The organism is Flavobacterium galactosidilyticum, assembly GCF_020911945.1.
GTDB classification, from domain to species: Bacteria; Bacteroidota; Bacteroidia; order Flavobacteriales; family Flavobacteriaceae; genus Flavobacterium; species Flavobacterium galactosidilyticum.
Map to the genome: position 1 here is coordinate 461372 of NZ_CP087135.1, position 57671 is coordinate 519042.

The window sequence follows — 57671 nt, forward strand, 5'->3', positions numbered from 1 at the left end:
TCTGTAATTCTCGATAGTAGCCGAATTAAAACCATTCCCTGGCACATCAAATGCAACGATGGTATATTTTCTAGTATCAATGGTTTTATCAATTCCTACAATATCATTCCACCAACCAGATTCACCTATTACTTGTGAGTTACCAGTCAAGGCATGATTGATTAAAATTATGGGAGCGGTATGCAAAGGCGCACCAAAAACCTGATAACTTAAGTTTAGGGTAGCATAAAAAGCACCATTATGTGTGGTGAAATTTGTAAGGGTAATGTGTGTTGGTTTATTTTCCAATTTGCAAATCTTTTATGATTTTTGATTTGTGCTGGAAATATTAGAAAGAAAGCTAGGAGTTATCTAGACAAATTCTTAGTGTTATCTTTCCACGATGAGCGTGGTAGAATGCAGCACCTTCTTCGATAAATCGAAGGGTTGCTAAGGCTTCATCGGGTCTAATCCCTCTGCCTTTCTTTATAACATTTCAATACGTTTATGAACTTAATGGCACAAATTAACTACTATTAAATTAAAAAAACAAATTTTTATTAAGATAGATTTCTAAGTGTCACTGCATAAAAAAAGAAACGTACTTCTGTAATTCTGACTAAGCTATAAAAATGAATTAATTCTTATTCTTTATCAAAACTATGCACGTACGTTTCTTTCTAAATTTACAACGCGGAAATTCAATTCCGAATTATTAAAGGAAAAGGGGCTCATTCTCTTTTGAATACATTAGAAAAAGTAATGAATTGACCACTTTCTTTTGTGTCGTCACATCATGTTCTGATACTTCGAATCTCGGGTGAATTAATTCATTTATAAAATCATTCCCCTTTTTTGTTTTACTTCTGAAATTAATACTTTTTAATGACTGAAATGCTCTTGCAAAATACTTAGTTGCGCTCATAATTTACTTCTATTTAGGTTTTAATAATTATTCATTGTTATACTTACTCTTTTAAATCTATTCAAAAAAAACAAAACCCCTTTTAGATTGTTATCCAAAAGAGGTTTAAGTCATTATACACTTATACTTTTTGGAATCAACAGACAACAAGACACATAATAGTATTGACAAAAATCTTGTTTTGGACTGTTGTTTTAATTGTTATATGTTTATTAAGGTTGTTCATCTTTATTAGGGAACCGATTTAAAAATTTATTTTGATCCTCATTCTTCAAAAAAAAAAAGCTTCCAGTTATCTGGGAAGCTTTTACTATAATTTAATTATAAAATTATACAATAAGCTACCCACAGGAATTATCCTGAGCGACCTTAAACGTGAAATTAATTTTATGTTCCATTTTTGTTTTTTTGACAAATTCAAAGATGCTAATTATTTTTTAAATATCCTAGTAAAGTTAAGACTTTTAACGCTTTACTAAGATATTTTATTTTTTACCTTTAGCTTAAACTAGTTCAGACTCTTTTATTGTTTCAAAAACTGACTTCAAATCTGCTATCAAATCTTGAATATCCTCTAAACCTACAGAAAGCCTAATTAAATCCTGAGGAACTCCCGCAGCAATTTGCTCCACTTCAGATAATTGTTGATGCGTAGTACTTGCTGGATGGATAATCAATGATTTTGTATCCCCAATATTAGCCAGAAGAGAGAACAACTTCGTTTCATCAGCTACTTTTTTAGCAGCTTCAAACCCACCTTTTAATCCAAAAGTCACCACTCCACTTTGTCCTTTTGGTAAATACTCTTGTCCTAAAGCATAATATTTACTCGATTTTAATCCTGGATAATTTACCCAAGCTACTTCTTCCTGACTTTCTAACCATTGGGCTAGCTTCAAAGCATTTTCGCTGTGTCTTGTAATTCGAATTGGTAACGTTTCTAATCCTTGTATGATTTGGAACGCGTTTAACGGACTCAAAGCTGCACCAAAGTCACGCAATCCTTCGATACGTACTTTAGCTATAAAAGCAGCTCTTCCTAATGCTTCATGATAAACTAAGCCGTGATAACCCGCAGAAGGCTCCGTAAATTCAGGAAATTTTCCATTACTCCAATCAAAATTTCCTGCATCAATAATTACACCTCCAAGCGAAGTTCCATTTCCAGTGATATATTTCGTCAAGGAATGAACTACAATATCCGCTCCGTGTTGAATTGGATTCAACAAATAAGGTGATGCAACGGTGTTATCGACAATAAATGGCACTTTAGCTGCTTTAGCTTCATTTGAAATCGCTTTCAAATCCAATACATCTAATTTTGGATTCCCTAAAGATTCTACAAAAAAAGCTCTTGTATTATCTTGAACTGCATTTTTAAAATTAGATGGATCAGATGGATCTACAAATGTGGTCTTAATACCTAATCGAGGTAATGTAACATTGAATAGATTATAGGTTCCTCCATACAAACTATTTGAAGCCACAAGGTGATCCCCAGCTTTTAGTAATACTAATAAGGCTGTTGCAATTGCAGCAGTTCCTGATGCAGTAACTACTGCTCCAATCCCACCTTCTAAAGTAGCTAAACGTTGTTCTAAAATATCATTTGTAGGATTGTTTAATCTAGTGTAAATAAACCCTGGCTCTGCAAGAGAAAACACATTCGCCGCATGCTCTGAATTATTAAAAACATAAGAACTAGTTTGATAAATAGGTACAGCTCTTGTTCCAGCGGTTTTGGTTACGTCATGTCCTGCGTGTAATGCGTTTGTTTCAAATTTTTGTGTGCTCATAATTTTTAGATTTTTAATACTGTGGTTAGTATTGTTGTTAATAGTTAATTTTTAATTTTTAATTATTGTTTGATATTGATTTTATCCCATAAAAAAACCTCTACGGCTAGCAGAGGTTTTGATTATATATTTTAGATTTAAAACTATACAATAGCAAGCTCTGCGGAAGACTCCGGCATCATATAACACATATTGATAATAGTAAATTTCATTTTTTCTTTATTTTACATTGCAAATTTGCATACTATTTTTGAATTAACCAAATAAAAATCAATTTATTTTTTTTAGTCTATAGATTAAGTAGGATATGTTAAATTTGGGTATTTTAAATTAAAATCACGAAAGATTAATTTACAATTCAAAATGGTTTCATACATTTGTACCCGAATACAAGAGGAAAAATTTGAACTGATTGCAACCTCTTCATAATGAAACAAATTCATTGTGGATGCTGAAAATTTTCAGTAGAAAAAATGCTAAAGCAGAAACTCTCCTTTAGCCCTTTTCAGCAATTATTTTTTCTCGTTTAATTTTTAAAAAATAATTATTATGGCCTATTTATTTACGTCAGAATCTGTAAGCGAGGGACATCCAGACAAAGTTGCAGATCAAATTTCAGATGCATTAATCGATAATTTTTTAGCATTTGATGCTGATTCAAAAGTGGCGTGTGAAACTTTAGTAACTACTGGTCAAGTAATCCTAGCTGGTGAAGTAAAATCAAACACTTATTTAGACGTTCAACAAATCGCTCGTGATGTAATCAGAAAAATTGGTTATACCAAAAGCGAATACATGTTTGAAGCCAATTCTTGCGGAATACTTTCTGCTATTCACGAACAATCTGCTGACATTAATCAAGGTGTTGACAGAGCAAATCCTGAAGAACAAGGTGCGGGTGACCAAGGAATGATGTTTGGTTATGCCACTAATGAAACGGAGAACTTAATGCCTTTGGCGCTTGATTTATCTCATAAATTATTGCAAGAATTAGCAATTTTGCGACGTGAAAATAACGAAATCACTTATTTGCGTCCTGACGCAAAATCGCAAGTAACTCTTGAATATAGCAATGACAATAAACCAACTCGTATTGATGCGATTGTAATCTCCACACAACATGATGATTTTGACGAAGAAGCTACTATGCTTGCTAAAATTAAAAAAGATATTGTTGACATATTGATTCCAAGAATTATTGCTAAAAATCCTGCTCACGCACATTTATTCAATGACAAAATCCAATACCATATCAATCCTACTGGAAAATTCGTAATTGGAGGACCACACGGAGATACTGGACTTACCGGAAGAAAAATTATCGTTGACACTTATGGAGGAAAAGGTGCTCACGGTGGTGGTGCTTTCTCTGGAAAAGATCCAAGTAAAGTAGATAGAAGTGCGGCTTATGCGACACGTCATATCGCTAAAAACTTAGTTGCTGCCGGTATTGCTGATGAGATTTTAGTTCAAGTTTCTTACGCTATTGGTGTAGCAAAACCAATGGGTATTTTTATCGATACGTACGGTACATCAAAAGTAAACTTGACAAATGGTGAAATCGCTAAAAAAGTAGAAGCTATTTTTGATATGCGCCCTTATTTTATTGAGCAACGTTTGAAATTAAGAAATCCAATCTATAGCGAAACTGCTGCGTACGGGCACATGGGTCGTACACCAGAAACAGTTACAAAAACATTTACTGCTCCAGGTGGTTTAACAAAAAAAGTTGAAGTAGAATTATTCACATGGGAAAAATTAGACTTTGTTGAGCAAGTTAAAACTGCTTTTGGAATATAATTAATCATTCCTACTTTGTTTTTTTTGAGACTAAAAAAGGAAAAAATACTATTTTATACAGAACCGCAATTCATTTGAATTGCGGTTTTTTTTTATTCAAAAAAAGAAAGGTCTACAAATAAATAAAGCCGCCATTTCTATTGAAACGACGGCTTTTCTATTTATAAAAATTTGAATTTACAGTTTATATGTAATTCCTATTTTACCTCCATTATTTACAGTTCCTCCACCGAGTTGCAAATTAACTCCAAAATTTTCAGTAAAAAAGTAACGACCTCCTACTTGTAATCCTAATCCAAAATTATCAGTATTACCAGTGTATCCAGCATCTTTTGACCAACTGTAATAATTCAAGTTTGCTCCTGCGTAGAAATCCCACTCACTAGGAATATTTAGTATTTCATTAAAATGGTAATTCCCATTCGCTTGAATTCCTAAAATGTTGTTTTTATAACCAGCTGTACTGTATGACTGATAAGATAACTCACCTCCAACAGTGAAGTTTTCTGCCACTCCAAAGTCAAGACCTACATAAACTGGCGTTCCCCAACTTGAGGTTCCAAATCCAGCGTTCAATTGAATTCCTCCTTCTTCTAACGGAGCTTGTGCATTTGCAAAACTAAAAGCGAACACAGCTAATAAAAGAGCGATTTTTTTCATGATAAAATGTTTTAAATTAAATTAACTCAATTTCAATATAAGTGAAATTAAAAAGTCAAAAATAGTATTTTACTATTGAATAAATGTTGATTTAAAGTAAAAAATTAGCCAACGCACTTTTACAAATTATATTTTAATGAGAAGATTATATACCTCGCCTGCACCGTATATTGTGAGGTTCGTGTAGCAAATTGACTAAAACTATCGTCATTTAACGACCTTGTATTCAAAAGATTGGTCCCGCTAACTTTGTATTCTAACTTGCTTCCTTTTTTTTGATAAATCAAACTTGCTGTCAAGAAATCGTACTCATTATCAACCGTTTTAGTATTGTTATAATAATGATAAAATTCATATTCAGTTACAAATGAAAAACTTTTCAAGAAGAAATAATCCAATTTTGCAAAAGGTTTCTCCGTGTAAAAAGTAGTGTTATTGTAGTCGTTTTTAACAATGTTATACCCTAATTCAATATTAGGCAAGTTTTTATAATTTGTAGAAGCTTTCAAAGTATAGCTTTGCGTAAAACTCTCGTTTGTTGAAAAAATATTGTTTTGGATATTATTGAACTTTGACCAATTCAAATTAGCACCTAACGAAGCTTTGTAATTCTTCAAGAACGAGCGTCCATAAGATCCGTTACCAGATAAAGTTTCATCAGCAAAATCAGAATTAAAAGGGGATGAAGTTTGATTTACACCATTAAAAATAGCTCTCGTTTTTATAGCATCCACTCTTTTAGAATAGGTAGCAAAAGCAGTAATATTTTCAAAATTGAACATATTGTATTTAAAATAACGCAATGAATGCACTTGTGAAGTAGCATTTTCTAAAAATCGATTTCCTTTTGTCAAACTGTTATAATTAGAAAATACAAATCCTTCAGTCAATTGATTGATATCCGTAAAACTGTTAGTATAAGAGAAATTATACGTTAATGTTTCTGCTTTTTTAATTTGATAAATAGCCAAAAAGTCTGGTAATGCCCTAAAGAAATTTTGACTATTACTAGTTGCTAACTGTTCATTAGTCATACTGTAACTATGCAGACTAACTCCTGGTGTAAAAGTAAACTTACCTGTTAAAATTTTATAATGCAATCCTAAAAATGTATCATTAAAATTATAATTCACATCATTTTTATTGGCAGCATCATTTAAATTATTAACTGCTTCATTGTCTAAAATTTGATAAATGCTAGAATTAAAATTTTGATGTGAGTAGGTATTTCCTAAAGTTACATTAATATTACTTTTATTCGTCACCATATAATAGTAATCGAGTTTAGCATCAATCTTATTCGTTTTCACAAAACGATTTTGATTGATGTTATTCCTATTCTGTCCTGAAATATAATCAGCTAAGTTGAAAGGTTGCGATTTTAAATTAGCATTATAAAAAGGATTTTCCTCTTGGTACAAATGCTGCATTTCAAATGCAAAAATATTCTTATCGCTCTGTGTGTAGTACAAACTCAGGTTTTGATTAACAGAAATTGGATCTTGTTTTTTTGACGTATTAATATTTTCAGTAGCAGAGTTTCCTCCTACAATAGATTCTCTTAACAATGAATTATTCTCGTCTTGCTTGGATAACTTAGTCAAAATATCATAATCAAATTGAAATCTTGTCGTTGGCTTATAACTAGAACTCAATTTGAATAATCCCAAGTTACTTTTTTGATTGGCAATTTCCTGACGATTTTCAGTAGAGAGAATCGCAGAAGAATTAGGTTGCAGAATATTAGTTTGTGATTTTGTTTCCAAATCAGTTAAAGAAGAAGATATTATTCCGAAACCACTAAGCGACCATGCTTTATTTACATTATAAGAGAAATTAGTTGCCCCAAATTTTGTCTCGATTTCTTTAGCACGGTTGTTTCTTAAAAGCGAAATTCCTAAATCATTAGACGAAACATTAAAACTAGATCCGCCTTTTTGCCCCACTCCTCTAAAACCACCCGTAAATTTAAAATAGTCTTGAACTGTCAATGGTAATTCACCAATATTATTAAAATTAGTGATTAGATTGAGACTGTATCTTGGGTTATAATAAAATAGTTTTGGATTAATTAAATACCTACTTTCCTTGTGCGCTACTCCAATTCCTGCAGTCATATCACCAAACCAGAAGTTTTTCTTTCCTGATTTCAGTTTAATATTCATCGCAAGATTATCTTGGTTGTTTTCAACTCCTTTTAGCGCACCTATTTCGCTGTAATTTCTAAGAACTTGAATTTTATCAATGGCATCTGCTGGAATATTTTTTACTCCTAGTTTTGTATCGCCATCAAAGAAATCTTTGCCTTCTACCATCAGTTTCTGGACTTTTTTCCCTTCTACTTCTATTTCTCCATCAGCATTAACCTCAACTCCTGGTAATTTTTTTAGGATATCTTCTAGTTTTCGTTCTGTTCCTGATTTGAAAGAATCAGCATTATAAACTATTGTATCTCCTTTTATCGAGACTGGCATTTCTCTTACAATTTCAACACCTTCCAGTTCGATTCCACCTTCTTCCATGGCAATATTCTTAGTAGTATTTTCTAAACCAGTAGTAAAGTCAAGCTCTTTATTCTGCATTCCTAAAAAACTAATTTTAAGACTATAAGCTGTATTTGGTTTCAACGTCAGCGAATACTTCCCCTTGTCATTTGTTATAGCATAGGAATCCATTGCTTTAGTAGCTTTATTAATAGCCATTACATTAGCCATTTCCAGCCCACTTGATTTGGAATCAGTAATAACACCATCTAATTTAATAGATTGAGCAAAGGAAATTGAAGTGATAAAAAACAAGAAAAAAAGTATTGATGCTTTCATTTGCAAATCGTAGGAGTAAATTATTTAATAGTTTATAAATAGATGTCTTATTTTTTAACCACCAATTCTAAATCCACCATTTCCACGACCTTGTCCTTGATTCATTTGTCTAAATTCTTCCATCTTTTTTATGACAGTTTCATCAAACTCTTTTTGAGTTATTACTTTGCCTTTTGAAGGAGCTTTAATCACCGCTTTTTCCTTTGGATTCATAACTACTTTCGAACACAAAATAATAGTTTTACCATCATTTACTTCCAATATCAAACCAGGTAATCCCCAATAATTTTCAGGACCTTGGTTTACTGGAATTTCAGGAGTGTACCAAGCCGTAATAGTAGTTTCTTTAGGCATTTCTAGACTATCTAATAAGTTAGTTTTCTTAGCTGCGTCAGTTGGTTTAACCGCTTTATCATCTTCTTTTTTTGGTGCTAAATTTCTAAAATCAGTTTTGTTGACTGGTACAATTGCAGTTGCTTTGAAGCAGTTATATCCACCAATTACTCTAGTCTCGCCTTCCATTTTCCATTTAAGATTAGGCAACGAGTCTTTTACTAAAAATTCTTTTCCCATAAAATCCTTATCTACAGTATACGACTTTTCTTTTACATTTTTATAAAAAGTTCCGCCACCACCAGTCATAGAAGACATCATCATTCTCATCCCATTACCTCCTTGACTTGGGCTATCTAATTTTTCTTGTTCTTTGTATATAGAAGCAGATTTATCAAAATTAAGAATGAATGTTTTTTCAAACATACTTTTCATACCTTCCTCTATCCTTTTTTGCATATCAGGAGTCATATTCTTGTTCCCTTCCATACGTTTTTTAAAATCAGCAGTGCTCGTTTTAGTTTCATAAACGGCCATTCCCTGAAATTCTTGAGCCTGAATTCCAAGACAAAAAGTGAACATCAAAATTGTTGTGAAAAATATTTTATACATACTATTGGTTTTTAATAAATTAGACTGAACAACATCATAATTGTTACAAGTTGTTTGTTAAAAAAGTAAGACAGTTGTATTCGTTCATGGTTTAATTGTAATTTCGCTTTTATGAAGAATTTTTTAACAATACTCTTTATCGCTTTGTTCCAAATTGCTGATAGTCAAAATCGCGATTTATCTGTAGTTAAATTGGGTACACTATCTTTTGATAGTGATCAATTTTTAGGATATGACGCTTTTGGTTTTTATTATACTATAAAGAACAATGTATTCTCTAAAATTAGCTCTCGTGAGGTTTTAGAATATAAAAATGTATCACTAGGTAAAATTACTAAAACCGACCTACGGAACCCGTTAAAGATTGTTTTATTTTACGAAAATTTTAATTCTATTATTTTATTAGACAATAAGTTAAACGAGATAAGGAATGTCAATTTTTCTGAAAACAGTATTCCTTTAATTGCTACAGCCGTTGGGTTATCATCACAAAATCAGTTGTGGATTTACAACAGTATGAATCAACAATTGGGACTATATGATTATATAAAAAATGAATACAAAGCGATAACTGTTCCATTTACTGATACAATAAAATACTATACTTCAGATTTCAATCACTTTCAATGGATTGATGTAAAAAATAACTGGTACTCGTGTGATATTTTTGGAAAAATAACTTTTAAAGGACTTATTCCCGACTTTGATTTACTCGAAATCTGTTCTGAGAATCAGTATATTTATTTAAAATCAGGCACTTTGATGCTGCAAGACTTAGAAAAAGATAAAAACTATGAAATAAAAATTTCAGAAAAAACGTTTGTAAAATTCTATTACAAGGACCAAATTTTATCTATTTTTACAAAAGAAGTAATTACAAATTATAAAATCGTAACACCATAATGCACATAGCAATAGCAGGAAATATAGGATCTGGAAAAACAACTTTAACCCGTTTACTAGCAAAACATTTCAAATGGGAACCCCATTTTGAGGATGTGGTTGACAATCCTTACTTAGATGATTTTTATCATCAAATGGAACGTTGGTCTTTTAATTTGCAAATTTATTTCTTGAATAGTCGTTTTCGTCAAGTGATGCAAATTCGCGAAAGCGGCAAGAAAATAGTACAAGACCGAACTATTTATGAGGATGCTCATATTTTTGCGCCTAACCTTTATGCAATGGGCTTGATGACCAATCGTGACTTCCAGAATTATTCTTCTCTGTTTGAACTAATGGAATCTACAGTTAAAGCTCCTGATTTACTTATTTATTTAAGAAGCTCTATTCCTAATTTAGTGGGACAAATACACAAGCGCGGACGTGAATATGAAAATTCTATTTCGATCGAATATTTAAGCCGTTTGAACGAAAGATACGAAGGTTGGATTCAGACGTATGACAAAGGAAAATTAATGATTATCGATGTAGATAACATCAATTTTGTAGACAGCCAGGAAGATTTAGGAAATATCATCAATAGAATTGACGCAGAATTAAACGGATTGTTTTAAATCTTTTCTGCGGCCCTCTAGTTGCTTTGTTCTTTGCAAAGTCAGTGAGAGAATGTAACTACATTTACAGAAATGCTAAATATAAAAATGCCCCACTACTAATTTTTAGAGTGAGGCATTTTTTTATCAACCTTTGTCAAAAGTAATTTCTACTTTATTTCAAAGCATCAATTTTAGCTTGAACTTCTTCATCAGTTCCTTCGAATTTCTGAACGTCTTCCTTGCCGTTTATAACCGTTTTGACTGTTGCGGTTACTTTACCATCAATATTTGATTTTTCGATAGAAACCTCTTTAGAACTGATTTCAGTCGCAACACGTTCTTCAGTTATCGTATGACTTCCTTCTCCTAAAATGGGAGCAATTACTAATCCAATTAAACAAGTTAACTTAATCAAGATATTCATAGATGGTCCAGAAGTATCTTTAAATGGATCACCAACAGTATCACCAGTTACCGCCGCTTTATGCGCATCCGAACCTTTATACGTCATTTCACCATTAATCATAACTCCCGCTTCAAAAGATTTTTTAGCATTATCCCAAGCGCCACCGGCATTGTTTTGAAAAACAGCCCAAAGTACTCCTGAAACAGTAACTCCTGCCATATAACCACCTAACATTTCAGCAATTAATTGGTTATTATCACCATAAACTAATTTGCCAAGCAATACAATCGCAATAGGAAAACCAATTGTTAAAACTCCTGGTAGCATCATTTCGCGCAAAGCGGCTTTAGTAGAAATATCAACACATTTCGCATATTCTGGTTTTCCAGTTCCCTCCATAATTCCTGGAATCTCTCTGAACTGACGGCGTACTTCATAAACCATATCCATAGCAGCTTTTCCAACAGAATTCATAGCCAAAGCCGAGAAAACTACCGGTATCATTCCACCCACAAACAACATGGCCAAAACAGGTGCTTTAAAAATATTGATTCCGTCAATTCCTGTAAAAGTAACATAAGCTGCAAATAAAGCTAGTGAAGTTAATGCTGCCGAAGCAATTGCAAATCCTTTTCCAGTTGCTGCAGTTGTATTACCAACTGAATCCAAAATATCAGTTCTAGTACGAACTTCTTTTGGCAGTTCACTCATCTCAGCAATTCCACCAGCGTTATCTGATATTGGCCCAAACGCATCAATTGCCAATTGCATGGCCGTAGTTGCCATCATCGCTGAAGCTGCCAAAGCCACACCATAAAATCCTGCAAATGCATACGAAGTCCAGATTGCTGCAGCAAATAATAAAACCGTCGGAAAAGTCGATATCATTCCTGTTGCCAAACCTGCAATAACATTGGTTCCCGCACCAGTTGATGATTTTTGTACAATAGCCATAACAGGTTTTGTACCCAATCCCGTGTAATATTCCGTAACAGATGAGATTACGGCTCCAACTACTAATCCAACTATTGTTGCATAGAAAACACGCATGGATGAAATTTCTCTAGTACCTTCGCCAAAGAAATCCATTTTCATTGCAGTTGGTAACATATACTGAACCAAGAAAAAACAAGCTATAGCAGTTAATATAATAGAAACCCAATTTCCAATGTTTAACGCTTTTTGAACCTGCGCTTCTTTAGCATTTTCATCTGTGATTTTCACTAACATTGTTCCTATAATCGAGAATAAAATTCCAAAACCAGCAATCGCCATTGGCAATAAAATAGGTCCAATTCCGCCAAAAGCATCTTGAATATTTCCTCCCATATCTTTAATAACATAATTCCCAAGAACCATCGCTGCTAATACTGTTGCTACATACGAACCAAATAAATCGGCACCCATTCCGGCAACATCGCCCACATTATCTCCTACGTTATCTGCAATTGTAGCAGGATTACGAGGATCATCTTCAGGAATTCCAGCTTCTACTTTACCCACTAGATCCGCACCAACATCGGCAGCTTTAGTATAAATACCACCACCAACTCTAGCAAACAAAGCAATAGATTCAGCTCCTAGCGAAAAACCGGCTAAAGTTTCTAAAACAATAGTCATATCTTCAGTAGAAGTCCAAACGCCATTCATAAAAAAGTGAAAGAAGAATATAAAGAAAGTCGTTAGTCCTAAAACAGCTAAACCGGCAACTCCTAATCCCATAACTGTTCCACCACCAAAAGAAACTTTTAGTGCCTGTGGCAAACTAGTACGAGCGGCTTGAGTTGTTCTAACATTTGTTTTTGTTGCTATTTTCATCCCCATATTCCCAGCCAAAGCAGAAAAAAATGCACCAAAAATAAAAGCAACAACTATTAATATATGCGTAGTAGGAACAATAAACGAAATACCAGCTAAAACGACACTAGCTCCTATTACAAAAAAAGTTAACAATCTGTATTCTGCTTTTAGGAAAGCCAATGCTCCCTCGTAAATGTAATCTGAAATCTCTTTCATCTTACCATCTCCGGGATCTTGTTTTAAAACCCAAGATCTTTTGGCAAACATAAATGCTAGTCCAATAAATGCCATAGCAATTGGCAGGTAAATCATTATTGTATTCATAACTGTGGTTTGGTTTTTGGTTAAATTAATAATGTAACTTAACGAAAATAAACAAAAAAGCAATACTCTTAACGGAGTATTGCTTTTTTTATAAAAATTATGAAATTATTTATCTAATGCTAAATAACCCTTCTGGCTTGTTTTCAATTTGATTGAAACGCTCTGTACATTTTTTTATGATATCATAAGCTTCAGTAACATCTCCCCAACCACCTACATCTACGCTTTTGTTTTCAAGATCTTTATACACTTGGAAAAAGTGCTCAATTTCTTTTAATAAATGCGGATTCATGTCTGATAAATCATTCAATGAGTTCCAAATTGGATCTGAAACTGGCACGCAAATTACTTTTTCATCTGGTCCTTTATCATCCGCCATATGGAAAACACCAATTGGTTTAACTTCCATAACACATCCTGGAAAAGTAGGCTCGTTTACTAATACCAATACATCTAATGGATCACCATCTAAAGCTAATGTTTCAGGAATAAATCCGTAATCAGCTGGATACATCATGGAAGAGAACAACATTCTATCAAAACGCATTCTTTTTATTTCAAAATCATATTCGTATTTATTTCTACTTCCTCTAGGTATTTCGATTAAAACATCGAACGTAGTTATTTTATCTGCAGTCATCTTAATTATTTCTTTTTCTATATTTATGGGTGCAAAAGTAAGGAATTTATATATTTTTTACAATAAAATTATTTCTGCACTATATTGCTTATATTTCATGAGATCGCAGTTTAGTAAACTACCCTCCTATTTCGTTTTTTCAAATAATAATGCCATAAAAGATAGGTTGCATACGAACGATAAGGGCTCCATTTTTGAGCATATCTACCCATAGTATCCTTATCATGAATACCTATTAATTCTTTAATCGTATTTACCACTGCAATATCACCTAATGGCAATAAATCTGGTGCTTGGAGACAAAACATTAAATATATATCTATCGTCCAGTTTCCTATTCCCTTGACTTTTATTAGTTCATCACGAACTTCTTGTGCGCTTTTGAATGGCAAACTTTCTAAATCAAGTTCTTTATTTAAAAGAGCTTTCGCCAAAGCTTTTATATAAGACGTTTTTTGACGGCTTACCCCAAAGGCTCTATAATCCTCATCTGACACGTGAAGTAAAGTTTCTGGATTTATATCTTTCTGACTCGCTTTTATTTTCAAAAAAGTGGCTTTGGCAGAATCTATCGAAACTTGTTGTTCTAAAATCAGCAAAACTAAAGTCTCAAATCCTTGTGGTCTAAACGGAATAGCTGGAAGCCCATATTGCTCAATGATTGTCTTGAAAATGCTATCTTTTCCCGAGATATAATCAAATGCTTCTTGCATACTCTATTTTTTTTAGCCCGGATAGAAGCGGCATCCCACGCTGTATTGCGAGGAACTAAGCAATACAGTGTGGATATAGCGGAAAGCCGGATTAGCTCCTAGAAATTAAACCCAAACGACGCTTTTACAGTAAATTTATTCGTGTCCGGAGTGTTTAGATAATTACCTCGCCAAGCAAAATCGACACGGAATAATTTAAAAATATTTCCAATTCCAGCGCTGTACTCCCAATATCCTTTTTCAGGTGCATTGTAGGTCAAACCAGAAGCGTTAATGGCTCTATTTTCATCAGAAATACTGCCGTAAACTCCTTTTACAGCTACGATTTCTCTCCAATTCAATTTTCGCATGAATGGAATTCTAGAGAAAAGTCGACCACCAAAATTATGATTCCACTGCAAAGTAGCATACTCATCTGATACAAATTCATAGTAATTTAAGTTACTAAATGTGTTTTCGATAGTAAAAAAAGTTTGATTACCTGGAATAACACTCATCAATCCTAAAGGAACTGTACCAAAAGTTTTTCCGACTTCCATAATAATATTAGAACGGCCTAATGGGCCAATAATTATAGGTTGCTTGTAATACAATTGTAGTTTATCATACTGGAAATCACTATTTAGTAAACCTTTAAAACCGTGGCTGTAATTTACAAAAAAGCGACTGTAAGGACTGTCCACAATTTCACGCTCTACTGCATATCCAATGGTTCTTCTCTTCGGAGCGTATTCGACCTGAAAACTAACTTCAGATTGTTTGACGTCACTTTTAACAACATTATTGGCAATATCAGTGAAGTAATCCAAACTAAAAGTTGGGGAAGCCGATTCCAGGGTTCGGTATGAAAATCCGGTTTGAAAAGTTAAGTTTTTCACGGGCTCCATTTCTATCGCCACATTGCTTAAATTAATATTGGTCAATTTCCCATTATTACCTGAAGCAAAAACAGAAGACGAAGCGCCACTTCGACCTAAAACATCATAAGTTGTAGTTAAGCTAGCACCAATTTGCTCGATATCCCGCCTGTTACCTCCAGAAATTATCAACCTGTTTTTCTTATCGACCATCCATTTTCCAGATAAACCGTACTTGAACTTATCATCTTTGAAACCATAAGCAGTATAACCTTGTATACGCCAAGTATCATTGGTTCCAAAATATGTTCTTCCGCCCGTTCGCAATCTCGCACCTTCGACCTCATTATAACCAAATGTGGAGAAAATAGGACCATAATCAAAATTCCCAAAAGGCAAATAGCCACTAGCGACAATTTGAACAGAACTATATATTTGTTTAAACTTTTTAACGGTTTGCAACGTATCAAGCATTTTATAAACACCTAGCTCGTCTTTATTCAGATTTTCAAAGCGATTTTCTTCCCAGTATTCGTCTGATTTATTATATACTTCTGCATCTTTATAATTAACCTCATCCTTATAAAAAGCAACTGGCTTTTCATTGTTGAATTTATGATCTCTAAAATAGGTAGTTCGTTTCCCGTAAATCCCTTTTGACTTTTCTTTTTTGTTTAAAGCAAAGTCAGACATTAGATAATCCTTAGTTAAAAGGAAAACCGAATCGCTTACTACGTCAAATTCTTGCTCTAGGTAAATATCCTTTACCCAGTTAATATTAGCGCTTTTAGTAACGGCCATATTGATTTTCTTGATAGCAAATGTGGAATCATTCACCCAAAAATCACCTTTAAAAGTCAATTCGTTTTTACGTCTTGGATAAAAAACAATATTGTAACACCATTTTTTATCAATGTACGCACTGTCTCTCAACACATAATTGTAAACGTCAATCCCAGTTTTAGAAAGTGGACTTGTAAAACTTTTGTCAAAAAAAGTTAAGTAGTTATTATAAATATTGTAATCAGAATACAAATCTTTTACAAAATTCAAAATTTGTTGGTTTCCATTAAAACCAGATGTTTTACTCGCTTTAAGTTTCTCTTTTAATTTCTTTAATTTGATATCACCATACACATCAGACAAAGCCTCATTTACAAAAATGGGCAAATAGGTTTTCCCTGTAATTTTTGACGTATCCATTTGGTTAAAGATAAACTCCATTCCCTTAAAAAGTTTATTTTTCATAAAAGCACTATCAATCGAATTCATGTCAAATTCTATTTTTTCATACTTTTCCATCTCATACTGATTAAACATGTACAATCCGTTTTGACGTTTTTTCTCCCAAATTTTTCGAAGAATATCAAGTGCAGGATTGTTTTTTTTAGACGTTTTCCCAGTAAAAACAACTACTTCGTTTAAGCTCTCTTGTTCATTGAGTTGAATTTTCATGTTGTAATTTACCGCTTTCTGTAAAGTGATTTCTTTTTCAGAAAACCCAACCGAAGAAATTAGTAATACGGTATACGTTTTTGCAGATTCAAGATAAAACGCTCCATCTTCGTTAGCTACAATTCCTTGGCTCGAATTCTTGAAAACTATATTTGCAAAGGGAATAGGTTGATTAGATTTATCTAAAATCACTCCACTAACTTTTGTTTGTGCAAAAATAGCGCTTGCAGAAACAAACAAAAAAACCAACAAAAACAAAAAATTCTTTTTCATAATAATTCAAAAAAAAACTTCATCAAATTAATAATTGATGAAGTTTCAAATATAGTTAATTACAGTGTTCTATTATTTGATGTTTAAAATTCGAGTTGTTAAACTTTACTTTAACATAAATAATTCAAACTGCTATTTTTTATACATTACTTTTTTAACCGCTTTTACTACATCAGCAGCATTTGGCAACCATTCTTTCAATAATACTGGAGAATATGGTGCTGGAGTGTCAGCTGTAGTGATACGTTGAATAGGTGCGTCTAGGAAATCAAAAGCACGTTCTTGAACAACATAGGTAATTTCAGAAGCTACACTTGCAAAAGGCCACGCTTCTTCAAGAACTACTAAACGGTTTGTTTTTTTAACTGAAGTCAAGATCGTCTCATAATCCATAGGACGGACCGTTCTTAAATCGATAATTTCACAAGAAATACCCTCTTTAGCTAATTCGTCAGCAGCAATATGAGCTTCTTTGATAATTTTTCCAAAAGAAACGATAGTTACATCAGTACCTTCACGTTTGATATCAGCAACTCCTAGTGGAATTACATATTCACCATCAGGAACTTCACCTTTGTCACCATACATTTGCTCAGATTCCATAAAAATAACCGGATCATTATCACGAATTGCTGCTTTCAATAATCCTTTTGCATCATAAACAGTAGAAGGAACTACCACTTTAAGACCTGGAGTGTTAGCAAACCAGTTCTCTAAAGCTTGAGAGTGTGTTGCTCCTAATTGTCCAGCTGATGCCGTAGGTCCACGAAAAACGATTGGCACATTAAATTGCCCACCAGTCATCTGACGCATCTTAGCAGCATTGTTTATGATTTGGTCAATCCCTACTAAACAGAAATTAAAAGTCATATATTCAACGATAGGACGACAACCATTCATGGCTGATCCCACAGCAATACCAGTAAAACCAAGTTCAGCAATAGGAGTATCAATTACTCTTTTCTCGCCAAATTCAGCAAGCATTCCTTTAGATGCTTTATAGGCGCCATTGTATTCTGCAACCTCTTCACCCATTAGATATATGGACTCATCATGACGCATTTCTTCACTCATCGCTTCGCAAATAGCCTCTCTAAATTGTATAGTTCTCATATTATATGTTGTATGTGTCTAAATTTCGAAAAGCAAAAATAAATATTTTATCTCACTTAAAGGCATATTTACACTTAAATTAATTCATAGCATTCAAGCCCTTTTTTAGGAGCCATTTCCGCTCCCGAAGGATGGGGACGCTAGATCCACATCCAAAAGCGTGGGATGCCGCTACGGTCTGGGTTACGAAAACGTAATAGTTTAACTAAAATATTATGCACGCATAGTAAATTATTCAAATTATTATTTTAAATTTGTAAAAGAAATCAAGAATAATTAAATATAAACTTATGAAAATATTAGTTTGCATCAGTCATGTACCTGATACTACTTCAAAAATTAACTTCACCAATGGCGATTCAGAATTTGACACAAATGGCGTTCAATATGTCATAAATCCAAATGACGAATTCGGTTTAACACGTGCAATTTGGTTCCAAGAAAAACAAGGCGCAACGGTTACTGTTGTCAACGTGGGAGGACCAGAAACAGAACCAACATTAAGAAAAGCATTAGCGATAGGTGCAAATGAAGCCATTCGTGTAAACGCAATTCCTACTGACGGCTTTTTTGTTGCTACACAGTTAGCAGAGGTTATAAAAAACGGAAGTTATGACATTGTCATTGCAGGAAAAGAATCCCTAGATTATAACGGTGGAATGGTTCCGGGAATGATTGCTGGAATTTTAGGATACAATTTCCTAAACTCTTGCACTGAACTTACCGTTGATGGCCAAAATGTAAAAGCAGTTCGTGAAATAGATGGAGGAAAAGAAACCGTTAGTACTACTTTACCACTAATTATAGGTGGTCAAAAAGGAATTGTTGAAGAAAAGGATTTACGTATTCCTAACATGAGAGGAATTATGACTGCTAGAACTAAAGCATTAACCATTCTTGAACCAGTTGCTTCTGATGTTAATACCAAATCGGTGAAATTTGAAAAACCTGCTCCAAAATCTGCAGTGAAATTAATTTCTACTGATAATATCGATGAATTAATCAATTTACTACACAACGAAGCAAAAGTAATATAATTTTAAATTATGAATTTTAAATCGTGAATTAACGTTCTGATATACATTTAAAATTTATAATTCAACATTTAAAATAAAAACACTATGTCAATATTAATATATGCAGAGTATGCAGAAGGAAAATTCAAGAAAGTAGCATTTGAATTAGCTTCGTATGCAAAAAAAGTAGCCGAAAGTTTAGGAACTACCGTTACAGCGGTAACCGTCAATGCTGGAGATGTTTCAGAATTATCAAAATACGGAGTTGATAAAGTATTAAAAGTAAATAACGACAAGTTAACTGGCTTCACTGCAAAAGCTTACGCTGATGTCATCAAGCAAGCTGCTCAAAAAGAGAATATCAAACTAATTTTATTATCCTCAACTACTGATAGCGCTTATCTTTCGCCGCTTGTAGCAGTAGCTTTAGAAGCGGGATTTGCATCAAATGTAGTTGGATTACCAGTAAGTACTTCGCCATTTCAGGTAAAAAGAACTGCTTTTTCAAATAAAGCTTTTATGATTACTGACATCAACACTGATGTAAAGGTACTTGCACTTGCTAAAAATTCTTATGGCATTTTTGAAAGCGCTTCTACCTTAACAGAAGAAGACTTCAACCCTACGATTGGTGAAAATGATTTTGCTGTAAAAGTACAATCAGTAGAAAAAGTAACAGGAAAAGTATCTATTGCTGATGCTGATATTGTAGTTTCAGCTGGTCGTGGTTTAAAAGGTCCTGAAAACTGGAGCATGATTGAGGAATTAGCTTCTGTTCTTGGTGCTGCAACCGCTTGTTCTAAGCCAGTTTCTGATTTGGGATGGAGACCTCACGGAGAACACGTAGGACAAACCGGAAAACCAGTTGCCGCTAACTTGTATATTGCAATTGGAATTTCTGGAGCCATACAGCACATTGCTGGAATTAACTCGTCTAAAGTAAAAGTAGTAATCAATAGTGATCCTGAAGCTCCTTTCTTTAAAGTAGCTGACTACGGAATTGTAGGTGATGCTTTTGAAATTGTTCCTAAATTAATTGAAAAATTAAAAGCTTTCAAAGCGCACAACTAGTTTAATAATAAACTAATCAAAAATGCTATCTAAAAAACATTGATATTTGTATCTTTGCCCTTAGATAGCATTTTTTTTATGCCATTTATTAATCGTTTTCGGTAGTTACCATCACAACAATTATGAGCTTAGTTAAATTATCTATAAAAGGAATTTCATACAGTCAGACTCAAAACGGAGCATATGCTTTGATTTTGAATGAGGTTGACGGCGAACGAAAATTACCAATTGTCATTGGTGCATTTGAAGCGCAATCTATTGCTATAGCTCTTGAAAAAGAAATAAAACCACCGCGCCCGTTGACTCATGATTTATTTAAAAACTTTGCGGAGCGATTTGACATTACTGTAAAACAAGTTATCATTCACAAGCTTGTTGATGGTGTTTTTTATTCCAGTATTATTTGTGAAAGAGACAAAATAGAAGAAATTATAGATGCTAGAACTTCTGACGCTATTGCTTTAGCATTACGTTTTAGCGCTCCTATTTTTACATACAAAAACATCTTAGACAAAGCCGGAATCTATTTAAAAACAAATCCTCTTGATGCAAATAAAGAAAATCAAGAAATAGATGATGTACTTTCTAATCCAGAAACTTTTGGTCATGGAGAGGAAAGCAATAAATCTGGAGAAACATACTCTAAGCATACGCTACAAGAACTAAACGAACTACTTGATCAAGCGGTTTCTCATGAAGATTACGAGAAAGCGGCAAAAATAAGAGATGAAATTTCGAAGAGAGAAATTTAATTCAGAAGTTATTTCTAGTAATAGTTTTTCCTAAAAGTAAACTTCTATACAACCTAATAAATTTACTTCATTACTTTTTTAGGACACCTTTAGCATTATAATTAGAATTTCATATAAATAACAAAATGAAGCAATATTTAGACTTAGTAAAGCATGTAATGGAAAACGGTTGCCAAAAGGGAGACCGAACAGGCACAGGAACAAAAAGTGTCTTTGGCTACCAAATGCGTTTTAACTTAAACGATGGTTTTCCGATGGTTACTACTAAAAAATTGCATCTTAAATCTATAATTTATGAACTTCTTTGGTTCCTAAAAGGCGATACTAATATAAAATACCTTCAGGAAAATGGAGTTAAAATTTGGGATGCTTGGGCTGATGCCAATGGTGATTTAGGCCCTGTCTATGGACACCAATGGCGCAACTGGAATAGCGAAGAAATAGATCAAATCTCCGACTTAATTACGGAATTGAAAACAAATCCTAATAGTCGCAGAATGCTTGTTTCTGCATGGAATCCCTCAGTATTACCGGACACAACTAAGTCATTCGACGAAAATGTAGCTAATAACAAAGCCGCGTTACCACCTTGTCATGCTTTTTTTCAATTTTATGTCGCTGATGGAAAATTATCATGTCAGTTATACCAGCGAAGTGCTGACATATTCTTAGGCGTTCCTTTCAACATTGCATCTTATGCACTGCTAACAATGATGATTGCTCAGGTTTGCAACTTGCAGCCAGGGGAATTTATTCACACTTTTGGCGATGCACATATTTACAACAATCATTTCGAACAACTCGAATTACAATTGTCACGTGAACCTAAACCATTACCGAAAATGATTTTAAATCCAGAGATAAAAAATATTTTTGATTTTGATTTTGAAGATTTCACGCTCGAAGGTTATGAGCCTCATGCACTAATAAAAGGCACCGTAGCTGTATAAAACAACAGCTAGACTGAAAGATTTAGAGGTTTACTGTTGACATTAGAATTTTTCAACAAACTAAACTTCAACTAAGTCATAAGCCTAAAAAAAAGTTGTTTTAGTTATAGTACTAAAACACCGTTTTCATTACCTGCAAATTCGTTATATTGAAAAGAATCCGCTTCTGGCTCATTAACAAATACACCATCAATAACGTATTTAAATTCATAAGCAGCATCTTTATTCAAATCAAAAACACCTTTAAAAGTTCCATTTTTCAATTTGTTCAATACACCTTCCTCAATATTCCAATTATTAAAATCCCCAACAACTGATGCTTCTTTTGCCTCTTTTGCTACTACTGAAAAAGTAACTTTACATACTGGCTTTGTTTTTACAAATTGTTTCTTAATTGACATAACTAATTCATTTATAAGTTTATGAAGCAAAGTAAACAAAACAATTCGGACTTTCAACGGCTTTATCGAAGATTTGACAGAATGTTAAAAACTCTGTTAATTTATGATTAATTTAAGAATTTAAAGAGGGGAAAACTTACTATTGAAAAAATACAAAAGCTTTTACTGACAAATAAGCATGTCACAAAACGGCAACTTTACAAAATAAATTTTATCTTTATAAACTAAATTTAAGATTGATGGAAAAAGAAGTACACGAACAATACGAATATGCAAGAAGAAGAATAAAACAGAAAAAGAGATTGTATTTTCATTTTGTGGTCTTCGTCTTAGGAAGTTTAGTATTATTCCTTGGACATAAATTTCTAAATAATCCATTCATAACGGAGTGGTATCTTTGGATAATCACAATTTGGTTGTTTCTGTTTATTTTGCATTTTATAAAAGTATTCATCACCGATAGATTTATGAATAAAAGTTGGGAAAGAGATCAGATCGATCGCCTTGTTGCCTTGCAAAAAAAGAAAATAGACCAATTGCAAGCAAAAATTGACAACGACGAACCTACAACAACAAATCATCCGTTATGATAATAATGATTGCGGCCGTAGCTGAGAATAACGCACTAGGAAAAGACAATGATTTAGTCTGGCACTTGCCAAATGATTTTAAAAGATTCAAAACACTTACATCTGGACATCATATCATAATGGGACGAAAAACCTTTGAAAGTTTTCCAAAACCGTTACCTAATAGGACTCATGTTATCATCACAAGACAAAAAAATTATAAAGCTGAGGGCTGTATTATTGTTGATAGTATCGAGAAAGCTTTAGAAATTTGTCCCAAAAATGAAGACACCTATATTATAGGTGGAGGGGAAATTTATACTTTATCACTTCCCTTTGCCGATAAAATAGAAATTACAAAAGTACATCACAGTTTTGAAGCCGATGCATACTTCCCGGTTCTGAATGAAAAAGAATGGAAACTAGCGCAATCTGACCACAACAGTAAAGACGAAAAGCATATTTACGATTATACTTACCTCACTTACCTTAGAAATTAAAACAAAAAAACATCCTTTTTGCGGGATGTTTTTTTTTGAACCATTGATTTCGAGAAATGATCTAGACTAGAAAGAGGATTTGATAACATAAAATAAAAATTACAAATACTAGTAATAATCCGGAAACGGACGTTATAATATTTGCCGTTTTTTGAGAGTACATCTCAAAAAAGCCTTTAGTACCAAATACCACGAAGGTACTAAAGACGAAAAAAATTAAAATTTCCAAAAACAAATTTAATCCTAAGAACGTATGTTGCGCTTTTATTGTAACACCTTTTTCTAAAACAGTATTTTCAAAAAATCCTACAAGTACAAATGAGATAAGAAGCGCTAAAAATATCCATTTGATCTGGGTCATTGTCTCGTTTTTAATCATTTAATATGGTCACATAATAGAATAACAAATTTGGATAATAAAACTTACAGATGCAATACCCACTTTTAGTGATATTTCAAAAAAAAAAAGTTAATTAAAAAGATATTTAAGCATTTAAAGCAAGTACTTGAAAGACATAATAAATATTAATTCTAATTTTTGAAACACAAATTATGTTTATGAAGTTTGTTCTATATTTGTACAAATTAAAAAAAATGTCTGAAAAAATAACTCCCTATAAAGATTCTGCCTTAGGTAAAAAGGAACAAGTTGCACAAATGTTTGATACTATTTCTGGAAATTATGACAATTTAAATCGTGTCATTTCTTTTGGCATTGATCTTAAATGGCGTAAAAAAGTACTTCAGATGGTAGCCAAAACTAACCCAAAAGTAATTTTGGATATTGCTACAGGAACTGGAGACTTAGCGATATTAATGTCGCAAACAAATGCCGAAAAAATAATTGGCTTAGATATATCAGCAGGAATGCTAGAAGTAGGAAAGAAAAAAATAGCTGCAAAAAATCTTTCTTCAACTATTGAAATGATATTGGCTGACTCTGAAAACATGCCTTTTGAAGATAATTATTTTGACGCTATAACTGTTGCATTTGGTGTTCGTAATTTTGAAACTTTAGAAAAAGGATTAAGTGAAATTTTAAGAGTGCTAAAACCAAATGGTATTTTTGTAATTTTAGAAACTTCAATACCAGAAAAAACACCTTATAAACAAGGCTACAATTTTTACAGTAAAAACATCCTACCTTTAATAGGTAAAATATTTTCTAAAGACGATGTAGCTTATGGTTATTTATCAGAATCTGCAGCTGCTTTTCCTTATGGTGAGGCGTTAAACAATATTTTGAGAAAAATTGGGTTTATAGATGTAGTAGCGTTACCTCAAACTTTTGGAGTGGCCACTATTTATTCAGCATCTAAAAAATAAAATGAGAAAGATTTTTATAATACTTTTTTTTACTAGTGTCCTGACTGGATATGGCCAAAGATCAAAAAACATATTCAGCAGAGATCCTATTATTAACTTGGAGAACTTTCAACAAAAACCACTGCATTTTGGTTTTTATTTGGGCTTCAATTCTTATGATTTTAAAATAGATTACAATACAAAGGCTACTGATATTCTAGTTAAAAAAACTACTGGTTTCAATGTAGGACTTGTTGCTGATTTAAGACTACACGAATATATTGACTTGCGGTTCGAGCCTGGATTGTATTACACAAAAAGAGATTTAAACTATCCTTCTAATACTAGGTTTACAAACAACGGTGATACCTATAGAGAAGTGAATAGTACTTACATACACTTTCCTTTACTACTAAAGTTTTCTTCTTTACGAACTGGAAACATTCGCCCATACGCATTAGGAGGTTTATCCGCGTCTTTGAATTTGTCAAGCAATTCAAAATCAACTGATGATAATTCCCAAAATCGTTTCAGAGTAAAATCTTGGACACCAAATTACGAGTTGGGTTTTGGAATAGACATTTTTTCAGAATATTTCATCTTTTCACCTTCCATACGAGGCGTTTTTGGTTTGAAAGATGAACTAATTAGGGACAAAGACACAAATAGTCCTTGGACTGGAAGCATTGAATCGATGAAAACCAGAGCGATTTTCGTCAACTTTACTTTCCATTAAAAAATAATTTAATCACTCTCTTCTAAACTCGCTCAAAACAATAGCAGTCGCTGTAGCTACATTTAAACTTTCTGTTTTTTGAAGATTGCCAAAGCGGGGAATTGCAAGACGATTACTAATCAAAATCTCCAGTTCAGATGAGATTCCGTTGGCTTCATTACCCATAATGATGATTCCTTCTTGAGATAATTCTGTTTTATAGATGTTATCGCCATCCATAAAAGTTCCAAATAATGGTAGTTTAGTTTCTTTTAAAAAAACACTCAAATCAATATAATTCACGTTAACCCTAGCGATAGAACCCATCGTTGCCTGAACTACTTTTGGATTAAAAATATCAACTGTTTCTTTTGAACATATTATTTGCTGTATTCCAAACCAATCACACAATCGCACTATCGTTCCTAAATTTCCAGGATCTCTTATAGAATCAAGCGCCATAATTAAACCTGTTTCGAGAATTGGTTTATCAGCTGGCATTCTAAAAATTGCTAAACAGGAATTAGCTGTTGCCAAAGCAGTGATTTTTTTTAAATCACTTTCAGAAATAATTGTTTTATAATTTGGCGAAACTTCAGCAAAATCATTTTCTGTCGTATATAAATGTTCTAGTTCAAAATTAGAATCTAATAATTCCTGTATCCCTTTTACACCTTCGGCAATAAATAATTTATTGGCAATTCTATATTTTTTTTGCTGCAAACTCGTTATAAGCTTAATTTGGTTTTTACTAACCATAAAATAATGTACTTTTGAATTAAATATTTTAGAACAATTGAAAAGAATTTCCACAAAAATAACTGCATTTATTGTAATTGCAATACTAATTTGCGCATGTAACGCTGTAAAAAGAGTTCCGGACGGAAAATTACTGCTTACTAAAAACGAAATTACTGTTAATAACAAAGTAATCAAGGAGGAAAACGTTTTTAATCAATTGTATCAAAAACCAAATACTACCTTACTTGGTTATCGCCTAAGATTAAATCTTTACAATCTTGCCAATCTTAATCCAGACTCAACTTACCAAGCAAAATTCACAAATAACCCAGAAAAATACAGAAGAATGTCCAACTGGCTATCAGCAAAACAAGTTGACCGCCTTGGCCAATCTTTCTGGTATCATGGAATTCATGATTTCTTAAAAAGAACTGGTGAACCGCCTGTAGTTTTAGATAAGGAAAAAGCGAATAAATCATTACTAAGATTAAAATACTACTATTTTAACAATGGCTACTTTAATGTAAATGCTACTTACGCCGTAGACACCGTTGCAATTAAAAAAGCTAAAATAAAATATAATATTACACCTGGAAATGCATTTTATTTAGACAGTATTAATGCCTCAATTAGCACTCCTGTATTAGACTCATTATACCAAGTAAATAAATCCAACTCTTTTATAAAATCTGGAATTCAATATCAAACCGTTGATTTTGAAAATGAAAAAAACCGCATAAGCACTAACTTTAGAAACAATGGTGCCTACTATTTTCAACCTAATTACGTAACATTTAATATTGATACTATTAAAAAAGTCAATAAAGCTGACATCACATTGATGATCAACAATTACTCGTATCAAGATGGTGACTCCACTAAAACAGAGCCTTTTAAATTGTATAAAATAAGCGATGTAAATATTTACACTGATTATTCGCCAAGTAGTAACGCTATCACTATCAGAGATAGTACAACTTTTAAGAATTTTAATCTTTTTAGTCAGAAAAAATTAAAGTACAAACCAAAAGCAATTACAGACGCTATTTTCATTTCTAAAGGAGGTTATTATGCGGACTTTAAAACTGTTTTAACTACACGTTATCTTAATAATCTTAAGATTTTTAATTATCCATCCATTCAATATGAGGTTGACAAAAGGGATACTACTGCGCATTCGTTAATTGCTAAAGTATATTTGACACCAAGAAAAAAATATAGTTTCGGTACTACATTTGACTTAACGCACTCTAACATCCAAGATTTTGGTGTCGGTTTAAGTATTTCTGAAACTATTAGAAATGTATTTAACGGTGCCGAAACTCTTGAACTTGCAGCACGTGGAAACATAGGTGCATCAAAAGATTTAGCAAATCCTAAAAATAATTTCTTTAATGTTTCTGAATATGGTCTAGATTTAAAATTAAACATACCAAGGATTTTCATGCCATTTAATACAGATAGAATTATTCCAAAAAGCATGATACCTTCTACTTTATTCACAATAGGTTTTGCAAAACAGCAAAATATTGGACTTGACAAAGAGAATTTTACGGGAGGACTATCTTATAATTGGACTCCAAAAATAAACCATTCGGCACGATTTGATTTATTCAACACGCAATTTGTTCGAAATCTAAATCCACGAAATTATTTCAACGTTTATGGATCTTCTTACAATGCTTTAAATCAAATTAGTAAAATTTACAATACCAATCCCTCCTATGTAGATAATGCAATCGACAAGAATTTGCGCATTGATCAAGGAACAGTTGGCTTTACGAAAGATGTTCTTACGGGTAGCGGGATTTTTTCACAACCAATTAGCACTACTGATTTCGAGTCTGTAAAGAGTATAGAAGAACGAAGACTTAGACTTACAGAAAATGATTTTATCTTAGCGACTAGTTTTACTTTTTCAAAAACGACAAAAAAAGACTTAAAAGACAACACTTTTTATCTTTTTAAAACTAAAATAGAATCTGCAGGAACTATTTTATCAACTTTTGCGAAAACGACGAATCAGAAGAAAAATGCCAGTGGAAATTATGAAATATTCAATCTACCCTATTCTGAATATATAAAAGCAGAAGTAGATTATATTAAACATTGGGATTTATCCAAAGAAAACATAATTGCGTTCCGATCTTTTTTTGGTATTGCGATACCTTTTGGCAATTCAAATTACATTCCTTTCTCAAGAAGTTACTTTTCAGGTGGGTCAAATGACAATCGAGCTTGGCAACCCTATCGTTTAGGCCCTGGAAGCAGCGGTGGTTTAGATGACTTTAATGAGGCAAACATGAAGATTGCGTTAAGCAGTGAATTTCGATTCAAAATTGCTGGAAGTCTAAAAGGAGCAGTTTTTGCAGATGCAGGAAATATCTGGAATGTTCTAGATAATGTTGCCGATGACAAATCTACATTTACTAGTTTTAGTGACCTAAAAGAAATAGCATTAGGCTCTGGATTTGGATTAAGATATGATTTTACTTTTTTTGTAATCCGTTTTGATTTAGGATTCAAAACCTACAATCCGGCCAATGAAACCAATAGAAGATGGTTTAGAGAATACAATTTTTCGAACTCCGTTTTAAATTTTGGAATAAATTATCCGTTCTAATGCTAATTAATTCATATTTTTGCAACACTAAAAACTATTACAAAACTAAAAAAAAGGTACAATGGCACACAACATAAAACCAGGCGTAGCGACAGGAGATCAGGTTCAAGAAATTTTTAATTATGCTAAAGAAAAAGGATTTGCACTACCTGCTGTAAACGTTACGGGGTCAAATACTATCAATAGTGTTCTTGAAACAGCTGCAAAACTAAATGCTCCAGTTATCATTCAATTTTCTAATGGAGGAGCACAATTTAACGCTGGAAAAGGACTTTCTAACGCAGGAGAAAAAGCGGCCATCGCCGGTGGAATTGCTGGTGCACTGCACATACATGCTTTGGCAGAAGCTTACGGAGCAACCGTAATTTTGCATACTGACCACTGCGCGAAAAAATTATTACCTTGGATTGATGGTTTACTTGATGCATCAGAAGCGCATTTTGCTAAAACGGGAAAACCATTATATTCTTCTCACATGATTGACTTATCAGAAGAGCCAATTGAAGAAAATATCGAAATCTGCAAAGGATATTTAGCTAGAATGAGCAAAATGGGAATGACACTTGAAATCGAGCTTGGTATTACAGGTGGTGAGGAAGATGGTGTTGACAACTCAGATGTTGATAGCTCAAAATTATACACACAACCAGAAGAAGTGGCTTATGCTTACGAAGAACTTTCTAAAGTAAGTCCTAGATTTACAATCGCTGCTGCTTTTGGAAACGTACACGGTGTTTACAAACCAGGGAATGTAAAATTAACTCCAAAAATCTTAAAAAACTCTCAAGATTTTGTTCAAAATAAATTCAACACAGGACACAATCCAGTCGATTTTGTTTTTCACGGTGGATCAGGTTCTACTCTAGAAGAAATAAGAGAAGGAATTAGTTACGGTGTAATCAAAATGAATATTGATACTGATTTGCAATTTGCATTTACTGAAGGTATTCGTGATTATATGACAAAAAACATCGAGTACTTAAAAACTCAAATTGGCAACCCAGAAGGTGCTGATGTTCCTAACAAAAAATATTATGATCCAAGAAAATGGCTACGTGAAAGCGAAGTTACTTTCAACACAAGACTTGAGCAAGCATTTGCTGACTTGAACAACGTAAATACACTTTAAAACATAGTATTCAGTGTTCCGTTTTTAGTATTCGACTCACATAACTGATTGTTGAACACTAAAAACGGAACACTAGATATGTGATTACTGAACACTGAACACTAGAAATATGGCTTGGTTTAAAAGAAAAGAAAAAGGAATTACGACTGCCACAGAGGACAAGATGGATATTCCAAAAGGACTTTGGTACAAATCTCCAACTGGAAAAATTATTGATGCCGACGAACTTGCTCGCAATTTATTTGTAAGTCCAGAAGATGGTTTTCACGTAAGAATAGGAAGCGCTGAATATTTCCAAATTTTATTTGACAACAATGAATTTGTCGAGTTAGATAAAAACATGACTTCAAAAGATCCATTAAATTTTGTTGATACAAAAAAATACGGAGATCGATTGAAAGACGTGATGGAGAAAACCAAATTGAAGGATGCCGTTCGTACCGCAGTTGGAAAATCTAAGGGGAAAGACTTGGTTATCTGCTGTATGGATTTTGCCTTTATTGGTGGATCTATGGGTGCCGTTGTTGGAGAGAAAATCGTGAGAGGAATTGATCACGCAATCAAAAACAAGTTACCCTTCGTAATGATTTCTAAATCTGGTGGAGCACGTATGATGGAAGCTGCTTATTCATTAATGCAATTAGCAAAAACTTCTGTAAAACTGGCACAACTAGCTGAAGCTAAACTTCCTTATATCTCGTTAAGTACTGACCCTACAACTGGAGGAACAACTGCTTCTTACGCGATGCTAGGCGACATCAATATTTCTGAACCAGGCGCATTAATTGGATTTGCAGGCCCTAGAGTTGTAAGAGATACGACTGGAAAAGATTTACCAGAAGGTTTCCAAACTGCTGAGTTCTTATTAGAGCATGGTTTCCTAGACTTTATCACACCAAGAAAAAACTTGAAAGACAACATTAATCTATACATCGATTTGATTCAAAACAACGATATTAGATAATTGTCCTTTGCGATATTAAATAAAAAAAATAGCTTCCAAAATTTTGGAAGCTATTTTTTTTCCGCATAACTATTTAATTTAATTCGAAAAAGAACTACTACATTCCAGTTCTAATCGCTTCAACAGGATCTAATTTAGATGCTGCAATTGCAGGCAAAATTCCAGATATCAACCCAATGATCGCGGCTAAAGTCGTTCCTAAAATAATATTTCCCATTCCTAAAACGAATTCAAAATCTAATGCTTTCGTTAAAATAACAGAGATTGTCCAAACTAATATAAGTCCAATTACTCCTCCTATCACAGATAAAATTACGGCTTCAAACAAAAACTGAAATAATATAAATCTGTTTTTTGCCCCTAATGATTTCTGAATTCCTATTAAGTTTGTTCGCTCTTTTACAGAAACAAACATAATATTAGCAATACCAAAGCCACCTACTAGTAACGAAAAACCACTGATAATCCATCCTACTACATTCATTTGGCCTAAAATACCATCAATTAGATCAGTAAAACCTGAAAATACATTGATAAAAAAATTATCAATTTCTCCCGCTTTTAAACCACGAACATTTCTTAATTTTTGACTCAGTTCGCCTTTGTAAGCTTCCATATCAACACCTTTTTCTGGTTTAAAAATAATAACATTGGTTAATGAAGTGTTATTATCACCATATAATTGCCGAACAAAATTTACAGGAATATAAGCTGCTGTGTCATTACTATCTCCAAACAATCCTGTTCCTTCTTTTTTCATTACACCAATTACAGTAAAACGTTGTCCATATAAGCGCACATTTTTGCCAATAGGATCAAATTCCCCAAACAAAGATTTTGAAATTTCATTTCCCAATACTATGACTGTAGAGCCTGAATTAGCTTCCGATTCATTATAAAAGCGTCCTTTTTCAAATTCTAATCCTTGAATATCAATAAATTCTTGTGATACAGGAATAATTTGAACTGAACTAACTGTTTTTGAATCATATTTTATGGACTCTCTCCTAGTAAATATCTGATATGCCATTGCCTCAGTATTAGTCATAGTGCCTTTCATATAAGTATATTCATCATACTTTACGTTAGGAAACTGTTCGCGCTTCCACTGGGGAATATCCGAAGGACCAAAAGAGAATTTCATTAAATAAATAGTGTTTTTATCTAAACTACTTAAATCTTTAGTGATTTTTCTATCCAATGAATCTACTGCTGCAAGAACTGCAATAATCGAAAAAATACCAATAGTAACTCCTAATAAAGAAAGTAACGTCCTTAACTTATTGTTTTTTAAGGCATTCATTGCAAAGCCAAAACTCTCTTTTAGTAATCGAAGGTAAACTAGCATAAAAACATTTTTGTGTTAAAGTAAAATTCCATAAATATTAATCAAATTCCTAGTAAAAAATCGTTTCATTATAGCACTAAACCACTATTTTATCCTCAGTATTGAAATAGCTATAAAAATTACAATTATCTCGTTTTCAAATGGCTCAATTTTGACATTAAAAAACTATTTTTGCATTTTATAACTATAACTACATAATGAGCACAACTAAAACAATTCAGTCAGCATTAATCTCTGTCTTCTCAAAAGAAGGATTAGAGCCGATAGTAAGACAACTAAACAGTCAAAATGTTACACTTTATTCTACAGGCGGAACAGAGGATTTTATAAAAAATTTAGGGATTCCAGTAATTCCTGTTGAAGATGTCACTTCATATCCTTCGATTTTAGGTGGTAGAGTTAAAACCTTACATCCAAAAGTTTTTGGCGGAATATTAAATCGTCAAGACAACGAAAGTGATGTTCAACAAATGAAAGAATTTGACATTCCACAAATTGACTTGGTTATAGTTGACTTATATCCTTTCGAAAAAACAGTTGCTTCAGGAGCTAGCGAAGCAGATATAATTGAAAAAATTGACATTGGTGGGATTTCTTTAATCCGTGCTGCTGCAAAAAACTTCAAGGATACTGTAATTATTTCTTCAGTTGACCAATATAGTTTATTATTAGACTTGATTACATCACAAAATGGTGCCACAACATTAGAAGATAGAAAATTACTTGCTACAAAAGCATTTCACGTTTCCTCTCATTATGACGGAGCCATTTTCAACTACTTCAACACAGATGAAACCATCTATAAAGAAAGTATTGCAAATGGTCAAGTTTTGAGATATGGAGAAAATCCACATCAAAAAGGATTTTTCTTTGGTGATTTTAATGCAATGTTTCAAAAAATTCATGGAAAAGAATTGTCGTACAATAACTTACTTGATGTAGATGCAGCCGTAAACTTAATTAATGAATTTAAAAATGACGGACCAACATTTGCTATTTTAAAACACAATAACGCTTGCGGTTTAGCTACAAGAGACACAATTAGCGAAGCTTATAACGTAGCTTTAGCATGCGATCCAACATCTGCATTTGGAGGAGTTTTAATTTCGAACACTAAAATTGACGTTGCAACTGCCACAGAAATAAACAAATTGTTTTGTGAAGTTGTAATCGCTCCAGCGTACGATGACCAAGCATCAGCTATTTTACAAGAGAAAAAAAATAGAATTATATTAGTTCAAAATGAAGTAGAACTACCTAACAAACAGGTTAGAACGTGCTTAAATGGCCTTTTAATTCAAGAAAGAAATAATATCACTGACAATAAAGACGCTTTAAAAACCGTTACAGTATCAACTCCTTCAGAAGAGGAAATTAAAGATTTGATCTTTGCTTCAAAAGTTTGTAAGAATACAAAATCAAATACAATTGTATTTGCAAAAAATGGAACTCTTATCGCTTCAGGAACTGGACAAACATCAAGAGTTGATGCCCTAGTTCAAGCTATTGAAAAAGCGAGAGCTTTTGGATTTGATTTAAACGGAGCTTCAATGGCAAGTGATGCTTTTTTCCCTTTTCCTGATTGTGTAGCCCTGGCTAAAGAAGCAGGAATAACTGCAGTAATTCAGCCCGGAGGATCGATCAAAGATCAATTAAGCATTGACTATTGCAACGAAAATAAACTTGCAATGGTATTTACAGGAACACGTCATTTCAAACATTAATTTGTTTAACTTTGCATCCTATTTATTATAATAACTTTTAACCCTTAAAAAACTTATGGGATTTTTTGATTTCATGACCGAGGATATTGCGATAGACCTTGGTACCGCTAACACTTTAATCATACATAATGATAAAGTTGTAATTGACAGCCCATCAATTGTTGCTCGAGACAGGATTTCGGGCAAAATAATTGCTGTTGGTAAAGAAGCCAACATGATGCAAGGTAAAACACATGAAAACATTAAGACCATAAGACCTTTAAAAGACGGTGTGATTGCTGACTTTGATGCTTCGGAAAAAATGATTAGTATGTTTATTAAAAGCATACCTGCATTGAAGAAAAGGATGTTTACCCCTGCTCTACGAATGATCGTTTGTATACCTTCTGGTATTACAGAAGTGGAAATGAGAGCTGTAAAAGAGTCTTGCGAGCGAGTAAATGGTAAAGAAGTATATTTGATACACGAACCTATGGCTGCGGCTATTGGTATTGGTATAGACATCATGCAACCTAAAGGAAACATGATTGTAGATATAGGTGGTGGAACAACTGAAATTGCAGTAATTGCATTAGGCGGAATTGTTTGCGACAAATCAGTAAAAATCGCTGGTGATGTATTTACAAATGACATTGTTTACTACATGCGTACACAACACAACCTTTTTGTAGGTGAAAGTACTGCTGAAAAGATAAAAATACAAATTGGTGCTGCGATAGAAGATCTAGAGACTCCTCCTGAAGACATGTCAGTTCAAGGTAGAGATTTACTTACTGGTAAGCCTAAGCAAGTTGAAGTTTCGTATAGAGAAATTGCTAAAGCATTAGACAAATCGATACAACGTATTGAAGATGCCGTAATGGAAACTTTATCTCAAACACCACCAGAATTAGCTGCTGACATTTACAATACGGGTATCTATCTTGCAGGTGGAGGATCAATGTTAAGAGGTCTTGACAAACGTATTTCTCAAAAAACAGACTTACCTGTTTATATTGCAGAAGATCCATTGAGAGCTGTTGTTAGAGGAACAGGTATGGCTCTAAAAAACATCAATAAATTCAAAAGCATCCTTATAAAATAATTTCTAAATTCCAATTTACATCTAATTGGAATTTAGAATACCTTTTTTGATTTTAAAAAAAATTCAATTTTAAACAATGCAGCAAATATTTAATTTTATTTTTAAAAACAGTAATAGAATACTGTTTTTGCTGCTTATAAGCATTTCCTTAGCACTAACTATTCAGTCGCACTCCTTTCACAGAAGTAAAATTATTAGTTCCGCTAATTTTTTAAGCGGAGGCGTTTATGAAAAAGTAAATAACCTTAATGAGTATTTGAATTTAAAAACTCAAAATGAGGAACTTGCTATTGAAAACGCAAAACTAAAAAGCCTTTTATTTAACGTTAAAGACACTACTACGGCTAAAAGATTAGACAGTTTAAAAGGAGTAAAGCTTGAGGATATTATTGTATCAAAAGTAATCCACAACTCCTATAATGTTTATGAAAATTACCTAACTATAAATTCGGGGGAACGCAATGGTGTAAAACCAGATATGGGTGTCATCAATGACAAGGGAATTGTTGGAATTATTGAAAATACATCTCCTAAATACGCTACTGTAATTAGCATTTTAAACAAGAGAACTCAAATTAATGCTAAGATTAAAAAATCAGATCATTTTGGTTCATTGAACTGGAATGGAAAAAGTACTGGTTTCGTGCAGTTGACAGATCTTCCTAGATTAGCTTTAATAAAGATTGGAGATACAATTGTTACTGGTGGACAATCGGTAATTTTTCCCGAAAATATTAATATTGGAACTATCGCTAAGATTTATAGAGATACGCAAACTAACTTTTACACTTTAGATGTTAAACTATTTAACGATATGACAAACTTAGGTCATGTATATATCATTAAAAGTAAAGATCGTGATGAAGTTCTTAATTTAGAAAAAAGAGAAAAAGATGAATAGCACCTTGTTAGTCAACGTTTCCCGTTTTATACTTTTACTAGCCGTTCAGATTATTATATTCAACAATATGAATTTTTTGGGCTATATTAGTCCATTTCCTTATATTCTATTTATTATTCTGTATCCTGTAAATGGAAACAAGTCAGGATTGATAGCAGCAAGTTTCTTACTTGGGATTATTATGGATTTATTCAGCAATTCAGGGGGAACTCACGCAACTGCTTGTTTAGTTTTAGCCTATGCAAGACCATCAATTTTTAAGTTTGCTTTTGGTTTAAGTTATGAATATCAAACAATAAAAATAAACGATGTATTAACTCCACAACGTTTTTCATTTATATTTCTATCTGTAATCATTCATCACTTTACCCTATTTTTACTAGAAGCATTCCAACTGACCTACATTCTAGACACATTAATAACAACATTATTAAGCACCGTATTTACAATTATAATTTGTATTATTATCATATATCTTATTAAGCCAAATAAACGATGAGAAAAGTCTTGTTGCCTTCTTTAATAATTCTTGCGACTTCTTTGCTTGTTATACGTATTTTTTATTTACAGGTTGTTGATGATACTTTGAAATTAAAGTCGGAAAACAATGCTATTAAAAAGAAATACGAATACCCTGAGAGAGGCTACATTTACGACCGAAAAGGAAAACTTTTGGTTGCTAATCAGGCATCTTACGACATCATGGTTATACCACGTGAGCTAAAAAAAACAGATACTTTAGAGTTTTGTCAATTACTGAATATCACTAAAGAAGAATTCATCAAAAAAATTGAAAAGGCTAAAATATACAGCCCAAGACTTCCCTCTGTTTTCTTATCACAATTGAATAAAAGTGAATTTGCTGCTTTCCAAGAAAAAATTCGAAAATATGAAGGCTTTTATTTCCAAAAGCGTTCGTTAAGAGATTACGATGTAGGTTTTGGTGCAAATATTTTTGGGTCTATCACTCAAGTAAATGAGAAAATAGTTGATAAAAACCCTTATTACAATAGTGGTGACTTAATTGGAAAACAAGGTGTAGAAGAAAGTTACGAAGAGCTTTTAAGAGGTGTTAAAGGAGTCAAATATGTCCAAAAAGACAAATACAATCGTGAAATTGGCTCTTATAAAGACGGAAAATACGACACTATAGCTGTTCAGGGCGAAGATATAAATCTTTCTATAGATGCTGAACTACAGAAATATGGTGAAGAATTGATGATTAATAAAAGAGGTGGAATTGTTGCTATAGAACCTAGCTCAGGCGAAATATTAGCACTAGTTACTGCACCTTCTTACGACCCAGGTATTTTAGTAGGAAGACAGCGGTCTAAAAACTATACTCAATTATATCACGATTCTATTGCAAAACCTCTTTACGATAGAGCGCTATTAGCAGAATACGCTCCTGGATCACCATTTAAAATCTTAACGGGGTTAGTCGCTTTACAAGAAGGTGTTATCGATGAGAACAGCACAGTAATGTGCAACCATGGTTTCAGTTATGCTCGCGGTCGATTCATGAGATGTCACTGCAGTGGAGGTGCGCTACAACTACATCGAGCAATTTATCAATCTTGTAATTCCTATTTTGCGACAGCATTTATGCGTAACATAAATAAGTATGCGAAACCAGCGCAAGGAGTTGATATCTGGAGTAATCATCTAAAGAGCTTTGGTTTAGGACAATTTATGGGTTACGATTTACCAACAGGTAAAAGAGGAAAAATACCTGATTCTAAGACTTACAAAAGAATGTATCCTAATGGTGGTTGGCGAAGCACTGCTATAGTTTCAAATGCAATAGGTCAGGGAGAAGTTGTAATGACGCCAATTCAACTTGCTAATATGATGGCTACAGTGGCTAATGAAGGCTTTTACTACACTCCTCACATCATAAAAAAAATTGAAGAGCACCAAATTGATAAAAAGTTCACTACCAAACATGTTACCACCGTTGACAAAAAATATTTCAAACCTATTATAAGTGGTTTATTTGATGTTTATAACTCCGGAACTGCGAGAGCACTAAGGGTTGAAGGAATTGACATTTGTGGCAAAACTGGTACTGCAGAAAACTTCGCGAAAATAGGAGGTGTAAAAGTAAAATTAGAAGACCATTCTATATTTGTGGCGTTTGCGCCAAAAGACAATCCTAAGATTGCAATTGCAGTAATGGTTGAAAATGGAGGATATGGCGCTACCATTGCAGGACCTATCGCCAGTTTGATGATTGAAAAGTACCTGCGCCAAAAAATTACAAGAGTAGATTTAGAAAAAAGGATGCTGGCAACAAGTTTACAAAGTAGATATGCAAAACTAGGAGGACTTTCTGAAAAAGTGAAAGCACAGATAAGAATTAGTGATTCCCTTTTAAACAAGAAAAAAGCAATCCCTGCAGTAAAAGTAAAAATTGATTCTACGACCGAGAAAAAACAAGCGATATAATTCAGATGAAAAACCAAAGTGTATCAAATAATATTGACTGGATAAGTATAATAATTTATACGTTATTGGTTATTTTGGGCTGGCTTAACATATACTCCTCCTCCTTGTCCTCGATGGAAGATACGTACCAAAAGCAATTGATATTCATTGTACTTACCATTCCTTTGATTTTCGTAGTACTATCAGTTGATGGTAAATTTTACGAAAAATATGCGAGTATTATTTTTATAATCTCGCTATTATCACTTGTAGGTTTATTTGCATTTGGAAAAACCATTGCAGGGCAGCGTTGCTGGTACGCAATAGGAAGCTTTACATTACAACCGTCAGAGTTTGCAAAAGCTGCAACCTCATTAGCGCTAGCGAAATATTTAAGTGACACTCAAATTAATTTAAAAGAAGTCAGTAGGCAGTGGCAGGCGCTAGCCATTATACTTTTACCAGTAATGTTGATTTTGCCGCAGCCCGATCCCGGAAGCGCCTTAATTTACAGTATATTTATAATTGTTTTATACCGCGAGGGACTTCCTGCATGGTATGTGTTAACTGGTTTTGTCACCATATTTTTGTTTGTATTAACGCTCGTATTAGAACCCCAATACGTAATACTTATTGGATTAGCTGTGTTAGTTATCATCCATTTTAAATCGAGATTAGGGGACAGAAATATTGTTTTAAGTAGTATTCTATTTGTGCTTATGTCAGGATTCGTCTTATCTGTAGATTATGTTTTTGATAATGTTTTTAAACAACATCATAGAGACCGTTTCAATATTCTGTTAGGTAAAACTGTTGATATGAAAGGAGTTGGATACAACACCAATCAATCTGAAATCGCGATTGGATCAGGCGGATGGATTGGGAAAGGCTTTCTAGAAGGAACGCAAACTAAAGGAGGTTTTGTACCAGAGCAACATACGGATTATATTTTCACTACAGTAGGCGAAGAATGGGGTTTTGCTGGCTCATTAGTTGTAATAGCTCTTTTTGCAGGCCTATTCCTTAGAATAATATATTTGGCAGAAAGGCAGAAAACAAAATTTAGTAGAGTTTACGGATATTGTGTTGCAGGAATTTTATTTACCCACTTTTTTGTAAATATTGCAATGGTCGTTGGTATTTTCCCAACCATTGGAGTTCCACTACCTTTCTTTTCCTATGGTGGATCTGGACTCTGGGGATTTACTATTTTGTTATTTATTTTCATAAAGATGGATGCCAATAAAGTAAATGAATGGTAAACAGGGAAAATTATTTAAAACTCCACGATTTATAATCGTCGGTACTCTCTAATTTATTTTCTATTGTATCATCTAAAGCGGGAAAGAAATCTATGCCAGTAAGCTTTTCGAGATGATCAACAGCAACTACAAATTCATAAAGAGGCCTCGTGCTAGCTTCATTGGGCACCAGAAAAGAAATCATTTTTATATCGTTCTCGGATGTAGTCAATAAAACTTTATAAAAATATTTAGGAACTGAAACTTTCTCCTTTCCTATAGTTTTTAGTGGCTTGTCTAAAACTCCAGCAGTAACTACATAAACACCATTATACTTCACAGCCCAGTAACGGACTTTTTGCTCTAATCTATTCCAAATACCGTTGTTAAAATCATGTACTTGGGGAGAAATATTTGAAGTAAAAAAAGTGTCGTTATATGCATTTAAATCAAAACTCATATCCCCTGCCGGAACCAAATGACCTTTATCATAACCAGAATTTTTATAATTTTTCCAATCAGCTGAACCTGTTGTTACTTTAGTATCTTCATTAAAAAAAGGCCTTCTAAAATGATTATTCCTTACGTAATCTTTCTTTAGTTCGTACGCTACCCATTCCGATTGCTCATGAGATTCGCTGTAAGAAAGCGTATAATACGCATTTTTCACAATCTGGTTGGTGGTGGACGTAGGTAAATAATCAAAAACTACATTCTTACTCGTATCATTTCGTGCGTGGCTATTACTTGTCTGTACGTCTTCATTAACTAATACACGAGTTCCCTCCTCTTGTTTTATAATCGGCTTATCTGTCCCTTGATTTTTATTACAAGAAAATAAGAAGCTGACGAAAAATAATATCAAAAAGCTATAACTCTGTCTTATCATTTTGTTTTGCATAATATAATTTAAGAGGTGTGTAAAGAGCAAATTCTAGAAGTAACATCAATATTGCCAAGTATTAAAAAATTTGTTATTATTTAAAGCGTAAAATAACTTAAAAAAAACGCTCCAAAAAAAATATTTTTTTGGAGCGCTGGTTTAAATTGAAATACCAATTACTTAAAGTTATGATTTCGCTAATTTCTCTTTCTTTAATTTAACAGGCATGATTTTTTTTGAAACTGTTTTAGTTTGCAAATCATCTAAGACATTTAAGGCTTCTTCAACGTAAACATCTTTCGATAATGCTTCATGCCATCTTTCTCTTTTCTCTTTCAAAGTAACGTCCTTATTCATAGCGTCAGTTTCGTAAGGCAATGAAGTAAACGAAAGTGCGTTTTTATAATCCATAATTGGTTTATATTTTTTAGCCTTTTCCTCCACTTCTGATTGAGCCGTTTTGAATTTATCTATATTCAGACTATAAACATTATCTTTACTTCTGCTGTCAATCCACTTTGCATTTTCTTCAATTAATTGAAATTGAGGATTAGCACTTATTCTATTTTTACTATTTGCAATAGCTTGATTAAAATTGGCGTTTTTGTTCCATTCAATATAATCTGTTTTGTCAATTTTATCCCATGGCATTGCGTTCTCTATATCACGCTCACCCATTTTAAGGTACGCATAACGATCAGGCATAACAATATCACTATGCACTCCTTCTAGTTGAGTAGAACCGCCGTTTATTCGATAGAATTTTTGCGTTGTCGTTTTAATAGCTCCTAAATCACCTACACCACTATTACGAACAAATTGATTCAAATCGATAACATTTTGCACCGTTCCTTTACCGTAAGTTTGTTTACTACCAATGATAATTCCTCTTTTATAATCTTGTATTGCCGCCGCTAGAATTTCAGAAGCTGAAGCTGAAAAACTATTCACCATTATTACTAAAGGCCCATCATACTCAATTTTCTTATCTCTGTCGTAAAGCACTTCTTTCTTTCTACCAGCTGATTTAATTTGAACTATTGGACCTTGCTCAATGAACAGTCCTGCAATATCAACAACAGTAGATAGAGATCCGCCACCATCATCACGAACATCTAAGACAATTCCGTTAACACCAGCTTTTTTCAATCGATCTACTTCTATAGCGATATCTTTACCTGCATCTCTTCCATCCTTGTTCTCAAAGTCAATATAGAATTTAGGCAAATAAATCACACCATATTTTAATCCATCTTTGTTTACAATACTTGATTTAGCGTAGGTTTCTTCGATTTCAACAATATCTCTAATGATTGGGATAACCTTAATAGTTCCATCCACTTTTTTAACAGTAAGACGAACTTCTGAACCTTTAGGCCCTTTTATTTTCTTAACTACATCATCAAGACGCATCCCAACAACATCAACTGCTTCTTTATTTCCTTGCGCCACTTTCATAATTAAATCACCAGATTCAAGTAGTTTTCCTCTCCACGCTGGTCCACCAGAAATAAGTTCGGTAATTTCAGTGTAATCATTTTTCTTTTGAAGGCGCGCTCCAATTCCTTCTAGTTTCCCACTAATACTCACATCAAAGCGTTCTTTTTCCTCTGGAGCAAAATAGTTTGTATGAGGATCAAATCGTGCAGTTATTGAATTAATGTAAACAGAAAACCAATCATTTCTATCTAAATCATTCATAAAACCGAAATACTCATCCAAAGATTTTAGCGCACTAGCTCTAGTATCTTTCTCTAATTCTTCAAACGATTTAATTTTACCATCCCCTTTGTCAGCGCTACTTTTATCAGAGTCGTAAGAATCTAGTTTAAGATTTTGATCAGAATTTAATACCGCTGTAGAATCTTTAGTTTTAACGATACCCTTACTTTTATTATCCTGCATTTCTAAACGGTCAGTTAATGACGAAAGAGTAGATAATTTGATCTGCTTGCGCCATCTATCAGTAAGATCCTTAAAGTTTTTAGAGTAAGGTGCTTTTTCATAATCCGTATTAAAACTCTCATCGATTTTATAATCGAATGGTTTACTCAAAACATCTTTATAGATTTTTTTACTTTCGTCCATTCTTTGCATCAATCGTGTGTAAGTCAAATCAAAGAAAGACAAATCCTTGTTCATAATCTGATCATCTAATTGCAATTCAAATTTTGAAAATTCATCGACATCAGATTGCAAAAAGAATCTTTTGGATGGATCCAAAGCTTGAATGTAATCTTTATACACACCTTTTGAGAATGCATCATCTATAGGAGAGGGACTATAATGTCCTTTTTCTATTACGAACGTTAGTAATTCCAAAAGCAATTTATCCTTTTCAGGATCATTTGCTTTTGAAGCATTCATTTTAAAGGCGAATAATGTCACCGATATGCATACGACAGCAAGTATAATTTTATAATTTCTTTTCATAAAGTTAAGAATAGTATTCATGAATTTTTTATTCTAATTTACGGTAAAAACTATGCCAACGGTAGCAAAGCCCCTATAAATTTTTGTTAAAGATATAAAAATGTTTATTTTTTCTATAGTAATTGATTCAAGATAACATATTTTTATCTTTTGTTCACACAAAACCTTTGTGAGTCCAAAGATTTGCTAATAAAAACATAAATTAAACTTTTTTTTAACAAATATATAATGAAAAACAGTAGACCTTTAATTCTAATTACGAATGACGATGGCGTTTCGGCTCCAGGAATAAAAGCACTAATTTCAGTAATGGCTGAATTAGGCGAAATTGTAGTTGTGGCGCCAGATTCTCCACAAAGCGCAATGGGTCATGCGATTACCACCAACAGCACTTTGTATTTAAACAAAATCTCTAAGGAAGGTGATCCGTATCTTGAATACAGTTGTTCCGGTACTCCAGTAGATTGTGTAAAATTAGCAGTGAACGAGATTTTAAAAAGAAAACCTGATTTATGCGTTTCAGGAATAAATCATGGCTCTAACTCTTCGATAAACGTAATTTATTCAGGAACAATGAGCGCTGCACTCGAAGCCGGAATAGAAGGCATTCCAGCTATAGGTTTCTCACTAGCAGATTTTGATTGGAACGCTAACTTTGAACCTGTAAAATCATTTGTCAAAAAAATCTCCTTACAAGTTTTAGAAAACGGCTTGCCAGAAGGTGTTATATTAAATGTCAATTTTCCAAAATTAGCAGCAAAAGACATTAAGGGAATTCGAGTTTGTCGTCAAGCGAAAGCCCGATGGATGGAAAAATTTGATAAGAGAAAAACACCGCAAGGAAGAGACTACTACTGGCTCGCTGGAGAATTTGTCAACCAAGATAAAGGCGAAGACACTGATGAGTGGGCACTAGAAAATAACTACATATCAGTAGTTCCTGTCCAATTTGATTTGACTGCACATCACACGATCCAGCAACTTAATACTTGGAATTGGAATGAATAAGAAAGATTTATTACTAGGATTTTTAATAGGTTTCGTATCGACATTGCTTGGCTCTTATCTCTTTATCACCTTTTTTACTGATTTTACATTTATAGCTGGAATTCAGATTCTGAAGTCACAAGGAAATCTGGGTAAACTAATTACATTAGGATGTATTCTGACTTTAATTGCCTTTGGCATTCTATTAAAAATGAACAAAGAAATCATGGCTCGTGGTGTAGTATTGGCAGTTATTGTATTGGCCATACTCACTTTATTTATATAACAAATGATATTAGTTTATCTTTGTCGATTAGAAAAAGACTTAAAAACACAGTCTGAATCTAATAGATTAGTTTTTTAAAAATCTTATTCAGAGGGAAAAAATATGAAATATTATATAATTGCAGGAGAAGCTTCAGGTGACTTGCATGGTTCTAATTTGATGAAAGAACTGTACAAAAAAGATCCAAATGCTAATATCCGTTTTTGGGGTGGTGATTTAATGACAGCTGCAGGTGGAACCTTAGTGAAACATTATCGTGAATTAGCTTTCATGGGGTTTATCGAGGTAATTTTTAATTTAAAAACCATTCTAGGTAATATTAAAATATGTAAAAAGGACATACTTAGTTTTCAACCTGACGTTCTTATATTTATTGACTATCCAGGATTTAATATGCGAATTGCAAAATGGGCAAAAGTTTTAGGAATGAAAACCCATTATTATATTTCTCCGCAAATTTGGGCTTGGAAAGAAAATAGAATTACTGATATTAAACGTGATGTTGATAAAATGTATGTGATTTTGCCTTTCGAGAAAAAGTTCTACGAAGACAAACACAATTACCCAGTCGAATTTGTTGGTCACCCATTAATTGATGCAATTCACAATCAACCGAAAGTAGACCCAGCACTTTTCAGGGAAAATAATCAATTAAACGACAAACCAATAATCGCAATTTTACCTGGTAGCAGAAAACAAGAAATTACAAAAATGCTGTCAGTAATGCTAAGTGTTGTTCATGATTTTCCTGATTATCAATTTGTAATTGCGGGTGCTCCTAGTCAAGATTTTTCTTTTTATCAAGATTTTATTACTCAAGATAATATAAAATTTATCTCAAACAAAACCTATGATTTACTGTCAAATGCAACAGCTGCATTGGTAACTTCAGGAACAGCTACGCTAGAAACGGCACTTTTTAAAGTTCCAGAAGTGGTATGCTATAAAGGCAGTTGGGCATCGTACCAAATTGCAAAACGAATTATTACACTCAAATACATTTCGTTAGTAAACTTGATTATGGATGAAGAGGTTGTGACTGAATTGATTCAAGACGATTGTAATACGAAACGTATTCGAGAAGAACTTCAAAAAATATTAAACACAAATCATCGCAATACGCTTTTAGAAAAATATGCGTTATTAGAACAGCAATTAGGCGGAATAGGTGCAAGCGAAAAAACGGCCGCGCTCATTGTCAATAATTTACGACAAACTTAACCTTTACTTCAAAATCTTATATCAATTAAAGTAAACTCTTTTGAAACATTTCGTCCTTCTAATATTATTAGCAAGCTTTTTCACGGCTTGTAAATCAACATCGCCTATTGTCACTTCAAAAAAAGAAAGAAATTCTCGTTCCGAAAATAAAAAAACAGAGCGCTTAGTAGAACAATTAATTGATGTGGCTACTAAAAACATTGGGGTAAGATATAAATATGGAGGCACCACAAAAGCGGGGTATGATTGCTCTGGATTAATGTACACCGTTTTCAACTCAGAAAATATAGTGCTACCGCGCAACTCGTACGCACAATCTAAAATTGGTGTAGTTTTAAATCAAAAAAAAGATCAGGTTCAAAAAGGAGATTTGGTTTTTTTCAAGACGAATAAAAGTAACCAAATTAACCATGTGGGAATTGTCATCGAAGCTAACGATGATGAAATTAAATTTATCCATTCCTCTACTTCAAAAGGAGTTATTATTTCCTCTACTAAAGAACCATACTACAGAAATACCCTTGTTCAAATCAATCGGGTTTTATAAAAAAACAAACTATGCCTCATAATAGTTTAGATTCTTAACAAATATATCCATACAAAAAAAACCGTTTGTTACTGAAAATATGTACTTTAGAGTTATGAAAGTACTGCAATTCCCTTTAGCGAGAATAACCATTGGATTTGTTCTAGGTTTGCTAGTTGCGTATTATGTGCAATTGCCAGTTCAGGTAGTTTTCAGTATTCTTATCCTAACATTTATCGTTTTTGGTCTGCTTTTTTATTTTGGCAAAAATAAAAACTCGATTTATTTTGGGGTTGCAACGTATCTTTTGTCTTTCATCATTGGTATTTCAAACCAAATAGTACACACTGATTTTTTTCAGAAAAGCAATTACATTCACGACTCCACCATATTTGAAAAGCCTCACTTCATAAACCTTACTATTAGAGAAAAACTAAAAAACTCTTCTTATAGTGACAGATATATTGCTGTTATAAACCGTGTTGATAAAAAAGATCAAACAGGGAAAATCCTATTAAACATTCCAAAAGACAGTGCTAGTCACGAGCTAGAAATCGGCACTTCTTTATTGATAAAAGGAATTCTGACTAAAAATAAACCACCAAATAATCCAAATCAGTTCGACTACAGCAGATATCTTGAAAACAAACAAATTTACGCACAACTATATGCCGACATTAGTGAAATAAAAACTGGATCTAAAATCCAAAAGAATGTTTGGCATTATTCTTCAAAATTAAGAGCTAGAATATTACAGAATTTAGAAAAAAACAATTTTAACAAAACCGAATTGAATGTCGCCCTTGCGTTAATTTTGGGACAACGTCAAGAAATCTCAGCAGATATTATTCGGGATTATCAATATGCGGGAGCGGTTCATATTTTATCAGTTTCAGGATTGCATATTGGATTCATTTTGCTATTTGTAACTTTCCTATTAAAGCCTATTCCTAACACAAGACGTGGCTCTTTTATTAAACTAATCATCATTTTACTCTCATTATCCTCTTTTGCAATTATTGCCGGTTTAGCACCATCAGTAGTTCGTTCAGTAACCATGTTTTCTTTTGTTGCTCTAGGCAGTCATCTTCGTCGAAGTGTAAACATCTACCACACTTTATTAGTTTCTATTCTTCTTATATTACTCGTCGAACCTTCATTCCTATTTGATGTAGGTTTCCAATTAAGCTATGTAGCTGTATTTTTCATAATTTGGCTTCAGCCTTTATTAACCACACTTTGGAATCCAAAAACGAAATTTTCAAAATATGCTTGGGACATTCTAACCGTTTCGTTTGCAGCACAAATAGGCACTTTACCACTAAGCATCTATTATTTCCATCAGTTTCCGGGGTTGTTCTTTATAACTAACTTACTCATAATACCTATGCTAAGTATAATAATGGCTTTAGGAGTAGTAGTAATGATTTTAGCAGCATTTAATATAATTCCAATATTTCTTTCCCAATTATTGGAATGGAGTATTTACTATCTGAACAAAACAATAAACACAATAGCATCTTTCGAACAGTTTATAATTCAGGATATACCGCTGCATTTTTATGTATTAATAAGCAGTTATTTATTACTATTTACTATGATTATTTGGTTCAAAAAACCCGCTTTTAATAAACTTGTGATGGTCTTGATTTCCATCATCATATTCCAAATTTCCTACTTTAAAATATACTGGAATACTACCACTGAACAAGAATTAATCATTTTCAACACTAAAAGAAATTCTTTGATTGCAGAAAGAAAAGCAGGAGACATTACCGTATATGCCAAAGACAGCATTTTGAAAACAGCTCATAAAAGCAGCGTTCTAAAATCATATTGCATTGGAAATTTGAGCAGTATAAAACACAAAGAAGAGCTCCAAAATTATATTTATTTCAATGGAAAGAAAATATTCGTGTTGGATAGTTCAGGTGTTTCCCCCAAAAACAACAATCCAGATATACTTCTGCTGACACAGTCATCTAAGATAAATTTAGATCGCCTATTGATAACTATGAAACCGAAAATAGTCATTGCTGACGCATCTAATTTTAAAAACATACAAAGAAACTGGAAAGCAAGTTGTGAAAAACACAAAATCCCTTTTCACGCCACTGCTGAAAAGGGATTCTATAAATTGAATTAATTAAAAAACTTATTTGCTAAAGAAGCCGTTTGCTACCGCCAACCATGCTGTAGGTCCACCGGCTACATATCCAGTACTTCCTAATCCTTCAAAATTAACTTTACCATCTTTTACAGCAGCTTTTGCAAAGACTACAGTCGGAAATCCTTGTATTCCAAAAGCTTGTTGCAACTCGCCATTTTGTTTTTTAATTTCAGCAGTTTGCGGGGCTCTTCTTGGATAATCTAGTTCGACTAAAACTACATTTTCCTTTGCCCATTTTGCAAATTCAGTTGTTTTTAAAACTTCCTTTTGCAAACGAATACACCAACCGCACCAGTCGCTTCCGGTAAAAAATAACAACAATGGCTTTTGGGTTTTATTAGAAACTTCTATCGCCTTATTAACATTGGTTTCCCACACTAATTCTTGTGCTTCAGCTGCAAATGAGCCTGTAAACAATAATAATGCGATTATGATTTTTTTCATTTTATTATTTTATTTTTACCCTTTCAAATATAATGCCGCAAAGCAAATTTACTTGACTTCTTGCATTAATTTTTTAATCAAAGGCGAGATAGCAATTAAAACAACTCCTGCAACTAAGGAATAAATTGCTAGTTGATAATAACCATCAGTGTAAGACTGAAGTTTAGACATCAAGGTTGTTTCACTATTCGATTGCGAAATTGCCGCTCCTAATTTTCCTGCCGCTAATTGACCAAAAGCACTAGCTAAAAACCACAATCCCATCATCATTCCAAATAACTTTTTTGGAGACAATTTAGTAATAATTGACATTCCTATTGGCCCTAAGCATAGTTCTCCAATTGTTGTCACAAAATAAGCAAACGCAAATAAATTAAGCGAGGTTATCCCTTCTACATTGGCAAAAAACTTAGTGTAGTAAAACAAATAAAAAGATGCTGATAGAAATAAAAATCCGATACCAAATTTTATTAATGTATTAGGCTCTAATTTCTTTTTAGCCAGCCAAAGCCAAAGCAATCCAATAATTGGACTTAAAAGCACAACAAACAAAGTGTTTGAACTATTGTTGACCACATTTGGATCAATAGTAAATCCTAACAAATTACTATTTAAGTTATCTTTAGCAAATAACGATAGTGATCCGCCACTTTGCTCATAAATCGCATTAAATAAGAAATAGAAAAATATAAATAGAAAGGCAGCAAATAATTTCTTCTGCAACTTTACCTCTCCTAATTTGAACAATTCATACGTAAAATAAGAAAGGGCAATTATACCAATAGTGTACATGAAATAATCTGTGTAATCCGTGTTTTTCACCATTATAAAGATAAATGGAATACTCAACAACGATCCTAAGTAAACAGCTACTTCACGCGTTTTTCTTTTCGAAGCTGAAAGGTCTAATAAAGGAGAATTACCTATTGGTCCTAAATGTTTTTTGGTAAAAAGAAAAGTAACTAATCCAAAAATCATAACGATTGCTGCAGCTAGAAAGCAGAGTGTCCAAGAATGGTATTTCCCTAAGTAGATACATAATGCACCACCAAATAATCCACCAATATTGATTCCAGCATAGAACATACCATAACCAGCATCACGTCTAGGATCTTTCTCGTGATATAATTCGCCCACCATCGACGAGATATTCGGTTTGAAAAAACCAGTTCCAATAATAGAAAAGGCAATTCCGTAATAAAATAAGGTTTGTGGTGAAAATGCAATTAACAAATTACCTACAATCATTACAATTCCTCCAAAAAACAACGATTTCTTGAATCCTAAAATCTTATCAGCAAAAATACCACCTATAAAAGTAAAAGCGTAAACAAACGCTTGAATTGCACCATACTGCAAGTTGAACTAAACCTTCGGTAGCGCGAAACCGAAAAAGTAGTACTTTTCAAAGATAACTAAAATCTATTATTATGACTACAAAAAAAAGCATCCTGATGCCTTAAGAGAAAACAATATTCTCAACCAAGCCAGGCGAGAAGTTCCGGGTTTTGAGGAACTAATAGATCGATTTGAGCGCACCATTTCGGTTTTAGGACGAAGCCCAAGTACTTTTAGAAATTATTCGCTCCATGTAGCTTCTCTTGCTTTGTATTTTGGGAAGATTCCCACCGAATTGGACCCTGAGCAAATACATGACTACCTTTTTTATCTACAAAAAAAGTCGAAAACCCCTTCACAAACCTATTTTAAACACACTGTTTACGGTCTTCGATTTTTGCTAAAATCGGAGGGGTTAGCTTATGAATACTTACGTTTACCTTCTATAAAACACGAGAAAAAACTTCCTGTAGTACTCAGTAAAGCTGAAGTTTGGGCGATGCTCCAAGGGGCTAAATTGCTCAAGCACAAAGTCCTTATCGGTTTGCTTTACGGCTGTGGACTTCGTTGTATGGAAGCACGTTCGGTGCGTTTACAAGATTTAGATTTTGATAGAAAACAACTCAAAGTGGTACAGGGCAAGGGAAAGAAAGACCGTTATGTACCCCTTTCGGTTCATTTAATCCGAGGATTAAAGAAATATATTGAAGCCGAAAAACCCAAAGAGTATCTTTTTAATGGTCAGCCGATAGAGCGATCTGGAGGCGATTTTGACAATCGATACAGCCAGCGCGGCGTACAATGGGCGGTAAAACAAGTCGCCAAAGCCGTTGGGATTATCAAAGAAGTTCATGTACACACACTACGCCATTCCTACGCCACACATTTGCTTGAAGACGGTATGGATATCATAACGCTCAAAGACCTTTTGGGACATCAAAATATAGAAACAACCATAGAATATTTGCAGATTGCTCAATTAGAGAGCCAACAAAAATTTAGTCCGCTTGATACTCTTTTTGCTCAATGCAGCCCAGGTTTGAAGTAGCCGATGTGCTGAGAAAGCTTGGAACAAGAATTGAAACTTTAGGATTAAACACTTGGCAACTCCGAACTTTATCTGCCCTAAAACGCTGTAGAACATCAGAACTAGGTGGCCATATTGATGCCTGTGATGGTTGCGGAAAAATCAGGATCAGTTACAACAGTTGCCGCAATCGGCATTGCCCAAAGTGTCAGGGTAACAAGCGAGAAGATTGGATTCAGGCAAGAGCCACTGAGCTTTTGCCAGTACCTTATTTTCATGTGGTTTTTACCTTGCCAGATAGTATTAATTCTTTAGCAATTCATCAGCCCAAAATGGTTTATGACATTTTGTTTGAAGCGACTTGGGAAACGCTAGGACAATTTGGTAAAACCAAGGATATACAGACTGGAATGATAGCCGTTTTGCACACTTGGGGACAGCAATTGAGTTTGCATCCGCACTTGCATTGTATTGTTCCTGGTGGAGGAGTGAATAAAGAAGGGAAATGGCAAAATAGCAGAATGGATGGTAAATTCTTGTTTCCAGTAAAAGCTTTATCAAAAGTTTTTAAGGCGAAATATTGCGAAAAACTCAAAGCAAAAGAGCCGATTAAATACGAACAAATACGTCAAGAATTATGGAGAAAACCTTGGGTAGTTTTTGCAAAGAAGCCTTTTGGAAGTCCAAAGACTGTGGTAGAATATTTAGGAAGATACACCCATAAAATCGCCATTAGCAACCATCGAATAAAAAATATCGACAATCAAAACGTCACTTTTGATTACAAGGATTATCGGGTAGCGGGAGCAAAGAAGCAAATGACGCTCACTCACGGGGAATTTATCAGGCGGTTTTCATTGCATGTTTTGCCCAAACGTTTTGTAAAAATCCGTCATTATGGCTTTTTGAGTAGCAGCTGGAAGCGCCAAAAGTTGAAACTTTTGCAGGAGAAACTCAAGGTTAAAACATTGGAAAAAGTAGAAAAAAAGCCCTTTTTACCCAAATGTCCGTGTTGTAAAACTGGGAATTTACACCGAATAGCGGTTTTTGACCAGCGTGGTCCGCCTGCTTGGTATCTTGGCGGTAGCCAAAGTGCTACTTCCTGTGAAAGTTAATTTTATGGGTAAGGGAACTTATGTTCTATTGTGACGTAAAACAGATTAAAACCAACTGAAAAAATACTCCAAAAAAAAAGAGGATACTAAATCCTCTAAATATTCCTCAATTAATTTTGCGATAATTCCATAGTTCCTGCCAGTGACCGGTTCCGTTCAACACGTGCTTCATTGTTGGTGCTTCGCACCCAACGAATCCCTAGCTGTTAGCAGCAGCATCTTTTAATAGTAGTTGATCTACCATAAAAAAAGTAAGTACTCCTCGCATGCCGTAGAAACAAAAACGCTCCCACATTTCAACTATAAACAAATACCAAAGTTGCTTAGGGTATTTACCCTCGAAATTCTGGATCTGCTCTATTGTAATATTATTGTCCATTTAATTAAGCGCTCGAATTACCGTCACCGATTTTTTTAGATTGAAAAACTTGATAAAAATTTTAAAAATTAGTGAACACCGTGCATTAATTTTTTCAACAAAGGATTTAAAGCAATCACCAAAACACCCGCTACAATAGGCACAATAGCAAAAATCAAGAAAAACGTTGACAAACTATACTGACTTGTAATATTGTCAATTTGACCTCCTAGAACTGCTGCTAATTTGTTTCCAATGGCTATGGCCAGATACCACATTCCAAACATGAAGGCAATCATCCGCGCTGGAACTAATTTACTAACGTAAGATAAACCAACAGGCGATAAGAATAACTCTCCTAAAGTGTGGAATAAATAAGCTAATACCAACCAAATCATCGATACTTTGATTCCTTCTGTGATTCCGTATGCTCCGTAAGCTAAAAGACCAAAACCAATCGCCATAATGATTAATCCTAAACCATATTTGTAAGCTGCAGAAGGATTGTATTTACTATCCCATAATTTAGAAACTGTAGATGCAAATGCAATTATAAAAAAGGAATTAAGAATACTAAACCAAGAAACTGTAATTTCCGATGATGTAGCTGTAAATTCTTTGTACAACATCCATATTGCTACTGACCAAACTCCTATAAAACAAATTGCCAAAACGACATTTGAACCTGGAATTTTTTTCCAGGACTGTTTACCTAATAATATTAATACCCAAGACACGATCAATAAAGGAATAATCGTAAGTAAAGTATTGATGATATTAAAAGTAGTTAATGCACTTCCTTCTAAAGTTCGATCAACATTATCCCTAGCAAAGATTACAAGTGAAGAAGCTCCTTGCTCAAAAGACATCCAAAAGAAAACTGTGAAAAATGCAAATATTATTACCGCAATCATTCGATGTCTAATTACAGTTGTATACCTCATGAGTCTAGAAACAACTAAGATTAAAAAGAAAACAAGAGCTACAATAATCATTACATTCTGACCATCTAACGCACCTAATTTAAAAGGAAATAAATTGATAGATGCAATTTTAGATAAGGGGTCGTTAAAAGCATATAACAAACCAATAACTGTTGTAATAACAATTAAAACCTTGTCAACCATTGTAAATGGATTTCTTTTGTCCTCATCAAGATTACTTTGTTTTGCAAGTTCTTCAGCTTTTTTAACTTCAGCACGATTAGGCACTTCACCAATTGATCCAAATAATGGTTTGGCCAACCAAAATTGTAAAGTTCCTAAAAGCATAAAAACTCCCGCTAAACCAAAGCCCCAATGCCATCCCACTTTTTCAGCCAAGTAACCACAAAGCATCATTCCAAAAAACGCACCAGCGTTTACACCCATATAAAAAATAGTGTAGGCTCCATCCTTCTTTTCTGGATAATCTTTATACATCTCAGAAAGTATAGACGTCATATTTGGTTTAAAAAATCCAGTTCCTAAAACCAGTAATCCTAGACCAACATAAAGCATTGTAGGAGAATCAATAGCCATCGAAGCGTGTCCTAATGTCATAATTAGTGCACCGATAACAACTGCCCAACGATAACCAATATATTTATCAGCTATAATTCCACCAAAAATAGGTGTGATATAAAGCAACATAGCATACGTTCCATAAAGTGCTCCTGCATTTTCAGAGGACCAACCCCAGCCTGCATTGTCTCCAATGATCGACATTGTTAGGAAGTTTATTAATAACACACGCATACCATAAAACGAAAATCGCTCCCACATTTCTGTGAAAAATAAAACGAATAATCCTGATGGATGACCTAAAACTGTACTCTTAAAAAATTGATCTGTGGTATTTTGATTCATGTTGTATTTAATTGTGCTTATTTAATTCCGTGCATCATTTTTACTAATTTTCTATTGAATAACAATAGCATCAATGCTGCAAATAACGGAACGCCTGCAATGATAATAAAGAACGTAGAGATAGAATACATTTCTGAAATCTTATCAATATAAGCTCCAGTCCAGCTCCCGATAAAGTTTGCAATAGCCGAAGCAGTGAACCAAAGTCCAAAAAGAACACCGACAAATTTCTTCGGAGATAATTTACTTACGTAAGATAAACCAACTGGCGATAGACACAACTCACCTACTGTGTGAAAGAAGTAGGCTAAAATCAACCATATCATACTTACCGACGCCGTTTTTGCTCCATCAGGAATACTTAAGCTACCGTATGATAATGCAAAGAAACCAACAGCAACAAAGATTAATCCCATAGCAAATTTCACTGGCCCAGATGGATTCCATACTTTATCCCATATTTTACTAAAAGAAGAAGCCAAAGTAATTATAAAAAACGAGTTTAAAATTTGGAACCAAGAAACAGTAACTTCAGTAGTTTCTAATGAAAATTCACGATTTACTTTCCATATTCCTAATCCCCAAATAATCACAAATGAAATGGCCGTGAAAATTATAGTCAATGGATATTTTGCATAAATTTTCTTAGCTAAACCTACTAAAACGTAGGTTACAATTGCAATTGGAAAAATTGTCAAAATGGCATCAACCCATTTAAAGAATGTTGCCGAATCTCCCGTTAAAGCTCTTTGAGTATAATCTTTAGCAAACAAAGTCATTGAACCTCCAGCTTGTTCGAAAGCAAAAAAGAAAAAGATACTAGCAACCATCAAAACACCAACAACAATTAATCTATCTCGAACAATATGAGGAGCTGTTTCTACTTCTGAATTTTCTTCGGCTGATAATTCTGATTTTTTCGCAATAGTAACATCTTGTCCAATTACACCAAATATCTTTTGTGCAAAGAAGAATTGTAACATTCCAAAAAACATAAAAACACCGGCTAAACCAAATCCGTAATGCCATCCGATTTTCTCACCAATATAACCACACAACAACATTCCTAAAAATGCTCCTGCATTGATACCCATATAAAAAATTGTATAACCAGCATCTTTTTTACTGCTTGTATCAGGATACAACTGACCAACCATTGAGGAAATATTTGGCTTAAACATACCATTACCCAAAATCATAAAAAGCAAACCTATATAAAAGAAGTTTTCACTAAATCCTTCAAGAGCCATAGAGGCGTGCCCAAGTGTCATCACCAAAGCACCAATTAAAATAGCTTTCCTATAACCTGTAAATCGATCTGCTATCATTCCTCCTAAAAGTGGAGTTAGGTACACTAAACCAGTATAAATTCCATAAAGTTTTAGCGCTTCTTCGTTTGTCCAAGCCCATCCACCATTTACTAATTCACTTACTAAGAAAACGGTTAGAAGTGCACGCATTCCATAATACGAAAAACGCTCCCACATTTCTGTAAAAAACAATACAAAGAGCGAAGCTGGATGATCCATAACCATTGCCTGGTCAATACCTCTATTGCTTAAATGTTTTACTAATAACTCATCCTGCTTTGATACCATTGTTTTTATAGGTTTAGATTATAAATTTTCTTTAATAAAATTAGTCATTTTGTTGTACAACTGAATCCTTGTATTCCCACCATAAATTCCATGGTTATTGTCTGGATAAATTTGGGAATCAAATTGTTTGTTCGCTTGAATTAAGGATTCCATCATTTGCATTGTATTCTGAACATGCACATTATCATCACCTGACCCATGAATTAGCAGATATTTTCCTTTCAATTTGTTCACATGATTTATTGGTGAATTATCGTCGTATCCGCTAGCATTCTCTTGCGGAGTGGTCATGTAACGCTCTGTATAGATGCTATCATAAAAACGCCAGTTAGTAACTGGAGCCACCGCAATTGCCATTTTAAAAACATCATTTCCTTTCAAAAGACAGTTAGAAGCCATAAATCCACCGTATGACCAGCCAAATATACCAATTCTAGATTTATCTACAAATGAATAATTACCTATTACTTTGGCAGCATCAATTTGGTCTTCTACTTCGTATTTACCTAATTGAAGTTGCGTTACTTTTTTAAAATCGGATCCTTTATAACCAGTTCCTCTTCCATCTACGCAAGCTACAATGTAACCTTGCTGTGACAACATCATAAACCAATAATCATTAGAGCTGATCCAGCTATTAGCTACTTGCTGAGATCCAGGACCTGAGTACTGAAACATAAATACAGGATATTTTTTTGAAGGATCAAAATCTTTCGGCTTAATCATCCATGCATTCAAGTCATTACCTTTTTCTGTTTTTAGAACGAAAAACTCTTTTGAAGGTAAATTATACGATTTTAATTTTGCATTCAATGCATCGTTATTCTGAATCGCTTGAACTTGTTTTCCAGTTTTAGCCTCATTCAAAGTATATTTTGTGGGTTGTGTTGCACTAGAGAAAGTGCTGATGTAGTATTGAAAATTTGGACTGAAAGTTGCATTTGTAGTTCCAGTTTCATTGGACAAACGCACTTTGTTCTTACCATTAAGCCCTATTCTATAAACGTCTCTATTAATTGATCCATTTTCAACTGATTGATAAAATACAGTATTGGTCTTTTCATCCAAACCATAGTACGATGTAACTTCCCATTTCCCTTTTGTTACTTGATTTTTTAATTTTCCGTTTTTGTCATATAAATAAATATGATTAAATCCGTCTTTCTCTGATGTCCAAATAAAACTATTGTCTTTCAAAAAAGTCAAATTATCAGTTACATCAACGTAGGCTTTATCTTTTTCATTCAACACCACTTTAACAGCGCCAGTTTCACCATTAACAAACACTAAATCTAAATTATTTTGATGACGGTTTAGTACTTGTGCCGATAGCGTATTAGCCTCATTCGTCCATTCCATTCTAGCAATATAAAAATCATTATAATTACCTAAATTGATATTCTTTACAGCATTTGCGTTCACGTCATAAATATGCAAAGAGACAACTGAATTATTTTCACCCGCTTTTGGATATTTAAAAGTCTCTATTGTTGGGTACAAATCTTTCTTAAACATTGACATAGAAAATTCAGGCACTTTACTTTCGTCAAAACGAATATAAGCTACTTTTTTACTATCAGCGCTCCAGTCAAAAGCCCTTACAAAAGCAAATTCTTCTTCATAAACCCAATCCGTAATACCATTAATAATACTATTTTTAAGGCCATCAGTAGTAATTGCAGTAGTTTTAGAAGAAGCTATATCATAGACAAAAAGGTTATTTCCTTTTGCGTAAGCGATCTTTTTGCCATCAGGGGAAAGCGTAGGCTCTTGAACTTGAAAATCAAATGGTTTTTTAAGCTCCTTAGTAGAAATATTATATAAATAATAATCGGCAGTAAATGAATGACGAAAAATTTGATTGGTATTACATGCAATTAAAATCAGTTTTTCAGAAGCATCAAAAGTGTAACTATTTATACCATTTGCTAATGCTGGAAATGATTTTGTATCGATTAAAGTGGATACCT

At 33.4% G+C, this 57671-nt stretch carries 47 protein-coding genes, 3 pseudogenes and 1 riboswitch (2 of these 51 running past the window's edge); of the genes and pseudogenes, 28 read left to right on the plus strand and 22 right to left on the minus strand.

Annotated elements, in window-relative coordinates:
- From thrA to LNP27_RS02080, 3 genes are all read right to left on the minus strand, one after another.
- Positions 1 to 288: the beginning of a bifunctional aspartate kinase/homoserine dehydrogenase I gene (gene thrA / locus LNP27_RS02070; protein WP_229942867.1), read on the minus strand. The gene continues 3099 nt to the left of window position 1, outside the view; 288 of the gene's 3387 nt are visible here — the first part of the coding sequence; it begins with the start codon at positions 286 to 288; its stop codon lies beyond the left edge, outside the window.
- A gap of 78 nt (positions 289 to 366) precedes the next feature.
- Positions 367 to 474, minus strand: a riboswitch (SAM riboswitch).
- A gap of 220 nt (positions 475 to 694) precedes the next feature.
- Complete coding sequence (locus LNP27_RS02075; RefSeq protein ID WP_229942868.1) at positions 695 to 904, minus strand: hypothetical protein; 210 nt, start codon at positions 902 to 904, stop codon at positions 695 to 697.
- 503 nt (positions 905 to 1407) lie between these two features.
- Positions 1408 to 2700, minus strand: a complete 1293-nt coding sequence (locus tag LNP27_RS02080; protein ID WP_229942869.1) for an O-acetylhomoserine aminocarboxypropyltransferase/cysteine synthase family protein — start codon at positions 2698 to 2700, stop codon at positions 1408 to 1410.
- Positions 2701 to 3249: 549 nt separating this feature from the next.
- On the opposite strand from LNP27_RS02080, the gene metK reads away from it, so the two are divergent.
- Entirely contained in the window at positions 3250 to 4500 is a 1251-nt protein-coding gene (gene metK / locus LNP27_RS02085) for a methionine adenosyltransferase (RefSeq protein WP_229942870.1), read from the plus strand.
- A 177-nt stretch (positions 4501 to 4677) separates the two neighbouring features.
- Here metK and LNP27_RS02090 read toward each other — a convergent pair whose 3' ends face one another.
- From LNP27_RS02090 to LNP27_RS02100, 3 genes are all read right to left on the minus strand, one after another.
- Complete coding sequence (locus tag LNP27_RS02090; RefSeq protein ID WP_229942871.1) at positions 4678 to 5160, minus strand: porin family protein; 483 nt, start codon at positions 5158 to 5160, stop codon at positions 4678 to 4680.
- A gap of 119 nt (positions 5161 to 5279) precedes the next feature.
- A complete protein-coding gene (locus LNP27_RS02095; protein WP_229942872.1) occupies positions 5280 to 7982 on the minus strand; it encodes a carboxypeptidase-like regulatory domain-containing protein in 2703 nt (900 codons plus the stop codon).
- Positions 7983 to 8036: 54 nt separating this feature from the next.
- A complete protein-coding gene (locus LNP27_RS02100) occupies positions 8037 to 8927 on the minus strand; it encodes a GLPGLI family protein (protein WP_229942873.1) in 891 nt (296 codons plus the stop codon).
- 111 nt (positions 8928 to 9038) lie between these two features.
- Here LNP27_RS02100 and LNP27_RS02105 point away from each other — a divergent pair, with 111 nt between their 5' ends.
- Together LNP27_RS02105 and LNP27_RS02110 are read left to right on the plus strand one after the other, a co-directional pair.
- Positions 9039 to 9830 carry a hypothetical protein gene (locus LNP27_RS02105; RefSeq protein ID WP_229942874.1) on the plus strand — a complete coding sequence of 264 codons (792 nt, stop codon included), beginning with the start codon at positions 9039 to 9041 and terminating at the stop codon, positions 9828 to 9830.
- The gene (locus LNP27_RS02110) at positions 9830 to 10444 is read left to right on the plus strand and encodes a deoxynucleoside kinase (RefSeq protein ID WP_229942875.1); all 615 of its coding nucleotides are present in this window, start codon (positions 9830 to 9832) and stop codon (positions 10442 to 10444) included. Before LNP27_RS02105 ends, LNP27_RS02110 begins: the two co-directional genes overlap by 1 nt.
- 154 nt (positions 10445 to 10598) lie before the next feature.
- Here the strand turns inward: LNP27_RS02110 and LNP27_RS02115 are convergent, their stop codons facing one another.
- The 5 genes from LNP27_RS02115 to LNP27_RS02135 all read right to left on the minus strand — a co-directional run bounded on the left by LNP27_RS02115 (position 10599) and on the right by LNP27_RS02135 (position 18007).
- Positions 10599 to 12956 carry a sodium-translocating pyrophosphatase gene (locus tag LNP27_RS02115; protein WP_229942876.1) on the minus strand — a complete coding sequence of 786 codons (2358 nt, stop codon included), beginning with the start codon at positions 12954 to 12956 and terminating at the stop codon, positions 10599 to 10601.
- Positions 12957 to 13065: 109 nt separating this feature from the next.
- Positions 13066 to 13596 carry an inorganic diphosphatase gene (locus LNP27_RS02120; RefSeq protein ID WP_229942877.1) on the minus strand — a complete coding sequence of 177 codons (531 nt, stop codon included), beginning with the start codon at positions 13594 to 13596 and terminating at the stop codon, positions 13066 to 13068.
- 110 nt (positions 13597 to 13706) lie between these two features.
- Complete coding sequence (locus LNP27_RS02125) at positions 13707 to 14309, minus strand: DNA-3-methyladenine glycosylase family protein (RefSeq protein ID WP_229942878.1); 603 nt, start codon at positions 14307 to 14309, stop codon at positions 13707 to 13709.
- Between the two features lie 98 nt (positions 14310 to 14407).
- Positions 14408 to 16894 (minus strand): DUF5686 and carboxypeptidase-like regulatory domain-containing protein, encoded by a 2487-nt coding sequence (locus LNP27_RS02130; RefSeq protein WP_229942879.1) that lies wholly within the window; start codon positions 16892 to 16894, stop codon positions 14408 to 14410.
- Between the two features lie 132 nt (positions 16895 to 17026).
- The gene (locus LNP27_RS02135; protein WP_229942880.1) at positions 17027 to 18007 is read right to left on the minus strand and encodes a pyruvate dehydrogenase complex E1 component subunit beta; all 981 of its coding nucleotides are present in this window, start codon (positions 18005 to 18007) and stop codon (positions 17027 to 17029) included.
- 290 nt (positions 18008 to 18297) lie between these two features.
- Between LNP27_RS02135 and LNP27_RS02140 the strand changes: the two genes are divergently transcribed.
- The 4 genes from LNP27_RS02140 (at position 18298) to LNP27_RS02155 (ending at position 21796) form a co-directional block, all read left to right on the plus strand.
- Positions 18298 to 19044, plus strand: coding sequence for an electron transfer flavoprotein subunit beta/FixA family protein (locus LNP27_RS02140; RefSeq protein WP_229942881.1), 747 nt, complete (start codon positions 18298 to 18300; stop codon positions 19042 to 19044).
- A gap of 84 nt (positions 19045 to 19128) precedes the next feature.
- Complete coding sequence (locus LNP27_RS02145; protein ID WP_229942882.1) at positions 19129 to 20094, plus strand: electron transfer flavoprotein subunit alpha/FixB family protein; 966 nt, start codon at positions 19129 to 19131, stop codon at positions 20092 to 20094.
- Between the two features lie 122 nt (positions 20095 to 20216).
- A complete protein-coding gene (locus tag LNP27_RS02150; RefSeq protein WP_229942883.1) occupies positions 20217 to 20846 on the plus strand; it encodes a bifunctional nuclease family protein in 630 nt (209 codons plus the stop codon).
- Positions 20847 to 20971: 125 nt separating this feature from the next.
- Positions 20972 to 21796: a thymidylate synthase gene (locus tag LNP27_RS02155; RefSeq protein ID WP_229942884.1), complete on the plus strand. Its 825-nt coding sequence runs from the start codon at positions 20972 to 20974 to the stop codon at positions 21794 to 21796.
- 104 nt (positions 21797 to 21900) lie between these two features.
- Here LNP27_RS02155 and LNP27_RS02160 read toward each other — a convergent pair whose 3' ends face one another.
- Positions 21901 to 22197 (minus strand): isoamylase early set domain-containing protein, encoded by a 297-nt coding sequence (locus LNP27_RS02160; protein ID WP_229942885.1) that lies wholly within the window; start codon positions 22195 to 22197, stop codon positions 21901 to 21903.
- A gap of 239 nt (positions 22198 to 22436) precedes the next feature.
- Here LNP27_RS02160 and LNP27_RS02165 point away from each other — a divergent pair, with 239 nt between their 5' ends.
- The 4 genes from LNP27_RS02165 to porT all read left to right on the plus strand — a co-directional run bounded on the left by LNP27_RS02165 (position 22437) and on the right by porT (position 25307).
- The gene (locus tag LNP27_RS02165; RefSeq protein ID WP_229942886.1) at positions 22437 to 22787 is read left to right on the plus strand and encodes a 2TM domain-containing protein; all 351 of its coding nucleotides are present in this window, start codon (positions 22437 to 22439) and stop codon (positions 22785 to 22787) included.
- Entirely contained in the window at positions 22784 to 23266 is a 483-nt protein-coding gene (locus tag LNP27_RS02170) for a dihydrofolate reductase (protein ID WP_229942887.1), read from the plus strand. Before LNP27_RS02165 ends, LNP27_RS02170 begins: the two co-directional genes overlap by 4 nt.
- Positions 23267 to 23860: 594 nt before the next feature.
- On the plus strand, positions 23861 to 24592 hold the full coding sequence (gene ubiE / locus LNP27_RS02175; protein ID WP_229942888.1) for a bifunctional demethylmenaquinone methyltransferase/2-methoxy-6-polyprenyl-1,4-benzoquinol methylase UbiE: 732 nt from the start codon (positions 23861 to 23863) through the stop codon (positions 24590 to 24592).
- Position 24593: 1 nt separating this feature from the next.
- Positions 24594 to 25307 carry a type IX secretion/gliding motility protein PorT/SprT gene (porT, locus tag LNP27_RS02180; protein WP_229942889.1) on the plus strand — a complete coding sequence of 238 codons (714 nt, stop codon included), beginning with the start codon at positions 24594 to 24596 and terminating at the stop codon, positions 25305 to 25307.
- Between the two features lie 12 nt (positions 25308 to 25319).
- Here the strand turns inward: porT and LNP27_RS02185 are convergent, their stop codons facing one another.
- On the minus strand, positions 25320 to 26045 hold the full coding sequence (locus LNP27_RS02185; RefSeq protein ID WP_229942890.1) for a TrmH family RNA methyltransferase: 726 nt from the start codon (positions 26043 to 26045) through the stop codon (positions 25320 to 25322).
- Positions 26046 to 26082: 37 nt separating this feature from the next.
- Here LNP27_RS02185 and tamL point away from each other — a divergent pair, with 37 nt between their 5' ends.
- The 3 genes from tamL to accD all read left to right on the plus strand — a co-directional run bounded on the left by tamL (position 26083) and on the right by accD (position 30743).
- Positions 26083 to 28650, plus strand: a complete 2568-nt coding sequence (tamL, locus tag LNP27_RS02190; protein WP_229942891.1) for a translocation and assembly module lipoprotein TamL — start codon at positions 26083 to 26085, stop codon at positions 28648 to 28650.
- Positions 28651 to 28711: 61 nt separating this feature from the next.
- Positions 28712 to 29779 carry a class II fructose-bisphosphate aldolase gene (fbaA, locus tag LNP27_RS02195; RefSeq protein ID WP_229942892.1) on the plus strand — a complete coding sequence of 356 codons (1068 nt, stop codon included), beginning with the start codon at positions 28712 to 28714 and terminating at the stop codon, positions 29777 to 29779.
- Positions 29780 to 29888: 109 nt separating this feature from the next.
- Positions 29889 to 30743, plus strand: coding sequence for an acetyl-CoA carboxylase, carboxyltransferase subunit beta (gene accD / locus LNP27_RS02200; protein WP_229942893.1), 855 nt, complete (start codon positions 29889 to 29891; stop codon positions 30741 to 30743).
- A gap of 97 nt (positions 30744 to 30840) precedes the next feature.
- Here accD and LNP27_RS02205 read toward each other — a convergent pair whose 3' ends face one another.
- A complete protein-coding gene (locus tag LNP27_RS02205; protein ID WP_229942894.1) occupies positions 30841 to 32091 on the minus strand; it encodes an ABC transporter permease in 1251 nt (416 codons plus the stop codon).
- Positions 32092 to 32288: 197 nt separating this feature from the next.
- Between LNP27_RS02205 and purH the strand changes: the two genes are divergently transcribed.
- The 6 genes from purH to rodA all read left to right on the plus strand — a co-directional run bounded on the left by purH (position 32289) and on the right by rodA (position 39489).
- Positions 32289 to 33815, plus strand: a complete 1527-nt coding sequence (purH, locus tag LNP27_RS02210) for a bifunctional phosphoribosylaminoimidazolecarboxamide formyltransferase/IMP cyclohydrolase (protein WP_229942895.1) — start codon at positions 32289 to 32291, stop codon at positions 33813 to 33815.
- A gap of 55 nt (positions 33816 to 33870) precedes the next feature.
- Positions 33871 to 34899, plus strand: a complete 1029-nt coding sequence (locus LNP27_RS02215; RefSeq protein ID WP_229942896.1) for a rod shape-determining protein — start codon at positions 33871 to 33873, stop codon at positions 34897 to 34899.
- A gap of 76 nt (positions 34900 to 34975) precedes the next feature.
- Positions 34976 to 35800: a rod shape-determining protein MreC gene (gene mreC, locus LNP27_RS02220; protein WP_229942897.1), complete on the plus strand. Its 825-nt coding sequence runs from the start codon at positions 34976 to 34978 to the stop codon at positions 35798 to 35800.
- Positions 35793 to 36299, plus strand: coding sequence for a rod shape-determining protein MreD (mreD, locus tag LNP27_RS02225; RefSeq protein WP_229942898.1), 507 nt, complete (start codon positions 35793 to 35795; stop codon positions 36297 to 36299). Before mreC ends, mreD begins: the two co-directional genes overlap by 8 nt.
- A complete protein-coding gene (mrdA, locus tag LNP27_RS02230) occupies positions 36296 to 38248 on the plus strand; it encodes a penicillin-binding protein 2 (RefSeq protein WP_229942899.1) in 1953 nt (650 codons plus the stop codon). The genes mreD and mrdA overlap by 4 nt, the downstream gene beginning before the upstream one ends.
- Before the next feature lie 5 nt (positions 38249 to 38253).
- A complete protein-coding gene (rodA, locus tag LNP27_RS02235) occupies positions 38254 to 39489 on the plus strand; it encodes a rod shape-determining protein RodA (RefSeq protein WP_229942900.1) in 1236 nt (411 codons plus the stop codon).
- 10 nt (positions 39490 to 39499) lie between these two features.
- Here rodA and LNP27_RS02240 read toward each other — a convergent pair whose 3' ends face one another.
- Complete coding sequence (locus LNP27_RS02240) at positions 39500 to 40357, minus strand: DNA/RNA non-specific endonuclease (RefSeq protein ID WP_229942901.1); 858 nt, start codon at positions 40355 to 40357, stop codon at positions 39500 to 39502.
- A gap of 180 nt (positions 40358 to 40537) precedes the next feature.
- Positions 40538 to 42805 (minus strand): carboxy terminal-processing peptidase, encoded by a 2268-nt coding sequence (locus LNP27_RS02245; RefSeq protein ID WP_229942902.1) that lies wholly within the window; start codon positions 42803 to 42805, stop codon positions 40538 to 40540.
- A 207-nt stretch (positions 42806 to 43012) separates the two neighbouring features.
- Between LNP27_RS02245 and surE the strand changes: the two genes are divergently transcribed.
- The 5 genes from surE to LNP27_RS02270 all read left to right on the plus strand — a co-directional run bounded on the left by surE (position 43013) and on the right by LNP27_RS02270 (position 47950).
- Positions 43013 to 43792, plus strand: a complete 780-nt coding sequence (gene surE / locus LNP27_RS02250; protein ID WP_229942903.1) for a 5'/3'-nucleotidase SurE — start codon at positions 43013 to 43015, stop codon at positions 43790 to 43792.
- Positions 43785 to 44057, plus strand: a complete 273-nt coding sequence (locus LNP27_RS02255; protein ID WP_229942904.1) for a hypothetical protein — start codon at positions 43785 to 43787, stop codon at positions 44055 to 44057. Before surE ends, LNP27_RS02255 begins: the two co-directional genes overlap by 8 nt.
- Before the next feature lie 102 nt (positions 44058 to 44159).
- Positions 44160 to 45278: a lipid-A-disaccharide synthase gene (gene lpxB, locus LNP27_RS02260; protein WP_229942905.1), complete on the plus strand. Its 1119-nt coding sequence runs from the start codon at positions 44160 to 44162 to the stop codon at positions 45276 to 45278.
- A gap of 40 nt (positions 45279 to 45318) precedes the next feature.
- On the plus strand, positions 45319 to 45825 hold the full coding sequence (locus LNP27_RS02265; RefSeq protein WP_229942906.1) for a C40 family peptidase: 507 nt from the start codon (positions 45319 to 45321) through the stop codon (positions 45823 to 45825).
- A gap of 94 nt (positions 45826 to 45919) precedes the next feature.
- Positions 45920 to 47950, plus strand: a complete 2031-nt coding sequence (locus LNP27_RS02270) for a ComEC/Rec2 family competence protein (RefSeq protein ID WP_229942907.1) — start codon at positions 45920 to 45922, stop codon at positions 47948 to 47950.
- A gap of 9 nt (positions 47951 to 47959) precedes the next feature.
- Here LNP27_RS02270 and LNP27_RS02275 read toward each other — a convergent pair whose 3' ends face one another.
- Both LNP27_RS02275 and LNP27_RS02280 read right to left on the minus strand, forming a co-directional pair.
- Positions 47960 to 48418 carry a thioredoxin family protein gene (locus LNP27_RS02275; protein ID WP_229942908.1) on the minus strand — a complete coding sequence of 153 codons (459 nt, stop codon included), beginning with the start codon at positions 48416 to 48418 and terminating at the stop codon, positions 47960 to 47962.
- 48 nt (positions 48419 to 48466) lie between these two features.
- Positions 48467 to 49780: pseudogene (locus tag LNP27_RS02280) on the minus strand (peptide MFS transporter); the annotation flags it as partial.
- A 178-nt stretch (positions 49781 to 49958) separates the two neighbouring features.
- Here LNP27_RS02280 and LNP27_RS15330 point away from each other — a divergent pair.
- The 3 genes and pseudogenes from LNP27_RS15330 to LNP27_RS02295 all read left to right on the plus strand — a co-directional run.
- Positions 49959 to 50096 (plus strand): annotated as a pseudogene (locus tag LNP27_RS15330) (tyrosine-type recombinase/integrase); the annotation flags it as partial.
- Positions 50097 to 50153: 57 nt separating this feature from the next.
- Entirely contained in the window at positions 50154 to 50804 is a 651-nt protein-coding gene (locus LNP27_RS02290; RefSeq protein ID WP_229941400.1) for a tyrosine-type recombinase/integrase, read from the plus strand.
- Positions 50783 to 51898 (plus strand): IS91 family transposase, encoded by a 1116-nt coding sequence (locus LNP27_RS02295; RefSeq protein ID WP_229941399.1) that lies wholly within the window; start codon positions 50783 to 50785, stop codon positions 51896 to 51898. Before LNP27_RS02290 ends, LNP27_RS02295 begins: the two co-directional genes overlap by 22 nt.
- A gap of 205 nt (positions 51899 to 52103) precedes the next feature.
- On the opposite strand, the pseudogene LNP27_RS02300 reads toward LNP27_RS02295, so the two are convergent.
- From LNP27_RS02300 to LNP27_RS02315, 4 genes and pseudogenes are all read right to left on the minus strand, one after another.
- A pseudogene (locus LNP27_RS02300) lies at positions 52104 to 52277 on the minus strand (peptide MFS transporter); the annotation flags it as partial.
- 68 nt (positions 52278 to 52345) lie between these two features.
- On the minus strand, positions 52346 to 54103 hold the full coding sequence (locus LNP27_RS02305; RefSeq protein WP_229942909.1) for a peptide MFS transporter: 1758 nt from the start codon (positions 54101 to 54103) through the stop codon (positions 52346 to 52348).
- Between the two features lie 17 nt (positions 54104 to 54120).
- Positions 54121 to 55701 carry a peptide MFS transporter gene (locus LNP27_RS02310; RefSeq protein ID WP_229942910.1) on the minus strand — a complete coding sequence of 527 codons (1581 nt, stop codon included), beginning with the start codon at positions 55699 to 55701 and terminating at the stop codon, positions 54121 to 54123.
- Between the two features lie 18 nt (positions 55702 to 55719).
- On the minus strand, positions 55720 to 57671 hold the 3' portion of the coding sequence (locus tag LNP27_RS02315; protein WP_229942911.1) for a S9 family peptidase. The gene runs 220 nt beyond the window's last position; only the last 1952 of its 2172 coding nucleotides appear in the window; the start codon falls outside the window, past its right edge — the gene reads right to left on this strand; the stop codon is at positions 55720 to 55722.

What these genes read in the sequence shown, in the direction of transcription:
- LNP27_RS02075 (WP_229942868.1), bottom strand. Translation starts at nt 904, where the DNA reads ATGAGCGCAACTAAGTATTTTGCAAGAGCATTTCAGTCATTAAAAAGT.
- LNP27_RS02080 (WP_229942869.1), bottom strand. Translation starts at nt 2,700, where the DNA reads ATGAGCACACAAAAATTTGAAACAAACGCATTACACGCAGGACATGAC.
- metK (WP_229942870.1), top strand. Translation starts at nt 3,250, where the DNA reads ATGGCCTATTTATTTACGTCAGAATCTGTAAGCGAGGGACATCCAGAC.
- LNP27_RS02090 (WP_229942871.1), bottom strand. Translation starts at nt 5,160, where the DNA reads ATGAAAAAAATCGCTCTTTTATTAGCTGTGTTCGCTTTTAGTTTTGCA.
- LNP27_RS02095 (WP_229942872.1), bottom strand. Translation starts at nt 7,982, where the DNA reads ATGAAAGCATCAATACTTTTTTTCTTGTTTTTTATCACTTCAATTTCC.
- LNP27_RS02100 (WP_229942873.1), bottom strand. Translation starts at nt 8,927, where the DNA reads ATGTATAAAATATTTTTCACAACAATTTTGATGTTCACTTTTTGTCTT.
- LNP27_RS02105 (WP_229942874.1), top strand. Translation starts at nt 9,039, where the DNA reads ATGAAGAATTTTTTAACAATACTCTTTATCGCTTTGTTCCAAATTGCT.
- LNP27_RS02110 (WP_229942875.1), top strand. Translation starts at nt 9,830, where the DNA reads ATGCACATAGCAATAGCAGGAAATATAGGATCTGGAAAAACAACTTTA.
- LNP27_RS02115 (WP_229942876.1), bottom strand. Translation starts at nt 12,956, where the DNA reads ATGAATACAATAATGATTTACCTGCCAATTGCTATGGCATTTATTGGA.
- LNP27_RS02120 (WP_229942877.1), bottom strand. Translation starts at nt 13,596, where the DNA reads ATGACTGCAGATAAAATAACTACGTTCGATGTTTTAATCGAAATACCT.
- LNP27_RS02125 (WP_229942878.1), bottom strand. Translation starts at nt 14,309, where the DNA reads ATGCAAGAAGCATTTGATTATATCTCGGGAAAAGATAGCATTTTCAAG.
- LNP27_RS02130 (WP_229942879.1), bottom strand. Translation starts at nt 16,894, where the DNA reads ATGAAAAAGAATTTTTTGTTTTTGTTGGTTTTTTTGTTTGTTTCTGCA.
- LNP27_RS02135 (WP_229942880.1), bottom strand. Translation starts at nt 18,007, where the DNA reads ATGAGAACTATACAATTTAGAGAGGCTATTTGCGAAGCGATGAGTGAA.
- LNP27_RS02140 (WP_229942881.1), top strand. Translation starts at nt 18,298, where the DNA reads ATGAAAATATTAGTTTGCATCAGTCATGTACCTGATACTACTTCAAAA.
- LNP27_RS02145 (WP_229942882.1), top strand. Translation starts at nt 19,129, where the DNA reads ATGTCAATATTAATATATGCAGAGTATGCAGAAGGAAAATTCAAGAAA.
- LNP27_RS02150 (WP_229942883.1), top strand. Translation starts at nt 20,217, where the DNA reads ATGAGCTTAGTTAAATTATCTATAAAAGGAATTTCATACAGTCAGACT.
- LNP27_RS02155 (WP_229942884.1), top strand. Translation starts at nt 20,972, where the DNA reads ATGAAGCAATATTTAGACTTAGTAAAGCATGTAATGGAAAACGGTTGC.
- LNP27_RS02160 (WP_229942885.1), bottom strand. Translation starts at nt 22,197, where the DNA reads ATGTCAATTAAGAAACAATTTGTAAAAACAAAGCCAGTATGTAAAGTT.
- LNP27_RS02165 (WP_229942886.1), top strand. Translation starts at nt 22,437, where the DNA reads ATGGAAAAAGAAGTACACGAACAATACGAATATGCAAGAAGAAGAATA.
- LNP27_RS02170 (WP_229942887.1), top strand. Translation starts at nt 22,784, where the DNA reads ATGATAATAATGATTGCGGCCGTAGCTGAGAATAACGCACTAGGAAAA.
- ubiE (WP_229942888.1), top strand. Translation starts at nt 23,861, where the DNA reads ATGTCTGAAAAAATAACTCCCTATAAAGATTCTGCCTTAGGTAAAAAG.
- porT (WP_229942889.1), top strand. Translation starts at nt 24,594, where the DNA reads ATGAGAAAGATTTTTATAATACTTTTTTTTACTAGTGTCCTGACTGGA.
- LNP27_RS02185 (WP_229942890.1), bottom strand. Translation starts at nt 26,045, where the DNA reads ATGGTTAGTAAAAACCAAATTAAGCTTATAACGAGTTTGCAGCAAAAA.
- fbaA (WP_229942892.1), top strand. Translation starts at nt 28,712, where the DNA reads ATGGCACACAACATAAAACCAGGCGTAGCGACAGGAGATCAGGTTCAA.
- accD (WP_229942893.1), top strand. Translation starts at nt 29,889, where the DNA reads ATGGCTTGGTTTAAAAGAAAAGAAAAAGGAATTACGACTGCCACAGAG.
- LNP27_RS02205 (WP_229942894.1), bottom strand. Translation starts at nt 32,091, where the DNA reads ATGCTAGTTTACCTTCGATTACTAAAAGAGAGTTTTGGCTTTGCAATG.
- purH (WP_229942895.1), top strand. Translation starts at nt 32,289, where the DNA reads ATGAGCACAACTAAAACAATTCAGTCAGCATTAATCTCTGTCTTCTCA.
- LNP27_RS02215 (WP_229942896.1), top strand. Translation starts at nt 33,871, where the DNA reads ATGGGATTTTTTGATTTCATGACCGAGGATATTGCGATAGACCTTGGT.
- mreC (WP_229942897.1), top strand. Translation starts at nt 34,976, where the DNA reads ATGCAGCAAATATTTAATTTTATTTTTAAAAACAGTAATAGAATACTG.
- mreD (WP_229942898.1), top strand. Translation starts at nt 35,793, where the DNA reads ATGAATAGCACCTTGTTAGTCAACGTTTCCCGTTTTATACTTTTACTA.
- mrdA (WP_229942899.1), top strand. Translation starts at nt 36,296, where the DNA reads ATGAGAAAAGTCTTGTTGCCTTCTTTAATAATTCTTGCGACTTCTTTG.
- rodA (WP_229942900.1), top strand. Translation starts at nt 38,254, where the DNA reads ATGAAAAACCAAAGTGTATCAAATAATATTGACTGGATAAGTATAATA.
- LNP27_RS02240 (WP_229942901.1), bottom strand. Translation starts at nt 40,357, where the DNA reads ATGATAAGACAGAGTTATAGCTTTTTGATATTATTTTTCGTCAGCTTC.
- LNP27_RS02245 (WP_229942902.1), bottom strand. Translation starts at nt 42,805, where the DNA reads ATGAATACTATTCTTAACTTTATGAAAAGAAATTATAAAATTATACTT.
- surE (WP_229942903.1), top strand. Translation starts at nt 43,013, where the DNA reads ATGAAAAACAGTAGACCTTTAATTCTAATTACGAATGACGATGGCGTT.
- LNP27_RS02255 (WP_229942904.1), top strand. Translation starts at nt 43,785, where the DNA reads ATGAATAAGAAAGATTTATTACTAGGATTTTTAATAGGTTTCGTATCG.
- lpxB (WP_229942905.1), top strand. Translation starts at nt 44,160, where the DNA reads ATGAAATATTATATAATTGCAGGAGAAGCTTCAGGTGACTTGCATGGT.
- LNP27_RS02270 (WP_229942907.1), top strand. Translation starts at nt 45,920, where the DNA reads ATGAAAGTACTGCAATTCCCTTTAGCGAGAATAACCATTGGATTTGTT.
- LNP27_RS02275 (WP_229942908.1), bottom strand. Translation starts at nt 48,418, where the DNA reads ATGAAAAAAATCATAATCGCATTATTATTGTTTACAGGCTCATTTGCA.
- LNP27_RS02295 (WP_229941399.1), top strand. Translation starts at nt 50,783, where the DNA reads ATGCAGCCCAGGTTTGAAGTAGCCGATGTGCTGAGAAAGCTTGGAACA.
- LNP27_RS02305 (WP_229942909.1), bottom strand. Translation starts at nt 54,103, where the DNA reads ATGAATCAAAATACCACAGATCAATTTTTTAAGAGTACAGTTTTAGGT.
- LNP27_RS02310 (WP_229942910.1), bottom strand. Translation starts at nt 55,701, where the DNA reads ATGGTATCAAAGCAGGATGAGTTATTAGTAAAACATTTAAGCAATAGA.